The sequence below is a fragment of the Streptomyces himastatinicus ATCC 53653 genome (genome assembly GCF_000158915.1).
In the GTDB taxonomy this organism is placed as follows: Bacteria; Actinomycetota; Actinomycetes; order Streptomycetales; family Streptomycetaceae; genus Streptomyces; species Streptomyces himastatinicus.
Map to the genome: position 1 here is coordinate 1715931 of NZ_GG657754.1, position 57671 is coordinate 1773601.

Consider the following 57671-nt stretch of genomic DNA (forward strand, 5'->3'; position numbering starts at 1 on the left):
TGCAGTCCCTCGTCCTGGAACCCGGGAGGCATGCGGACGTCCGTGAGGACGATGTCGGGGACGTGCGCCTCGACGGCGGCGAGCAGCGCGGGAGCGTCGCCGACGGCCGCGACCACGTCGTGGCCGCAGCGGCCGAGCAGCCCGATGAGCCCTTCCCGCAGCAGCACGCTGTCCTCGGCCAGTACTACGCGCAGCGGTCGATCCGTTCGCAAGGAAACTCCACACGCAGCAGGGTCGGTCCGCCCGGCGGGCTGGACAGGGAGAGTCTGCCACCGAGCGCGGACACCCGGTCCCCGAGGCCGGTGAGCCCGCTTCCGGCGCCGGGGTCCGCGCCGCCCCGGCCGTCGTCGCGCACCTGGACGAACAGTCGTCCGTCGCGGTGCGCGCCGCGAACCTCCGCGCGGCTCGCCCCGCTGTGCCGGGCGATGTTGGTGAGGGCCTCGCGGACCACGAAGTACGCGGCGGCCTCGACCGCCTGGGGCAGCCGTCCGGGCAGTTCCAGGGCCACGTCCACGGGAACCACGGAGCGGTCCGCGGCGTCGGCGACCGCCGCGGGGAGGCCGTAGTCCGCGAGCACCTTGGGGTGGATGCCGTGGATGAGTTCGCGCAGCTCCGCGAGCGCCTGGTCCGCCTCCTCCTGGGCCGTGGCGAGCTGGTCGGCGAGCGGGCCCGGAGTGACGTCCAGGCGGGCCAGGCCGAGCGTCATCGTGAGCGCCACCAGCCGCTGCTGGGCTCCGTCGTGGAGATCGCGTTCGATGCGCCGCCGTTCCGTCTCGAAGGCGTCCACCAACCGGAGGCGGGAGCGGGCGAGTTCGGTGACCTCCGCCTTCAGGTCGCCCTCGCGCGGGGCGATCAGCAGCCGCGTCAGTTCGGCCCGGGCCCCGGCCACGACCCCCAGCACATAGCCGCCCAGGCCCAGGAGCAGCAGTCCGAGCGCGGCGACCGCGAAGGCGACCGGCCAGGAGGTGACGATCCACTGCTTGAGCACCTTCGTCTCCCGGCCGCCACCGACCGTGGCCATCAGCAGCGGTGTCGCGACCACGGACAGCGGGGCGAGCAGGGTGACCGCGAGGACGATCGCGTCGACCGGCCACAGCAGCACCGCGAACAGCACGGCGTATCCCAGCTCCCGCCATGTCGTCCGCTCCCTCATGCGGGTGGTCAGCCAGCCCCACAGGCCGTAGGCGGTGGGCGCCCGGTGCTGGTCGGGGGCCGGGTCCCGGTCGATCAGGCGCAGCCTGTGCCGCTCCACCCAGGCCACCGGGATTCCGGCGAGCGCGGCGAGGAGGAGCAGCGGCAGCCCCACCAGTACGACGGCGAGGATGCCGCCCGCCGCGGCCGTGGTGGCGATCCCCGCGAGGGCGACCGCGCCGGTCACCGCACCGGTGAGCAGGTATCCGGCCGAACGCCACGGCCACGACGACAGCAGGAAGCCCGGCCCGGACATGGCCTGCCACACATTCCGAGGGTGCATGGAGGTCACCGTAGAAGGCCCGACCTGCCCGTGCCATCGGTCCAGGGGGTGTACCGGGGGTATGCCTGGCCCTACCCCAAGTCTCGGTTCCGCCGTACTGCGCCGTGGTGTCCGGGCGCGGTTTCGTGGCGTTCGACATCGATACGACTCGGCATCCAAACGACTCGGCATCCGCACGACTCGACATCGCTACGAGCGGGGACACATGAACAACGACGCGATCCGATTGCGCTCCGTCAGCAGACGCTTCGGCTCCGGCGACGGCGCGGTGACCGCGCTCGACCGGGTCTCGCTCTCCTTCCCCGCGGGGACGTTCACCGCCGTCATGGGCCCGTCCGGCTCGGGCAAGTCGACGCTGTTGCAGTGCGCGGCGGGGCTGGACCGCCCCACGTCGGGGTCGGTCACCGTGGGCGGCACCGAGCTGACGACACTGAGCGAAACCCGGCTGACGCTGCTGCGGCGCCGGCGCATCGGCTTCGTGTTCCAGGCGTTCAACCTGCTGCCGTCCCTGACCGCCCAGCAGAACGTGGCGCTGCCCCTACGGCTGGCGGGCCGCCGTCCCTCCGCGGCCCGGGTGCGCGAGGTGCTCACGCAGGTCGGGCTCGGCGAACGGGCCCGGCACCGGCCGTCCGAGCTGTCCGGCGGCCAGCAGCAACGGGTCGCCCTGGCCCGCGCCCTGATCACCCGCCCCGAGGTGCTCTTCGGCGACGAGCCGACCGGGGCCCTCGACACCCGGACCGGCCGGGAGGTGCTGGCCCTGCTGCGCGGCATGGTCGACGGCGAGGGGCAGACGGTCATCATGGTCACGCACGACCCGGTGGCCGCGTCCTGTGCCGACCGGGTGGTCTTCCTGGTCGACGGACGGGTCGGCGGCGAGCTGGCCGGGGCGGGCGCCGAGGCCATCGCCGCGCGCATGACCGGCCTGGAGAGCCCGGAGAGCGTGGAGAGCCCGGAGGACGTGCCGTGCTGAGCGTCGCCCTGAGCACCCTGCGCACGCGCTGGGTCACCTTCGCCGGCAGCTTCGTCGCCCTGTCGCTGGGTGTCGCGCTGCTCACCGTCATGGGCCTGGCCCTCGCCTCGTCGCTGGACGCGCCCGACCGGAAACCCGAACGGTTCGCCGCCGCGCCGGTGGTGGTCAAGGGAGCCGACACGCTGCGGGTGCCCACCCCGAACGGCGTCCGGGTCCGCAAGCTCGCACATCCGCGCGCCGTTCCCGCGGCGGTCGTCGCGCGCCTGCGGCGGCTCGGGCCCGTGGTCGAGGACCGTTCGTTCGCCGTACGGGCGCGGGGCGGGCCGGGTGATCTGGTGGGCCACCCCTGGTCCACCGCCGCGTTCGCCCGGTACGGGATCGGCGCGGGGCGTGCGCCCCGCGCGGCCGACGAGGTGGCCGTCAGCGGCGACTGGGCGAAACCGGGCGAGCGGGTACGGACCGGTGGCGGCACGGTACGGGTCGTCGGCACCGTACGGATCGCCGGGGCCGCCGTCGGACGCGGCTTCGAGAACGCCGTCTTCTACACCGACCAGCGCGCCGCCCGCCTCTCCCCCCGCAGCGTCCAGCTCGTCGTGGACGCCGCCCCGGCAGCCGTGCGCGCGGCGGTGCGCGGCAGCGAGGGGGTCCGGGTCCTCACCGGGGACGGGCGCCGCGACGCCGACCCCGGCCCGGACCGGGACCGCGAGGCGCTGATGGCGATGAACGCCCTGTTCGGCACGGCCGGTGGGGTCACCGCCTTCGTGTCGGTGTTCGTGGTGGCATCCACCTTCGCGTTCGCGGTGGCCCAGCGGCGCCGCGAGTTCGGGCTGCTGCGCACGGCCGGGGCGACGCCGGGGCAGCTCCGCCGGATGGTGTTCACCGAGGCCCTCATGGTCGGCGTCCTCGCCTCGGCCACCGGTTGCCTGCTCGGCGCGTACGGTGCGCCACGGCTGGCCGCGTGGGTGGTCGACGGGGGTGTCGCGCCCGGCTGGTTCACCATCGGCGACCACGTCTGGCCGTACCACGTGGCGTTCTGGACGGGTCTGCTGGTCGCCCTGTGCGGTGTGGCGGCCGCGTCCTGGCGGGCGGGCCGTACGGGACCCGCCCAGGCGCTGCGCGAGGCCGCCGTGGACACTGGGACGATGCCCCCGGGACGGTGGCTGTCCGGCCTGGCGCTCCTGCTGACCGCCGTCATCACCCTGTGCCTGGCCCTGGCCACCGACCCGGGAGAGCTGCTGCACCGGAAGACCTATATGAGCCGTCCGATGCTGCTCATCACCGCGGTCGCGCTGCTCGCGCCCGCCGTGGTGCCCCCGCTGACCCGGCTGATCGCCTGGCTCCCGGCCCAACTCCCCGGCGCCGGTGGCATGCTGGTGCGCGAGAACGCCGCCGCCGGAGTGCGCCGCACCGCCGCGGTCGCGGCGCCCGTGCTGGTCACGGTCGCCCTCACGGGTTCGCTCCTGGGCGCCACCGCGACGCTGAACGAGGCGAAGGCCGGCGAAGTCCGCGCGCGGACGGCGGCCGACTTCGTCATCACTCCGGCAGGAGGAACGGGCTTCGACGCGGCGACCCTGCGACAGCTGCGCGCGGTGCCCGGCGCCGAGGTGTCCGCGAGCGCGTCGAGCGCCGTCTACGTCCTGGAGGACGGCGTGTCCCTCGTGGCGTCCGAGGCCCGCGCCGTCGCCCCAGGGCCGCTCGCCGCCACCACCCGGCTGCCGGTCCAAGCCGGAAGGGCCGGTGATCTCGACGACGGCTCCATCATCGTCAACGGCGAGTGGCAGCAGCACACCGTGGGCCGACGCGTCCCGGTGTGGCTCGGCGACGGCAGCAGGAAGTGGCTGCGTATCGTCGCCGTGATGGCCACCGGCACCGGCGGCAACGGCGTCTACGTCACCCCGCGCAACGCCCCGGGCGCCACCGTCGACCGGGTCGACATCACCCTCACCGACGGCGCCGACGCGAGCGCCGTGGCCGCCGCGCTGAAGAAGGCGGTGGACACCACGGGCGGGCGGCTCCTCACCAAGGACCAATGGATCAGGGCGAGTTACCCCCGGACGAAGGACATCACCCGGATCGGTCTGCTGCTGGTCCTCGGCATCGCCCTCCTCTACACCGGAATCTCCCTGGCCAACACCATGGCCATGGCGACCTCCGACCGCGTCCGCGACCTGGCCACCCTGCGTCTGGCCGGGGCCACCCCGGGACAGATCCTGCGGCTGGTGGGCGCCGAGGCGCTGATGGTGGTCGTGGTCGGCGCGGTGCTGGGTGTCCTCGTCGCCGGGCTCAATCTGATGGGCATGGGGAGCGCCCTGCACCTACTGTCGGCGCCGACCACGGTCCGGATCCCGTGGACGGCCATCGGCGCCGCCGTGGGCGCGTGCGCGATGCTCGCCGTGGTCTCGTCCGTCGCCCCCGCCGCGCTCATGCTGCGCCGGCGGACCGCCCCGAAAGCCCTTTTCCAACGGACCGGATCTCGTCGCCACGGCGGCTGAAACCGAATACCCGCCAGTTAATTACAGCGGCTCTGAACGTGCGCTGAATGCGCGCTGAGCAAAAGGCCTGACCTCCTATACATCCACCCTGAGCGTCGATCATGATGATTCAACCTTCATCGGCGGGACGGCGACACCGGAAGGCACCGTCCAACTGAATTCCGCTGCCAGGTTTTGCCATTGCGGATATGCGTCCCTCATGAGGAGCCAATTGCCAGGGCGCCGCGCCGGGTGCGGCCCAGTGGTCGGAAACGCATATCCGGAATCGCAATCAGGATGGGGAGATCCACTGTGACGCCGACTCGTGACCTGTTCTATCCGGACTTTCCGACGCTGGTCGACGCCGTGCGGGGGTGGGCGGAACAACGCCCGGACCACATCGCCCTGGCGTTCCTGCCGGACGGTGAGCGGGAGCAGGCGCGGCTGACGTACGCCGACATCGACCGAGCCGCGCGCCGGACCGCGGCGGGACTGCGTCAACTGGCCGCGCCCGGCGACCGGGTGCTGCTGTGCTGCTCGTCCAGCCCGGACTTCGTGGCGTCCTTCCTGGGCTGCCTCTACGCCGGGATCATCCCGGTCCCGGTGCCCGCGCCCGGAACCACCCGGCACGTCGACCGGCTGTCCGGGATCGTCGCCGACTCAGGCGCGACCCTCGTCCTGGCCGACGCCGACACGTTCGGCCGGTTCGAGGTCCGGCCGGGCGAACCGTTCATGGGCATCCGCTGGGGCACGTTGCCGGATCTCAGACGCGCGAGACACGAGTGGACGCGACACGCGACCCGTACCCGCGGGGGAGTATCTCTTCCTCCAGTACACTTCGGTTCGACGAGCACCCGAAGGGTGTCGTCGTCAGCAACGCACTTGCCGTGAACATCGCGTGATGGCCCGGCGTCGGGCAGCACCCGGGCACCCGGATCGTCAGCTGGCTGCCGATCCACCACGACATGGGCCTGATCGGGGCGCTGCTGCTACCGCTGTGGCAGGGGCTTTTCGCGGCCCTGATGCCACCGGCGGCCTTCATCCGCGACCCGATGCGCTGGCTGCGCGCGATCTCCCGGTACCGGGCCACGCTGGTCCACGGGCCGAACTTCGCGTACGAGCTGTGCTGCGGCCGGGCGAGCGGCAAGGATCTCACCGGACTCGACCTGTCCAGCCTGGAGACCGTCGTCAACGCCGCCGAGCCGATCCGGCCCGCGACGCTGGAGCGCTTCAGCCACCAGTTCGCCCCCGCCGGGTTCCGCCGGTCGTCGTTCTACCCGTCGTACGGCCTCGCCGAAGCGACCCTCGTCGCCTCGGGCGGCTATCTGGGCGCCGAGCCGGGGATCGTGGTCGACCCGGACGCGTTCGAACAGGACCGCGTGGTCGACGCCGCGAGCGGGACACCGGGGCGGACCGTGGTGAACTGCGGCCGCCCCTCGCTCGGGTTCGACGTGGCCATCGTCGACCCGGAGACGCTCCGCGCATGCGGCCCCGACGAGGTGGGCGAGATCTGGCTCGCCGGTGAGAGCGTCGCCCTGGGCTACTGGAACAACCCGGAGGCGACCGCCTCGGACTTCGGCGTGCGGCTGCCGTCCCAACCCGGCCACGCCTTCCTGCGCACCGGCGATCTCGGCTTTCTGCGCGACGGCGAGCTGTATGTGACCGGCCGGTTGAAAGACCTCATCATCGTGGCCGGCCGGAACCACTACCCGCAGGACGTCGAGGCGACGGTCGAGGAGCATCCGGCGATCCGGACCAGCAACAGCATCGCCTTCGCGCTCACCGGCGACGACACGCTCACCGGGGACGACTCAGGCGACGACGGCGAACAGCTCGGCATCGTCGCCGAGGTGCGAGGCAGCCAACTGCGCGGCGACCTGACCACGGTGGCCGAGGAGCTGGCCGCGGCCATCTGGGACGCACACGAGCTGCGCGTGCGCGAGGTCGCCCTGATCCGGCCGGGCGCGCTGCCGAAGACATCGAGCGGCAAGCTGCGCCGCCGGTACACCCGCGAGCTGCTGCGCGGCAACGAGCTGAAGGCCGTACTGCGCTGGCCGGAGGCGGGCGCCCCGGCGGACAGCGGCCCGGACACATCGCTGCGGCTGCGGCTGGAGCGGCTGCCCGAAGCGGACCGCGGCCCCCTGCTGCGGGAGGCGGTCACCGGCGAGCTGGCCACCGTACTCGGCCGGTCGGCCACCGACGGCGTGACGTCCGACCGCCCGCTGCGCGAACTCGGACTCGACTCCCTCCAGGCGGTACGGCTCCAGCGGCGGCTGGCCGACGTCACCGGGCTCGCCCTGCCGCCCACCCTGCTGTACGACCACACCACCCCGGCGGAGGTCGCGGCCTACCTCGGCACCGCGTGGAACGTCGGCGAGCTGATGTCCGCGGCGGAGCGGGCGGGCGCCCGACTCCTGCTGGACGGCGACCGGCTGGTGGTCGACGCGCCGCCCGGTGCGCTGACCGGCGAACTGCGGTCCGCCATCGGCCGGTACGAGGCCGAGCTGATCGCGGCGCTGCGCCACGGCGAGACGGACACCCCGATCCTCCCGGCCGGCGGCGACCCGACGGACGACGGCGACCCCCTGTCCGCCGGCCAGGCCGGGCTGTGGCTGATCGAGCGGTCCCACGGCGCGAGCGCGCTGTACCACGTGCACTTCCGGCTGCGCTGGACCGGCCCGCTGGACCGGGACATCCTGGCCTCCTGCCTGCGCGGCGTCATCGCCCGCCACGCCGCCCTGCGCACCCGGTTCACCGACCGGGACGGGACGCCGCGGGCGCTGGTGTCCCCCGCCGCGGACGTCGAGCTGGGCCACCTCGACCTGCGCGGCCGCCCGGACGCCGCCGACGCCGCGGACACCGCCATCGCGGACCAGCAGCACACCGCGTTCGACCTGAACACCGGCCCGCTGCTGCGCGCGCTCGTCATCACCCGGGCGGACCACGATCACCTCATCTCGGTGACCCAGCACCACATCATCACCGACGGCTGGTCCATCGGTCTCCTGCTCACCGAGCTGCTGGAGGACTACCGCGCGGCCGTCCTCGGCGAACCGCTCCACCGGCCGGTCCCGGCGCTCCAGTACGCCGACTACGCGCGCTGGCAGCAGAGTCGGCGCGAAACCCCCGCGTACCGGCGGACGCTGGACTGGTGGGGCACCCACCTCGACCAGCTGGAACCGCTGCCACTCGGCCGTGGTGGGCCCCGGTCGTCCGAGGCTGCACCGAACCACCACGGCGCCACCGAATCCTTCGAACTGCCCGCCGAACACGCCGACGCCCTGCGGGACGTGGCCAAGTCCTGCGACACCACCCTCTACACCGTCCTGCTCGCCGCCTGGGCCGCCGTACTGCAACGCCACACCGGTCAGGACGACTTCGCCATCGGCACCATCACCAGCGGCCGGGCCCGGGCCGAACTGGAGCAGATGGTGGGCTTCTTCTCCAACACCGTCGTGCTGCGCTGCGACCTGTCGGGCGACCCGGCCGCCACCGAGCTGATCGGCCGTCTCGGCGCCGAGACGTCGGCCGCGTTCGCCCACGAGGTGCCGTTCGCCGATGTGGTGGTCGCGACCGGAGCGGCCGGGGCGGCCGGTGGCAGCGATCTGAACCCCCTCGTACAGGCCGCCTTCATCTTCGAGAACGCACAGCTGACCCCGGGCGCCGAGGCGGACCTGCTGCCCGGGCTCGACGCGCGGGTGTCCCTGGAGGGGCGTATCGACGCGGCCGTCGAGGGCACGGCCAAGTTCGACCTGTCGCTGGTCGTCTCCGAAACCGGGGCCGGACTGACCGGCCTCTTCGAGTACGCGACCAGCACCTTCGACCCCGCCGACATGGTGCGGCTCCGCGACCACTTCCTGACCCTGCTGCGCAGCCTCACCGACCGTCCCGGCGATCCGGTCTCCAGCTTCGACCTGGTCGGCGACGCCGAACGCCGCGAGCTGACCGGCAACTCCTCCGGCCCCCGGCTGGACTTCCCCCGGGACCAGGGCCTGCACGAGCTGTTCGAGGCGCAGGCCCGGCGGACACCGGACCGCGCGGCGGCGGTCCAGGGCGAGCGCACCGTCACGTACGCCGAGCTGGACGCATGGGCGGAGCACCTGGCCGGGCTGCTGGCCACCGGTGGCCTGCGGGCCGGGGAGAACGTCGGCGTGGCGCTGCACCGGTCGCTCGAACTGATCGCCGCCGAGCTGGCCGTCCTGAAGGCCGGGGGGACGGTGGTCCCACTGGACCCGGACCTCCCCGCCGACCGGCTCACGTTCCTGCTCACCGACAGCGCCTCCCGGTTCGTGCTGAGCGACAGCGGGACGACCCTGCCGTCGGCCGTCGGAGGCAGTGTCGGAGGCGGAGTCGGCATCGGCCGGATCGACGCCGACCGGGAGCGTACGGAGCGTACGGGTGGCGCCCGGGCGGTCCCGGCGCGCGGCACCGGCGGCGACTCGGTGGCGTACGTGCTGTACACCTCCGGGTCCACCGGCACCCCGAAGGGCGTGCTGCTGCCGCACCGGGCGATCGTGCGGCTCGTGGTCAGCGGTGGACTGGTTCCGGTGGACGCGGACACCCGCTCGGCGTTCGCGTCCAGCCCGAGCTTCGACGTGGCGACCCTCGAAATGTGGGGACCGCTGCTGTGCGGCGGCCAGGTCGCCGTGATCAGCCGGGACGAGGTGCTCGACCCGCGGCGCTTCGGCGCGGCGCTCACCCGGCACGGCGTCAACCTGCTGTGGCTGACCGCCGGCCTGTTCAACGAGTACGCCGACCAGCTCACGGAGCAGTTCGGCGCGCTGCGCCACCTGATCGTCGGCGGCGACGCGCTCACCCCCGACGTGGTCGCCGGAGTGCTGCGGTCGAACCACCCGCCACGGCACCTGGTCAACGGGTACGGGCCCACGGAGAGCACCTTCGCCGCCTCGTACGAGGTGCCGGGGCCGCCCGACGGATGGCGCAGCATTCCGATCGGCCGCCCGCTGCCCAACACCCGGATCTACCTGCTGGACGGGCAGGGCCGCCCGGTCCCGGTCGGCGTCACGGGCGAGCTGTATCTCGGCGGGGAGGGCCTGGCGCACGGCTACCTCAACCAGCCGGGGCTGACCGCGCAACGGTTCCTGCCGAACCCGTATGCCGACGAGCCCGGCGCCCGCATGTACCGCACCGGGGACCTCGGTCGGTGGCTGCCGGACGGCACGATCGAGTTCCTCGGGCGCGACGACTTCCAGGTGAAGGTCCGCGGCTTCCGGGTCGAACTCGGCGAGATCGAAACCCGGTTGCGCGAACATCCGGCGGTCGGACGGGCCGTCGTCCTCGCCCGGGAGGACTCCCCCGGCGCCAAACGGCTGGTGGCCTACTACGTCCCCGCCACGGCTGACGCTCCCGAGGCTCCCAACGCGGAGGAACTGCGCGGCCATCTGGCGCGGACACTGCCCCCGTACATGGTCCCGGCCGCGTTCGTCCGGCTGGACCGGCTGCCGCTCACCCCCACCGGCAAGGTCGCCCGGCAGTCGCTGCCCGCCCCGGCCGACGATGCCCTGGTCACCCGCGCCTACGCGGCGCCGCAAGGCGAGGTGGAGCAGCGGCTGGCCGACGTCTGGGCCGACCTGCTCGGCGTCGACCGGGTCGGCCGCGGCGACAACTTCTTCGACCTCGGCGGCCACTCCCTGCTGGCGACCCAGGTCATGTCCCGGCTGCGGCAGGCGCTCGGGGTGGACGTGGCGGTCTCCGCGCTGTTCGCCCGGCCGGTGCTGGCCGATTTCGCGACCGAGGTGGCGGCCGCGGCGGCCACCGGCCCGGCCCCCGACATCGCACCGGACCCCGATGGCGGAAACCTGGTGCCGCTGACCCAGACCCGGATGTGGTTCATCGCCCAGCTGCCCGGTGGCAGCGAGGCCTACCACATGCCCACCGGCCTGGAGCTCCGCGGACGGCTGGACCATCAGGCCCTGCGGTCCGCGCTGGACACCATCGTCGCCCGGCATGACGCGCTGCGCGCCGTGTTCGCCGTCGACGGGGACGGCCAGCCGGTCCAACGGGTGGTACCCGCCGCCGACGTCCGGTTCGACCTGCTCGAACAGCACGCGTCCGATGACACCGAACTGACCCGGCTGGCCCACGAGGAGGCCCGTAAGTCGTTCGACCTCACGGTCGGCCCGCTGGTGCGCGGCCGGTTGATCTCGCAAGGCGAGGACCGGCACACGCTGCTGATCACCATGCACCACATCATCTCCGACGGGTGGTCGGTGCACATCTTCCTCCGGGAACTGGCCGCGCTCTACGGCGCCCTGGCCCAGGGCCGGGCCCCCGAGCTGCCGGAACTCGCCATGCAGTACCGCGACTACGCCGCCTGGCAGGCCGCCCAGGTGTCCGAGGAGCAGCGGGAGCAGCAGCGTTCCTACTGGCAGGGGCTGCTGGCCGGATCACCCGCCGCGCTCCGGCTCCCCCTGGACCGGCCCCGCCCTGCGCACCAGGACCGGTCCGGCGATGTCGTGCCGGTCGACATACCGCCCGAGTTGGCGCGACGGCTGAACGAGCTGGCCCGTCGGCAAGACACGACCCTGTTCATGACGCTCCTGTCGAGCTGGGCGCTGCTGCTGTCCCGGCTCGGTGGCGACGAGGACCTGGTGATCGGCATCCCGTCCGCGTCCCGGCGCCGCCCGGAGGCCGAGGCCCTGATCGGGTTCTTCGTCAACACCCTCCCCATCCGGGTCGACTTCACCGGTCTGCCGGACGTCGGTGAGCTGCTGGGCCGGGTGACGCGGCGGGTGCTCGACGCGATGGCGCACCAGGACGTCCACTTCGAAGAGATCGTGGACCTGGCCAACCCGGTACGCAGCGCCGCGCACGATCCGCTCACCCAGGTGCTGTTCGCCTGGCTGCCGGACCTGGGCCCGATTCCCCAGCTCAGCGGCGTGGACACCGACCTCATGCCGACCACGTCGTACGGCACCTCCCGGGTCGACCTCATGCTGTCGCTACGGGAGGGCGGCGACACCCTCGGGGGCTGGCTGGAGTACGCCACCTCGCTGTTCGACCGCGCCACCGCCGAGCGCATGGTGCGCTGCTACCTCGAACTCCTCCAGGCCATGGTGGACCACGCCGAGGCCCCGGTGGCACGGCTGCCCATCCTGCCGACCGACCAGTACGAGACCGTCGTCCACAGCTTCAACCCCGCCGATTCGTCAGCCGATCCCGAGCACTGCCTGCACGAGACCTTCGAGGCCCAGGCCGCGGCAACGCCGGATGCGGTCGCGGTCGTCCACCGCGATACGCAGGTCACGTACCGGGAACTGAACGAGCGGGCGAACCGCATCGCCCACCGGCTGCGCGCTGCGGGTGTGGGCCCTGGCGTGCGGGTCGGGATCTGCGCCGAGCGGGGCGTGGGGCTGCTGGCGGCGGTCGTGGGTGTGCTCAAGGCAGGCGGTGCGTATGTGCCGCTGGACCCGTCGTACCCCGCCGAGCGCGTGGCGTTCATGCTCGCCGACGCGAAGCCCGCCGTGGTCCTGACCGACGGCGCGGAACCGGCCGCTCTGATCCGGGCCACCGCCCCCGAGGACACCGTGGTGTGGGACCTGGCCACGGACTTCACGGACGCGCCGGTCGACAACGTCCCCGTGGCGGTCTCCCCCTCCGACGTCGCCTACGTCATCTACACCTCGGGATCCACCGGGACCCCGAAGGGTGTGCTGGTGGAGCACCGCCAGGTGGCCCGCCTGTTCACCGCGACGGAAGAGTGGTTCGGCTTCGGACCCTCCGACGTCTGGGCCCTGTGCCACTCCTACGCCTTCGACTTCTCCGTATGGGAAATCTGGGGCGCCCTCCTCCACGGCGGCCAACTCGTCATCGTCCCCAGCGACGTGGTGCGCGCACCGGACGAGCTGTGGCAGCTGCTGTGCTCGGCCGGGGTGACCGTGCTGTGCCAGACTCCCGGAGCCTTCACCCGCCTCACCGACGCACGCCTCCGCACCCCCGACACCAAGGACCAGCTCCGCTTCGTCATCTTCGGCGGAGAAGCGCTGGAAGTGGCCGCACTGCGGCCATGGTTCGACGCCGCAGCGGGTAGCGGGCCGACGCTCGTGAACATGTACGGGATCACCGAAACCACCGTCCATGTGACCTGGCAGCCCGTCGAGCCTGACATGGCCGGTGGACTGGGCGGATCCCTCATCGGCCAGCCCATCCCCGACCTGCGCGTCTACGTGGTCGACGCCCACGGCCGACCGGCCCCGGTGGGTGTCGTCGGTGAGCTGATGGTCGGCGGCCGGGGCGTGACCCGTGGCTACCTCGGACGCCCCGCCCTGACCGCCGAACGCTTCGTACCCAACTGGCTCACCGGAGACGGGTCCCGGCTGTATCGCACCGGGGACCTGGGCCGGTGGCTGCCCGACGGCACGCTCGAGTTCATGGGCCGTAACGACTTCCAGGTCAAGGTCCGCGGCTACCGCATCGAACTCGGCGAAATCGAAGCCCGACTCCTCGACCACGACGCCGTCCGGGAGGCGGTGGTCGTGGCCCGTGAGGACGTACCCGGGGACAAGCGGCTGGTCGCGTACCTCGGGGTGCAGCAGCACAGCGGTGCCTACCAGGACGACGAGGAATCGGCCGAGCAGCTGGAACACTGGCGGCAGGTCTTCGACGTGACGTACGACGACGTACTCACCGACGACACGCCAGACACCGCCCCCGCCCCCGTCGATCCCACCTTCGACATCCGCGGCTGGAACAGCAGCTACACACGCGAACCGATCCCCGCCGAGCAGATGCGCGAGTGGGTCGACCACACCGCGGACCTGATCCTCGCCACCCGCCCCGAATCGGTGCTCGACATCGGCTGCGGCACCGGCCTGACCGTGTTCGCCGCAGGACCGCACGTGCGGACGTACTGGGGCACCGACCTGTCCGCGGTGGCCGTCCGCAACCTGCGCCGTGCCGTCGCCGAGTCCGAACTGCCGCCCGGCCGGGTCACGCTGTTCGAGAGCGCGGCCGACGATCTGGACCGGGTGCTGCCCGCACAGACCTTCGACGTGGCCGTTCTCAACTCGGTCGTGCAGTACTTCCCGGACGAGCAGTACCTGCTCGCGGTCATCGAGGCGGCGGTACGCCGCCTCGCCCCGGGCGGGACGCTCGTCGTCGGCGATGTCCGCAGCCTGCCGATGCTGCGCACCTTCCACACCACGGTCCAGGCCACCGCGGCGTCGCCGGACACTCCGGCCGACCAGCTGCGGGCGCGCATCGACCGGGCCGTCGCCGACGACGAGGAGCTGGTCATCGACCCGCACCTCTTCACCACGCTGCCGACGCGGATCCCGGAGATCGCCGGGGTCCGGGTCACGCCGAGGCGCGGGCGGCACGACAACGAGATGACCGCCTTCCGGTACGACGTCCAGCTCACCAAGAGCGGCGGTCCGGCGCCCGAGGCGCCGACACCCGACACCGTGGACTGGCTCGACTGGCAGGGTGAGAACCTCACCGTCGACGGCCTCTGGAAGGAGTTGGCCTCCGACCGGCCCGAACTGCTCGCCGTCCACTCGATCCCGAACGCGCGACTGCGGCCGTACGCCGGACTGCTGGAGCAACCGCCCACCGAGCCCGCGGTCGACCCGGAGGATCTGATCCGCCTCGGAGCCGACACCGGGTACCGGATCGACCTGGACTTCGCCGAACACGGCGAACACGGCGAGCTGCGGCTCGTGGCGCGGCGATGCGACGAGACCGGGGAACCGGTCGTGGGGCTCCCGGACACGGGTGGCCCAGGGGCGAGTGGCCCGGGGGCAGGGCTCCTGGACGGGGACCCGATGTGGTCCGCCTTCGTGAACAGCTCGCTGCGGCGGACCACCCGCCGACTGGTGACGTCGCTGCGGTCCCAGCTCGACGCCCACCTTCCCGGCTACATGATGCCGTCGGCGTACGTCTTCCTCGACGAGATGCCCCTGACCCCGAACGGCAAGGTCGACCGCCGTGCGCTGCCCGCGCCCGGCGCGACCGCCACCTCCGGGCAGCGGTACGAGGCCCCGGACGGGCCGGTGGAGACCACCCTCGCCGGGCTGTGGGCCGATCTCCTGCGCCTCGACCAGGTCGGCCGCCACGACAACTTCTTCGAACTCGGCGGTAATTCCCTGCTGGCCGTGTCGCTGGTGGAACGGATGCACGCGGCGGACCTGCCGGGCGACGTCCGAACCGTGTTCACCGCCCCGACCGTGGCCGGGATGGCCGACGCGATCGCCGAGCTGGAGCCCGGCGCGGACGAGGCGGCCGTCATTCCTCCCAACCTCATCCCCGACCTGCCCGGCGATGATCCCGACACCGAGCTGGAGTTCACGCTATGACCGTCGACGAGTTGCTGTCCCGGCTCACCGGCCTGCCCATCCGGCTCCGTCGCAAGGGTGACGAACTGGTGGTCAGGGCGCCGGAGGGGGCGTTGGACCCGGAGCTGGTCCGCGGGTTGCGCGCACACAAGGCCGAACTGCTCGGCAGGCTCGCGCTGAGCGAATCGGAGTGGTGGACCCCACCGGCCCGGATCACCCCGGAGATGCTGCCACTGGTCGAACTGACCGAAGAGCAGATCGACACGGTGGCCGCCTCGGTGCCGGGTGGCGCGGGCAACGTGCAGGACATCTACCCGCTCGGACCGCTCCAGGAAGGCGTCTTCTTCCACCACCTGATGGACGGCGAGGGCGATCCGTACCTCGGGTGGGGCATGTTCGGTGCGGACTCCCGTGCCGATGTGGACCGGTTCGTCACGGCGCTGCAATCCGTGGTGGACCGGCACGACATCCTGCGGACCGCGGTGGCCTGGGAGGGGTTGCCGCAGCCGGTGCAGGTGGTCTGGCGGCGCGCCGAACTCCCCGTCGAAGAGGTCGCCTTCGACGCGGGACACGACGCGGCCGAGGAGTTGCGGTCCCGGTTCGATCCGGCCGGGTTCCGGCTGGACCTGCGCACCGCGCCGCTGCTGCGGGTGGTGACGGGGTACGACGCGGCGAACGAGCGGTGGCTGCTGCTGGTGCTGATGCATCACCTGGTCGGCGACAACGCCACATGGAACGTCCTCCAGCAGGAGATCTCGTCCGTCCTCGCCGGACACGCGGACACGCTGCCGGAACCGGTGCCGTACCGCAACGTGGTGGCCCAGGCCGCGCTGGGCATGCCGCGTGAGGAGCACGAGGAGTTCTTCACCGGGCTGCTGGGCGACGTGGACGAGCCGACGGCGCCGTTCGGCCTGACCGATGTGCACCACGGCACCACCATCGCCGAAGCGCGGATGCCACTCGACCCGGCCCTGGCCGCAGCGGTGCGGGAACAGGCCCGGCGGGCGGGCGTCTCCACGGCGAGCCTGTGCCACCTGGCCTGGGGCCTGGTGCTCTCCCGCCTGACCGGCCGCTCGGACGTCGTGTTCGGCTCGGTGCTGCTGGGCCGGACGCAGGGCGGTGTCGGCAATGGCGTCGGCCTGTTCATCAACACCCTGCCGGTGCGGGTCGAGGTGGGCTCCCGGGGCGCGCTGGGCGCCGTACGCGACACCCATGGGCTGCTGGCCGAGGTGCTGCGGCACGAGCACGCCCCGCTGGTGGTGGCCCAGCGGTGCAGCCAGGTACCGGCCGGGCTGCCGCTGTTCACCACCCTGCTCAACTACCGGCACAGCGCCACCGCGGACCCGGCCACGGCCTCTGGCACGGCCGGAGCGCCGATGTCCGGGTTCGAGGTGCTGCACAGCTCGGAGCGCACCAACTACCCCGTCATGGTGGCGATTGACGACCTGGGCGCGGCGGGCTTCGCGGTCACCACCCAGGTCGACCAGCTGGTGGACCCGGCGCGGGTGAACGCCCTGCTGGCGGCAGCTTTGCGTGAACTGACCGGAGCGTTGGCTGCCGACCCGGAGACGCCGGTGGCGGGCCTTGAGGTACTGCCCGCAGCGGAACGGGCGCTGCTGGTGCAGGAGTTCAACGCCACCGCGTCGCCGATTCAGGCGGACACGTGCGCTCACGAGCTGTTCCAGGCGCAGGCGTCGGCGACCCCGGACGCGGTGGCCGTCGTCCACGACGGCACGCAGGCCACGTACCGGGAACTCAACGCCATGGCCAACCGGATCGCACACCGGCTCCGGTCGGCGGGCGTCGGCCCGGATGTGCGGGTGGCGCTGTGCGCTCGACGGGGCGTCCGGATGCTCGCCGCGATGCTGGGTGTGTTGAAGGCGGGCGGCGCGTACGTGCCGTTGGACCCGTCGTTCCCGGCGGAGCGGCTGGCATTCATGCTCGCCGACGCCCGGCCCGCGGTGCTCCTGACCGACGGAACCACCCTGGCCACGGACGGCGTACCGGCCCTCGACCTGGCCACCGACTTCGCCGACGAGCCCGACACCGACCTCCCCCGCGTGGCGTCGGCGTCGGCGTCGGATGTGGCGTACGTCCTCTACACCTCCGGCTCGACCGGCGTCCCCAAGGGCGTCGTGATCGAGCACAGCGCGCTGACGAACTTCCTGGCGGGCATGCGGCACCTGGTCCCGCTCGGTTCCGCGGACGCGCTGCTCGCGGTGACGACGGTCGCGTTCGACATCGCGGCGCTGGAGCTGTATCTGCCGCTGATGAGCGGGGCGCGGGTGGTGATCGCGTCCGAGGAGACGATTGCGCAGCCCTCGGCGCTGATCGAGCTGATACGCCGTACCGGTGTGTCGGTGGCCCAGGCGACGCCGTCGATGTGGCGCATGCTCGCCTCGCACGATCTCGACGGGATCCGCGGGCTGCGCATGCTGGTCGGCGGAGAGGCACTGCCCGCTCCGCTGGCCGACCAGATGCGGGACGTCGGCGACGACGTCCTGAACGTGTACGGCCCGACCGAGACGACGATCTGGTCGACTGCCGCGACGCTGACCGACCGCGACGACACCGCGATCGGCAGCCCGATCCTCAACACCCGGGTGTACGTGGTGGACGGCTACGGGCGTCCGGTGCCGGTGGGTGTCGTCGGTGAGCTGTTCATCGGCGGTCTCGGTGTGGCCCGGGGCTACCTGGGCCGACCGGGGCTGACGGGCGAGCGGTTCGTACCGGACTGGCTGACCGGGGACGGCACCCGGCTGTACCGGACCGGCGACCTGGTGCGGTGGCTGCCGGACGGCACGCTGGAGTACGTCGGCCGTAACGATTTCCAGGTCAAGGTCCGCGGCTACCGCATCGAACTCGGCGAGATCGAGGCCCGTCTCCTCACGCTCGGTGGCGTGCGGGAGGCCGTCGTGGTGGCCCGCGATGATCGCCTCGACGCCTACTACGTGGCCGACACCGCCATCGACGCCGGAACCCTGCGCGACGCACTGGGCAAGGTACTGCCGTCGTACATGGTGCCGTCGGCCTTCGTGGCACTCGACGCGCTCCCGCTGACCCCGAACGGCAAGGTGAACCGGGCCGCGCTGCCCGCGCCGGACAGCGGTGCGGTGGTGGCGCGTGGCTACCGCGCCCCGGTGGGCGTGGTGGAAGAGGTGCTGGCCGCGATCTGGGCGGACCTGCTGGGTGTGGAGCGGGTCGGCCGCGACGACGACTTCTTCGAGCTGGGCGGGCACTCGCTGCTGGCGGTCTCCCTGGTCGAGCGGATGCGGGAAGCCGAGCTGGCGTGTGACGTACGGGTCGTCTTCACCACCCGGACCGTCGCCGAACTGGCCGCGGTAGTTGCGGCGGGCACGGCGGGTGGTGGCACGGACCTCGCGGTGCCGCCGAACGCGATTCCGGCGGACACCGGTGTCATCGCGCCGGAGATGCTGCCGCTGGTCGAGCTGACCGAAGAGCAGATCGCCCGGGTGGTCGCCTCGGTGCCGGGTGGCGCGAGCAACGTGCAGGACATCTACCCGCTCGGACCTCTCCAGGAGGGCATCTTCTTCCACCACCTGATGGGTGGCGAGGGCGATGCCTATCTGCTGTCGAGCGTGGCCGCGGTGCCCTCGCGGGAATGGGTCGACGAGTTCGCCGGCGCGCTGCGGACGGTGGTGGACCGGCACGACATCCTTCGCACGTCGGTGGCGTGGGAGGGGCTCCCGCAGCCCGTCCAGGTGGTGTGGCGGCGGACCGAGCTGCCGGTCGAGGAGGTAACGCTCGACGGGGACGGCGACGGGGACGCGGCTGCTCAGCTGCTCACGCATTACGACCCGCGCCGGTACCGGCTGGATCTGAGCGCGGCACCGCTGCTGCGCGTGGTCACGGCGTACGACGCGGCGCAGGACAAGTGGCTGCTGCTGGTGCTGATGCACCACCTGGTGGGTGACCACACGACGCTGGGAATGGTGCAGGAGGAGATCGGGGCGCTGCTGACCGGTCGTGCCGACGCGCTGCCGAAGCCCGTGCCGTACCGCAACGTGGTGGCCCAGGCGGTGCTCGGCACCAGTCGTGAGGAACACGAGCAGTTCTTCCGCGGGTTGCTGGGCGAGGTGGACGAGCCGACCGCCCCGTACGGTGTGCTGGACGTCCGCGGCGACGGTACCGGCATCGCGGAGGCACGCGTCGACGTCGACGCTGCGCTGGCCCGGACGGTCCGGGAGCAGGCCCGCCGCGCGGGCGTGTCCCCGGCGAGTCTGAGCCACCTGGCGTGGAGCCTGGTGTTGTCCCGGCTGACCGGCCGCTCGGACGTGGTGTTCGGCACGGTGATGTTCGGGCGCACGCAGGTCGGCGCCGGTGCGGAACGCGGCCTGGGGCTCTTCATCAACACCCTGCCGGTACGGATCGACGTGGCCGGACGCGGCGTTCTGGACGCCGCACGGGACACCCAGCGGCTGCTGACCGAGGTGCTGCGCCACGAGCACGCCCCGCTGGTGCTCTCGCAGGGATGCAGCCAGGTCCCGGCGGGGCTTCCGCTGTTCACCAGCCTCTTCAACTACCGGCACAACACCCCGGCGGACCCGGATGCGACGGGTGCGGCGATTCCCGGGTTCGAGGTGTTGCACAGCGAGGAGCGCACCAACTACCCGGTCGTGGTGTCGGTCGACGACGCGGGTACGGGGTTCTCGGTCACCGCCCAGGTGGACGACCGGCTTGCCCCGGAGCGGGTGTGCGGACTGCTCCTGAACGCCATCCAGGAGATCAGCCAGGCCCTGGAGACGGCGCCGGATGCGCCGGTCGCCGAGGTGGAAGTGCTGCCGGAAGCGGAGCGGGCGCTTGTCGTAGAAGCCTTCAACGCCACGGAGACGCCGCTCGACACGACCGCGCGGGTGCACGGGCTGTTCGAGGCACGCGCGAAGGCGGCACCGGACGCGGTAGCGGTCGTCCACGGCGATACGCAGGTCACGTACCGGGACCTGAATGCGAAGTCCAACCAGATCGCCCACCGACTGCGGTCTGTCGGGGTGGGCCCGGATGTACGGGTGGGCATCTGCGCCCGGCGCGGGGTGCCGTTGCTGGCGGCGATGCTGGGCGTGCTCAAGGCGGGCGGCGCCTACGTGCCGCTGGACCCCAACTACCCCACCGAGCGGTTGGCGTTCATGCTCGCCGACGCCCAGCCTGCGGTCATCCTGACCGACGGCGTAGACCTGCCCACGGCGGACGTGCCGGTAGTCGACCTGGCCACCCTCACTGAGGAGCCCGAGACCGACCTGCCCAACCTGGCCGCGTCCACGGACATGGCCTACGTTCTCTACACCTCAGGCTCCACCGGCCTGCCCAAGGGCGTAGCCGTCGAACACCGCAACATCGTCCGCCTCGTCGTCAACAACCCCTCCGTGGAATTCACCCCGCAGGATCGGACCGCCTTCGCGGCGAACCCGTCCTTCGACGCCGCCACCTGGGAAATCTGGGGCCCGCTGGCCAACGGCGGCACGGTCGTGGTCATCGACCAGGACGATGTCCTCGACCCCCAGCAGTTCGCCGGAGTGCTGCGGGATCAGTCGGTGTCCATGCTGTGGATGACGGTCGGCCTCTTCAACCGTAGCCATACCGCCCTCGGCGACGTCCTCAGCCAGCTGCGCTACCTCGTGGTCGGCGGCGACGTCCTCGACCCCAGCGCCATCGCAGCGACCGTGGGCGGTCCGCAGCATCTGCTCAACGGCTACGGACCGACCGAGACCACCACCTTCGCCGCCACCCACCTCATCGAGACCGTGGACGCCGGCCGCAGTGTCCCGATCGGCAAGCCCATCGGGAACACCCGCATCTACCTGGTCGATGGTTACGGCCGCCCGGTGCCGGTCGGTGTGACGGGTGAGCTGTTCATCGGTGGTCTCGGCGTGGCCCGCGGCTACCTGGGCCGCCCCGGGCTCACCGCCGAACGCTTCGTACCCGACTGGCTGACGGGAGACGGGACACGTCTCTACCGCACCGGGGACCTGGGCCGCTGGCTGCCGGACGGCACGATCGAGTTCGTCGGCCGCAACGACTTCCAGGTCAAGGTCCGCGGCTACCGCATCGAACTCGGCGAAATCGAAGCCAGGCTCCTGGAGCACCACGCCGTCCGCGAAGCCATCGTCATCGCACGCGACGACCGCCTCGACGCCTACTACGTGGCCGACACCAACGTCGAGGTCGAGACGCTGCGCGACGCGCTCGCTGAGACCCTCCCCTCCTACATGGTGCCCTCGGCATTCGTCGCACTCGACACCCTGCCACTCACCCCCAACGGCAAGGTCGACCGCGACAAACTGCCGACACCGGACGGCGACGCCGTAGCGGCCCGCGGCTACGAAGCCCCCGTCGGCGCGGCCGAGGAAGCCTTGGCCGCGATCTGGGCGGACCTGCTCGGCGTGGAACGCATCGGCCGCAACGACGACTTCTTCGAACTCGGCGGCCACTCACTCCTCGCCGTCTCCCTGGTCGAGCGCATGCGCGAAGCCGGACTCACCTGCGACGTACGGGCCGTCTTCACCACCCCCACCGTCGCCGGACTCGCCACCGCTATCGCGGCAGGTGGGGGCACGGACCTCGTGGTCCCGCCGAACGCGATCCCGGCCGACGCCGAGGCCATCACGCCCGACATGCTGCCCCTGGTCACACTGACCGAGGAACAGATCACCCAGGTCGTGTCCACGGTCCCCGGCGGGGCCCGGAACGTGCAGGACATCTACCCTCTCGCCCCGCTCCAGGAAGGCATCTTCTTCCACCACCTCATGGGGGACGAGGGCGACGCCTATCTGTTGTCGAGCGTGTCCGCGGTGCCGTCACGGGAATGGGTCGGCGAGTTCGCCAACGCCCTACAGACAGTGGTCGACCGCCACGACATCCTGCGGACGTCGGTGGTCCGGGAAGGACTGCCGCAGCCCGTCCAGGTGGTGTGGCGGCGGACCGAACTGTCGGTCGAGGAAGTGGCCCTCGACGGTTCCGGGGACGCGACTGCCGAATTGCTGGCGCTCTACGACCCGCGCCGGTTCCATATGGACCTGGGCGCGGCGCCGCTGCTGCGTGTGGTCACGGCGTACGACGAGCCGAACGACCGGTGGCTGCTGATGGTGCTGATGCACCACCTGGTCGGCGACCACACCACACTCGATGTCGTCCAGGAGGAGATCGGCACCCTGCTGAACGGCGCGGGTGGTGCACTGCCGGAGCCCGTTCCGTACCGCAACGTGGTGGCCCAAGCCGTGCTGGGCACCAGCCGGGAGGAGCACGAGGAGTTCTTCACCGGCCTGCTCGGTGACGTGGACGAGCCGACCGCACCGTACGGCCTGCTCGACGTCCGCGGCGACGGCACCGCGGTGGCCGAGGCACAGGTAGCAGTGGAAGCCGAACTGGCCGGCGCGATCCGGGAGCAGGCCCGCCGTGCGGGCGTGTCACCGGCGAGCGTGTGCCACCTCGCGTGGAGCCTGGTCCTGTCCCGGCTCACCGGCCGCTCGGACGTGGTCTTCGGCACGGTCGTGTTCGGACGTATACAGGCCGGAGCCGGTGCGGAACGCGGCCTCGGGCTGTTCATCAACACCCTCCCGATACGCATCGGCGTCGGCACTCAGGGTGCACTCGACGCGGTCCGGGACACCCATGGACTGCTCGCCGATGTGCTGCGCCATGAGCACGCCCCGCTCGTCCTCGCCCAGGGAAGCAGCCAGGTTCCGACGGGACTGCCCCTGTTCACCAGCCTGCTCAACTACCGCCACAGCGCCCCGGCGGACCCGAACGCGGCCGGAGCGGCGCTGTCCGGGCTCCAGGTGCTGCACAGCGAGGAGCGCACCAACTACCCCGTCGTGGTCTCGGTCGACGACCTCGGTTCGGAGGACGCCGGTTTCGCCATCACGGCCCAGGTCGACGACCGGCTGGACCCGGACCATGTCTGCGGGCTGCTGACGGCCGCGCTGCGGGAGCTGACCGAGACACTGGCCGATGACCCGGCCGCCTCGGTGTCCGCGGTGGAGGCCCTGCCTGCGGCGGAACGGGCGCTGGTGGTCGAGGGCTTCAACGCCACCGAGGCGCCGTTCGATCCGACCGCGCGGGTGCACGAACGGTTCGAGGCACACGCGAAGGCGACCCCCGACGCGATCGCCGTGACGCACGGCGATACGCAACTCACCTACCGGGAACTCAACGCCAAGGCCAACCAGGTCGCCCACCGCCTTCGGACGGCAGGCGTCGGCCCGGACGTCCGCGTCGGCATCTGCGCCCCACGCGGAATACCGCTGCTGACCGCCATGCTCGGCACCCTCAAGGCAGGCGGCGCCTACGTACCCATGGACCCGTCCTTCCCCGCCGAACGCACGGCGTTCATGCTCGCCGACGCCCGGCCAACGGTCGTCCTCACCGACGGCGTGGACCTGCCCACAGCACAGATGCCGGTCATCGACCTGGCCAGCCTCACCAACGGGCCCGACACCGATCTCCCGAACCTGGCCTCGTCCACGGACATGGCCTACGTCCTCTACACCTCCGGATCCACCGGCGTGCCCAAGGGCGTGGCCGTCGAACACCGCAGCATCATCCGGCTCGTCGTGGACAACCCCTACGTCGACTTCACCCCGGACGACCGGACCGCCTTCGCGGCCAACCCCTCCTTCGACGCCGCCACCTGGGAAATCTGGGGCCCGCTGACCAACGGCGGCACCATCGTCGTCATCGATCAGGACACCTTCCTCAACCCCCGCCAACTAGCGACCTGCCTGGCGGCCCATGGCGTGACGGGGCTGTTCACCACCACCGCCCTGTTCAACCAGACCGCCACCGTCGTCCCGGACGCCTTCGCCGGACTGCGCTACCTCTTCACCGGCGGTGAACGCTGCGACCCCGCAGCCTTCACCCACGTCCTGGACAGCGGCGCCGCACCCCAGCGGCTCATCCACTGCTACGGCCCGACCGAAACCACCACCTTCGCCACCACCTACGACGTCACCCACGTAACCGAAGGCCAGGAAACACTGCCCATCGGAGCACCGATCGGCAACACCCACATCTACATCGTCGACAACCTCGGCCGACCGGTGCCGGTGGGCGTGACCGGTGAACTGTTCATCGGCGGCCTCGGCGTCGCCCGCGGCTACCTCGGCCGCCCCGGCCTCACCGCCGAACGCTTCGTACCCAACTGGCTCACCGGAGACGGGACACGTCTCTACCGCACCGGAGACCTCGGCCGCTGGCTGCCCGACGGCACGATCGAATTCGTCGGCCGCAACGACTTCCAGGTCAAGGTCCGCGGCTACCGCATCGAACTCGGCGAAATCGAAACCCGACTCCTCGACCACCACGCCATCCACGAAGCCATCGTCATCGCACGCGACGACCGCCTCAACGCCTACTACGTGGCGGACTCCCGCATCGAGGTCGAGACGCTGCGCACCGCGCTGGACGAGGTGCTGCCGTCGTACATGGTGCCCTCGGCCTTCGTCGCCCTCGACGCCCTGCCACTCACCCCCAACGGCAAGGTCGACCGCGACAAACTGCCCACCCCCGACGGCGACGCCGTCGTGGTCCGCGGCTATCAACCGCCCGTCGGCCCCGTGGAAGAGGAGCTGGCCGCGATCTGGGCAGATCTCCTCGGCGTGGAACGCATCGGCCGCAACGACGACTTCTTCGAACTCGGCGGCCACTCCCTCCTCGCCGTCTCCCTGGTCGAGCAGATGCGACAGGCTGGCCTGTCCTGCGATGTCCGGGCGGTCTTCACCACCCCCACCATCGCCGGGCTCGCCACCGCCGTCGCAGCCGGAGGCGGCGCCGAAGTACAGGTGCCCCCGAATGCCATCCCAGCCGACGCCGAGGCCATCACCCCCGACATGCTGCCCCTGGTCGAGCTGACCGAAAGCCACATCGCCAAGGTGGTCTCCACGGTCCCCGGCGGGGCCCGGAACCTACAGGACATCTACCCCCTCGCCCCGCTCCAGGAAGGCATCTTCTTCCACCACCTCATGGGCGGCGAAGGCGACGCCTATCTGCTGTCCAGCGTGTCCACGGTGCCGTCGCGCGAGTGGATCGGCGACTTCGCCAACGCCCTCCAGACGGTCGTGGACCGCCACGACATCCTGCGGACCGCCGTCGTCGGGGAGGGCCTGCCGCAGCCCGTACAGGTGGTGTGGCGGCACGTCGAGGCGCCCATCGAGGAAGTCACCCTCGACGCCGACGAGGACGCGGTGGCCCAGCTCCTCGCCCGCTTCGACCCTCGGCGCTACCGACTGGACTTGGAGCAGGCGCCACTGCTGCGTGTCGTCACGGCGTACGACGAGCCGAACGACCGGTGGCTGCTGATGGTGCTGATGCACCACCTGATCGGCGACCACACCACGCTCGACGTGGTGCAGAAGGAAATCGGCGCCCTGCTGTCCGGCCACGCCGCCGCGTTGCCCGCGCCCGTTCCGTACCGCAACGTGGTGGCCCAAGCCGTGCTGGGCACCAGCCGCAAGGAACACGAAGAGTTCTTCAGCGACCTGCTGGGCGAGGTGGACGAGCCGACCGCACCGTACGGCCTGCTCGACGTCCGCGGCGACGGCACCGGCATCGCCGAGGCGCAGGCCACGGTCGAGACCGAGCTGGCCGACGCGATACGGGAGCAGGCTCGCCGGGCGGGTGTGTCGTCGGCGAGCGTGTGCCACCTGGCGTGGAGCATGGTCCTGTCCCGCCTCACAGGCCGCTCGGACGTCGTGTTCGGCACCGTGCTCTTCGGCCGCATGCAGGCCGGGGCCGGTGCGGAACGTGGCATCGGGTTGTTCATCAACACCCTGCCGGTGCGGGTCGATGTGGGTGCTCAGGGTGCGCTGGACGCGGTCCGGGACACCCATGGGCTGCTGGCCGAGGTGCTGCGCCACGAACACGCCCCGCTGGTGGTGGCCCAGCGGTGCAGCCAGGTCCCACCAGGCTCACCCCTGTTCACCACCCTGCTCAACTACCGGCACAGCGCCGAATCCACCGACCTCGACCCGGGCGGGCTCGGCGAGCAGGTCGAGGTGCTGCACAGCGAGGAACGCACCAACTACCCGATCCTGGTGTCGATCGACGACCTGGGCGCGGCGGGCCTCACGATCACCACCCAGGTGGACGACCTGCTGGACCCGGAGCGGGTGAACGGCCTGCTGGTGACCGCCCTGCGGGAGCTGACCGCGGCGTTGGCGGCCGACGACCCGGCGGCGACGGTCTCGGACCTCGACGTGCTACCCACGGCCGAACGAGCGCTGCTGCTCCAGGAGTTCAACGACACCGTCGGCCCGGCCGAGGCGGACGCGTGCGTGCACGAGTTGTTCCAGGCCCAGGCATCGGCCACCCCGGACGCCGTGGCGGTCGTCCACGACGATGCCCAGGTCACGTACCGGGACCTCGACGCGATGGCCAACCGCATCGCTCACCGCCTCCGGTCCATCGGGGTCGGCCCGGACGTGCGCGTGGGCCTCTGTGCCCAGCGGGGCGTCCGGCTGATCGCCGCGATGCTGGGGGTGCTGAAGGCGGGCGGCGCGTACGTACCGCTGGACCCGTCGTACCCGGCCGAGCGCGTGGCGTTCATGCTCACCGACGCCCGCCCCGCCGTGGTCCTGATCGACGGAACCACGCCGACCACCGACGACGTACCCGTCCTGGACCTGGCCACCGACTTCGGCGACGGGCCGGACACCGACCTGCCCCACGTGGCGGCGTCGGCCTCGCCGTCGGACACGGCGTACGTCCTCTACACCTCCGGCTCGACCGGCACGCCCAAGGGCGTCACCGTCGAGCACCGCAACACGGTGAACTTCCTGCGGTGGGCGCGGTCGGCGTTCACCACCGAGGTGCTGGACCGGACGCTCTGGTCTACATCGGTGAACTTCGACCTGGCCGTGTTCGAGGTGTTCCTGCCGCTGGTCACCGGCCGCACCGTGGTGGCGGTACGCGACGCCTTGGCGGTCCGTGCGGACACGACCGACGTCACGTTGGTCAACACGGTCCCGTCGGCGATCGCCGCGCTGGCCGACGCCCGGGAGATTCCCGATGCGGTACGCACGATCAACCTGGCCGGTGAGCCGCTCAAGCGGGACCTGGTGGACCGCGTCTTCGCCGCGGCGGACGGCGTCGAGGAGATCCGCAACCTCTACGGCCCGTCGGAGACCACCACCTACTCCACGGCCGTGGTGATGCGCCGGGCGACCGGCTTCGTCCCGCACGTCGGCGGGCCGATCGGCAACACCCGTCTCTATGTGGTGGACGGGTACGGGCGTCCGACGCCGGTGGGTGTCGTCGGTGAGCTGTTCATCGGCGGCCGGGGCGTGACCCGGGGCTACCTGGGTCGGCCGGGGCTGACCGCCGAGCGGTTCGTACCGGACTGGCTGACCGGGGACGGGTCGCGGCTGTACCGGACCGGGGACCTGGGCCGGTGGCTGCCCGACGGCACGCTGGAGTTCGTCGGCCGTAACGACTTCCAGGTCAAGGTCCGCGGCTACCGGATCGAACTCGGCGAGATCGAAGCCCGGCTCCTCGAGCACGACGCCGTGCGGGAGGCGGTGGTGGTGGCCCGAGGCGACCGCCTCAACGCCTACTACGTGCCGGTGCCGGACCACAGGGACCACAGGGACCACGGCGTGGACGTCGAGAGCCTGCGCGCCGCGCTGAGCGGAGCCCTCCCCTCCTACATGGTGCCGTCGGCATTCGTGCAGCTGGACGCGCTGCCGCTCACGCCCAACGGCAAGGTCGACCGGGACAAGCTGCCGGTGCCGGACAGCGGCGCGGTGGTGGCCCGCGGCTACCAGGCCCCGGTGGGCGTGGTGGAAGAGGTGCTGGCCGCGATCTGGGCGGACCTGCTGGACGTGGAACGCGTCGGCCGCGACGACGACTTCTTCGAACTCGGCGGCCACTCCCTCCTCGCCGTCTCCCTGGTCGAGCGCATGCGCGAAGCCGGACTCAGCTGCGATGTCCGGGCCGTCTTCACCACCCCGACCGTCGCCGGGCTCGCCGCCGCGGTGGCGGCGGGTGGTGGCGCAGACCTCGTGGTCCCGCCGAACGCGATTCCGGCGGACACCGATGTCATCGCCCCGGAGATGCTGCCGCTGGTCGAGCTGACCGAAGAGCAGATCGCCCAGGTGGTGTCCGCGGTGCCCGGCGGGGCCGGAAACGTGCAGGACCTCTATCCCCTCACCCCGCTCCAGGAAGGCATCTTCTTCCACCACCTGATGGGTGGCGAGGGCGACGCCTACGTGCTGTCGAGCGTGTCCGCGGTGCTGTCGCGGGAATGGGTCGGCGAGTTCGCCGACGCATTGCAGACGGTCGTGGACCGCCACGACATCCTGCGGACATCGGTGGTCCGGGAAGGACTCCCGCACCCCGTCCAGGTGGTGTGGCGCCATGCCGAGGCGCCGGTCGAGGAAGTGACCCTCGACGCCGACGAGGACGCGGTGACCCAGCTCCGGGCCCGCTTCGATCCTCGGCGCTACCGGCTGGACTTGGAGCAGGCGCCGCTGCTGCGTGTGGTCACGGCGTACGACGAGCCGAACGACCGGTGGCTGCTGATGGTGCTGATGCACCACCTGATCGGCGACCACACCACGCTGGACGTGGTGCAGAAGGAAATCGGCGCGCTGCTGACCGGCCGCACAGATGCGCTGCCGGAGCCCGTGCCGTACCGCAACGTAGTGGCCCAGGCCGTGCTGGGCACCAGCCGGGAAGAACACGAGAAGTTCTTCACCAGCCTGCTGGGCGAGGTGGACGAGCCGACCGCACCGTACGGCCTGCTCGACGTCCGCGGCGACGGCAGCGGCATCGCCGAGGCACACGTCGACGTGGACCCTGCCGTGGCCCGAACGGTCCGGGAGCAGGCCCGCCGGGCGGGTGTGTCGTCGGCGAGCGTGTGCCACCTGGCGTGGAGCATGGTGCTGTCCCGGCTGACCGGCCGCTCGGACGTGGTCTTCGGCACGGTGATGTTCGGCCGCATGCAGGCCGGAACCGGTGCGGATCGTGGCCTGGGGCTGTTCATCAACACCCTGCCGGTGCGGCTCGATGTCGGCGCCCGAGGTGTGCTGGACGCGGTCCGGGACACCCATGGGCTGCTGGCCGAGGTCCTGCGCCACGAACACGCCCCGCTCGTGCTCGCCCAGGGATGCAGCCAGGTTCCGGCGGGGCTTCCGCTGTTCACCAGCCTGCTCAACTACCGGCACAGCACCCCGGCGGACCCGGCCACGGCCGACGCGGCGATGTCCGGGGTCGAGGTGCTGCACAGCGAGGAGCGCACCAACTACCCCGTCGTGGTCTCGGTCGACGACCTCGGTGTCGGGGATGCCGGATTCGGCATCACGGCCCAGGTGGACGACCGGCTCGACCCGGAGCGGGTGTGCGGGCTGCTCACGGCCGCGCTGCGGGAGCTGGCCGAGGCGCTTGCCGACGATCCGGCTCTGTCGGTATCCGACGTGGAGGTGGTGCCTGCGGCGGAGCGTGCACTGCTGGTCGACGGCTTCAACCCCGTCGATACGTCAGCCGATCCCGAGCACTGCCTGCACGAGACCTTCGAGGCCCAGGCCGCGGCAACGCCGGATGCGGTCGCGCTGGTGCACCGCGATACGCAGGTCACCTACCGGGAGCTGAACGAGCGGGCGAACCGCATCGCCCACCGGCTCCGCGCAGAGGGCGTGAGCACTGGCGTGCGGGTCGGGATTTGCGCCGAGCGGGGCGTCGGGCTGCTGGCGGCGGTCGTGGGTGTGCTCAAGGCCGGTGGCGCGTATGTGCCGCTGGACCCGTCGTACCCTGCCGAGCGCGTGGCGTTCATGCTCACCGACGCGAAGCCGATGGTGGTGCTGACCGACGGCGCCGATGCGGCCGCCCTGATCCGGGCCACCGCTCCCCCGGACTCCGTGGTGTGGGATCTGGCCACGGACTTCGCGGACGCGCCGGTCGGCAATGTCCCCGTGGCGGTCTCCCCCACGGACGTGGCCTACGTGATCTACACCTCGGGTTCGACCGGGACCCCGAAGGGTGTGCTGGTGGAGCACCGCCAGGTGGCCCGCCTGTTCACCGCGACGGAGGAGTGGTTCGGCTTCGGGCCCTCGGATGTGTGGGCGCTGTGCCACTCGTACGCGTTCGACTTCTCGGTGTGGGAGATCTGGGGCGCTCTGCTCCATGGTGGCCAACTGGTGGTCGTGCCCAGCGATGTGGTCAGGGCACCGGACGAGCTGTGGCAGCTGGTGTGCGCGGCCGGGGTGACCGTGCTGTGCCAGACTCCCGGAGCCTTCACCCGCCTCACCGACGCCCGCCTCCGCGCCTCCGGCGTTGAAGACCGCTTGCGGTTCGTCATCTTCGGCGGCGAGGCGCTGGAAGTGGCCGCACTGCGGCCATGGTTCGACGCCGCAGCTGGCGGCGGGCCGACGCTCGTGAACATGTACGGCATCACCGAAACCACCGTCCATGTGACCTGGCAGCCCGTCGAGCCTGACATGGTGGGTGGACTGGGCGGATCGCTCATCGGCCAGCCCATCCCCGACCTGCGCGTCTACGTGGTCGACACCCACGGCCGCCCCGCCCCGGTGGGTGTCGTCGGTGAGCTGATGGTCGGCGGCCGGGGCGTGACCCGTGGCTACCTCGGACGCCCCGGACTCACCGCCGAACGCTTCCTGCCCAACTGGCTCACCGGAGACGGGACACGTCTCTACCGCACCGGCGACCTGGGCCGCTGGCTGCCCGACGGCACCCTCGAATACATCGGCCGTAACGACTTCCAGGTCAAGGTCCGCGGCTACCGCATCGAACTCGGCGAAATCGAAGCCCGACTCCTCGACCACGACGCCGTGCGGCAGGCGGTGGTGGTGGCCCGTGGGGACCGCCTCGACGCCTACTACGTCCCCACCAGCAGCATCGAGATCGAGACGCTGCGCGACGCGCTCGCTGAAGCGCTTCCCACCTACATGGTGCCCTCGGCATTCGTGGAGCTGGACGCGCTGCCGCTGACGCCGAACGGCAAGGTGGACCGGGACAAGCTGCCGGTGCCGGACGGCGGCGCCGTGGTCGCCCGCGGCTACCAGGCCCCCGTCGGCCCGGTGGAAGAAACCTTGGCCGCCATCTGGGCGGACCTGCTGGGTGTGGAACGCGTCGGCCGCGACGACGACTTCTTCGAACTCGGCGGCCACTCCCTCCTCGCCGTCTCCCTGGTGGAACAGATGCGGCAGGCCGGGCTGTCCTGCGACGTACGGGCAGTGTTCACGGCACCAACCGTCGCCGGGCTCGCCACCGCGGTGGCGGCGGGAGGCGGCACCGAAGTACAGGTGCCCCCGAACGCCATCCCCGTGGGCGCCGACGTCATCACGCCGGAGATGCTGCCGCTGGTCGAGCTGACCGAGGACCACATCGCCAAGGTCGTGTCCACGGTCCCCGGCGGCGCCGCAAACGTGCAGGACATCTACCCCCTCGCCCCGCTCCAGGAAGGCATCTTCTTCCACCACCTCATGGGCGGCGACGCCGACCCGTATCTCGTGTCGTACGTCCTGCCGATCGAGACCCGGGACGAGGCCGACCAGTTCGTGGCCGCGCTCCAGGCGGTCGTGGACCGGCACGACATCCTGCGCACGTCGGTGGTCTGGGAGGGGCTCCCCCAAGCCGTACAGGTGGTCCGGCGCCACACCGACCTGCCGGTCGAGGACGCGACCCTCGACGCCGACGACGACGCGGCCACCCAGCTGCTGAAGCGCTACGACCCGCGTCGATACCGGATGGATCTGGGCACCGCGCCGCTGATGCGCGTGGTCCGGGCGTACGACGAGCCGAACGACCGGTGGCTGCTGCTGGTGCTGATGCACCACATCATCGACGACAACACGTCCGTCGGAACGCTGGTCTCCGAGGTGGACGCTCACCTCGCCGGGCGCGCGGATGCGCTGCCGGAGCCGGTGCCGTACCGCAACGCCGTGGCGCAAGCCGTGCTGGGCACCAGCCGGGAGGAGCACGAGAGGTTCTTCACCGAGCTGATCGGCGACATCGACGAGCCGACCGCGCCGTACGGCATCCATGACGTCCGCGGCGACGGCACCGGAATCGCCGAAGCACACGTCGATGTGGACCCTGCCCTGGCGCGGACGGTCCGGGAGCAGGCCCGCCGGGCGGGTGTGTCGTCGGCGAGCGTGTGCCACCTGGCGTGGAGCATGGTGCTGTCCCGGCTGACCGGCCGCTCGGACGTGGTCTTCGGCACGGTGATGTTCGGCCGCATGCAGGCCGGAGCCGGTGCGGCACGTGGCCTGGGGCTGTTCATCAACACCCTGCCGATACGCATCGACGTGACCGAGCGCGGCGTCCTGGACGCCGCTCGGGACACCCAACGGCTGTTGGCCGAGATGCTGCGCCACGAGCACGCCCCGCTCGTCCTCGCCCAGGGACGCAGCCAGGTCCCGGCGGGGCTTCCGCTGTTCACCACGCTGCTCAACTACCGGCACAGCCCGGAACCGGCCGAGCCCCTCACGGGCGGGCTCGGCGAGCGGGTCGAGGTGCTGCACAGCGAGGAGCGCACCAACTACCCGATCGTGGTCTCGGTCGACGACCTCGGTTCCGGGGATGCCGGGTTCGGCATCACGGCCCAGGTGGACGACCAGCTCGACCCGGACCGTATCTGCGAGATGCTGATCGCTGCTCTCGAGGAGCTGTCCCGGGCACTGGCCGATGATCGGTCGGCTCCGACGGCGGATGTGGAGGTGCTGCCGGCGGCGGAGCGTGCGTTGCTGGTCGACGGCTTCAACCCCGTCGATACGTCAGCCGATCCCAAGCTCTGCCTGCACGAGACCTTCGAGGCCCAGGCCACGGCAACGCCGGATGCGGTCGCGCTCGTGCACCGCGATACGCAGATCACCTACCGGGAACTGAACGAACAGGCGAACCGCATCGCCCACCGGCTCCGCGCTCAAGGCGTAACCCCTGGCGCACGGGTCGGGATCTGCGCGGAGCGGGGCGTGGGACTGCTGGCAGCGGTCGTCGGTGTGCTCAAGGCCGGTGGCGCATACGTCCCGCTGGACCCCTCGTACCCCGCCGAGCGCGTAGCGTTCATGCTCACCGACGCGAAGCCGACGGTGGTCCTGACCGACGGTGCTGATGCGGCCGCCCTGATCCGGGCCACCGCCCCCGAGGATGCCGTGGTGTGGGACCTGGCCACGGACTTCACGGACGCCCCGGTCGGCAACGTCCCCGTGGCGGTCTTCCCCTCCGACGTCGCCTACGTCATCTACACCTCGGGCTCGACCGGCACCCCCAAAGGCGTACTGGTCGAGCACCGCCAGGTGGCCCGCCTGTTCACCGCGACAGACGAATGGTTCGGCTTCGGACCCTCCGACGTCTGGGCCCTGTGCCACTCCTATGCGTTCGACTTCTCGGTATGGGAGATCTGGGGCGCTCTGCTCCATGGTGGCCAACTGGTGGTCGTGCCAGGCGATGTGGTCCGGGCACCGGACGAGCTGTGGCACCTGATCTGCTCGGCCGGAGTCACCGTCCTCTGCCAGACACCGGGAGCCTTCACCCGGCTCACCGACGCACGCCTCCGCACCCCCGACACCCAAGACCGACTCCGCTTCGTCATCTTCGGCGGAGAAGCACTGGAAGTGGCCGCGTTGCGGCCATGGTTCGACGCCGCGGCAGGTGACGGGCCGACGCTCGTGAACATGTACGGGATCACCGAAACCACCGTGCACGTCACCTGGCAGCCCGTCGAGCCTGAAATGGTGGGTGGACTGGGCGGATCGCTTATCGGGCAACCGATCCCTGACCTGCGCGTCTACGTGGTCGACACTCACGGCCGTCCCGCCCCGGTAGGCGTGACCGGTGAACTGATGGTCGGCGGCCGTGGCGTAACCCGCGGCTACCTCGGACGCCCCGGACTCACCGCCGAACGCTTCGTACCCAACTGGCTCACCGGAGACGGGTCCCGGCTGTACCGCACCGGAGACCTCGGCCGCTGGCTAGCTGACGGCACGCTGGAATACATCGGCCGCAACGACTTCCAGGTCAAGGTCCGCGGCTACCGCATCGAACTCGGCGAAATCGAAGCCCGACTCCTCGACCACGACACCATCCGAGAAGCCACCGTCATCGCACGCGACGACCGCCTCAACGCCTACTACGTGGCGGACACCCGCATCGACGCCGCAACCCTGCGCGACGCACTGGGCAAGGTGCTGCCCTCGTACATGGTGCCCTCGGCATTCGTGGCACTCGACGCACTACCGCTCACCCCCAACGGCAAGGTCGACCGCGACAAACTCCCGGCCCCCGACGGCGACGCCGTAGTGGCCCGCGGCTACGAAGCCCCTGTCGGCGCGGTGGAGGAAGGCTTGGCCGCCATCTGGGCGGACCTGCTGGGTGTGGAACAAGTCGGCCGCAACGACGACTTCTTCGAACTCGGCGGCCACTCCCTCCTCGCCGTCTCCCTGATCGAGCGCATGCGCGAAGCCGGACTCACCTGCGACATCCGCGCCGTGTTCACCACCCCCACCGTCACCGGACTCGCCACCGCAGTCGGAGCAGGTGGAGGTACGGACCTTGTCGTGCCCCCGAACGCGATCCCGGCGGGCGCCGAGGCCATCACCCCCGACATGCTGCCGCTGGTCGAGCTGACCCAAGAGCACATCGACACGGTGGCCGCCTCGGTGCTGGGTGGCGCGAGCAACGTGCAGGACATCTACCCGCTCGGGCCACTCCAGGAAGGCATCTTCTTCCACCACCTCATGGGCGGTGAAGGCGACGCCTACCTCCTGTCGAGCGTGTCTGCCGTGCCCTCACGGGAATGGGTCGGCGAGATCACCGACGCGCTCCAGACCGTCGTGAACCGTCACGACATCCTGCGTACCGCCGTCGTCTGGGAAGGACTCCCCCAACCCCTACAGGTGGTGTGGTGCCACACTGACCTGCCCGTTGAGGAAGTCACCCTCGACGGCGACGAGGACGGGGCCACCCAACTGCTCACCCGCTACGACCCGCGCCGCTACCGGATGGATCTGCGCGCGGCGCCCCTGCTGCGCGTGGTGACTGCGTACGACGCAACACGCAAGCGGTGGCTGGTGATGATGCTGATGCATCACCTGGTGGGCGACCACACCACGCTGGAGATGTTGCAGGAGGAGGTCGGAGCGGTACTGGCCGGTCGCGCCAGTGCGTTGCCGGAGCCGGTGCCCTACCGCAATGCGGTGGCCCAGGCCGTGCTGGGCACCAGCCGGGAAGAACACGAGAAGTTCTTCACCGAACAGCTCGGCGACATCGACGAGCCGACCGCCCCGTACGGAATCCTCGACGTCCGTGGCGACGGCACCGGCATCGCCGAGGCGCACGCCGCCATCGAGCCGGAATTGGCCGAGACGGTCCGGGATCAGGCCCGCCAGGCCGGGGTCTCCCCGGCGAGCATGTGCCATCTGGCATGGAGCATGGTGCTGTCCCGGCTCACCGGCCGCTCGGACGTGGTCTTCGGCACGGTGCTCTTCGGGCGCATGCAAGCCGGAGCGGGCGCGGAACGCGGCCTCGGGCTGTTCATCAACACCCTCCCGATACGCGTCGACGTCGATGCGCGAGGTGTGCTGGACGCGGTCCGCGACACCCATGGGCTCCTGGCCGAAGTGCTGCGCCACGAACACGCCCCGCTCGTCCTCGCCCAGGGATGCAGCCAGGTCCCACCGGGCTCGCCCCTGTTCACCAGCCTGTTCAACTACCGGCACAGCACCCCCGCCGACCCGGCCGCAACCGATGCGGCGATGTCGGGATTCGAGGTGCTGCACAACGAGGAGCGCACCAACTACCCCGTCGTGGTGTCGGTGGACGACCTCGGCGCCGAGAACACCGGTTTCGCCATCACGGCCCAAGTGGACGACCGGCTGGACCCGGAGCGCGTCTGCGTGCTGTTGACGGCCGCATTGCGGGAGTTGACCGGCCTGCTGGCGTCCGATCCGACGGGGTCGGTGGCGGACGTGGAGGTGCTGCCTGCGCTCGAACGGACGCTGGTGGTCGCGGACTTCAACGCGACCGAGGTGCCGCTCGACGCGACGGCGCGGGTGCACGGGCTGTTCGAGGCACGAGTGAAGGCGGCACCGGACGCGGTGGCGGTCTTCCACGGCGATACGCAGCTCACCTACCGGGACCTGAACGCGAAGGCCAACCAGATCGCCCACCGACTGCGGTCGGCAGGCGTGGGCCCGGACGTACGGGTGGGCATCTCCGCCCGGCGCGGAGTGCCGCTGCTGGCGGCGATGTTGGGCGTGCTCAAGGCAGGCGGCGCGTACGTACCGCTGGACCCGTCGTACCCGGCGGAGCGGCTGGCGTTCATGCTCGCCGACGCCCAACCCGCGGTGATCCTCACCGACGGCACGGACCTGCCCACGGCCGACATGCCAGTGATCGACCTGGCCAGTCTCACTGACGAGCCGGACACCGACCTGCCGCACCTGGCCGCGTCCACGGACCTGGCCTACGTCCTCTACACCTCAGGCTCCACCGGCCTGCCCAAGGGCGTAGCCGTCGAACACCGCAACATCGTCCGCCTCGTCGTCAACAACCCCTCCGTTGAATTCACCCCGCAGGACCGGACCGCCTTCGCCGCCAACCCGTCCTTCGACGCCGCCACCTGGGAAATCTGGGGCCCCCTGACCAACGGCGGCACCATCGTCGTCATCGACCAGGACGACGTCCTCGACCCCCAGCGATTCGCCGGGGTGCTCCAGGCCCAGTCGGTGTCCATGCTGTGGATGACCGTCGGCCTCTTCAACCGAACCCACACCGCCCTCGCAGACGTACTGAGCCAGCTGCGCTACCTGGTTGTCGGCGGCGATGTCCTCGATCCGAGCGCCATCGCCGCGACCGTGGGCGGCCCACAGCATCTGCTCAACGGCTACGGACCCACCGAAACCACCACCTTCGCAGCCACCCATCTCATCGAGACCGTGGACACCGCACGCAGTGTCCCCATCGGCAAGCCCATCGGGAACACCCGCATCTACCTGGTCGACGACGTCGGCCGGCCCGTACCCGTGGGTGTGACCGGTGAGCTGTTCATCGGCGGCCTCGGCGTCGCCCGCGGCTACCTGGGCCGACCCGGGCTCACCGCCGAACGCTTCGTACCCGACTGGCTGACCGGAGACGGGACACGTCTCTACCGCACCGGGGACCTGGGGCGCTGGCTGCCCGACGGCACGATCGAATTCGTCGGCCGCAACGACTTCCAGGTCAAGGTCCGCGGCTACCGCATCGAACTCGGCGAAATCGAAGCCCGACTCCTCGAACACCACGCCGTCCGCGAAGCCATCGTCATCGCACGCGGCGACCGCATCGACGCCTACTACGTCCCCGACAACAGCATCGAGGTCGAGACGCTGCGCGACGCGCTCAGCGAGGCACTGCCGTCGTACATGGTGCCCTCGGCCTTCGTGGAGCTGGACGCCCTGCCGCTCACCCCGAACGGCAAGGTCGACCGGGACAAACTCCCAGCGCCAGGCGACGACGCCGTAGTGGCCCGCGGCTACCAATCCCCCATCGGCGCGGTGGAAGAGGCCCTGGCCGCCATCTGGGCGGACCTCCTCGGCGTGGAACGCATCGGCCGCAACGACGACTTCTTCGAACTCGGCGGCCACTCCCTCCTCGCCGTCTCCCTGGTCGAGCGCATGCGCGAAGCCGGGCTGACCTGCGACGTCCGCGCCGTATTCACCACCCCGACCATCGCCGGACTCGCCACCGCGGTCGCAGCCGGAGGCAGCGCCGAGGTGTCGGTACCACCGAATCTGATCCCTGATGTTCACCGGAGCGAGGCTGACGGTGGCGGGAAGATGGAGATCGACCTATGAGCATCGACGAATTGCTGCTGGAGATCCGGGCGAAGTCCGTCGAGCTCCGGCGTCTTGGTGACGACCTCAAGGTCCGCGCGCCGGAAGACGCGTTGGACAGTGCCCTGGTTCAGCAGTTGCGGTCGCACAAGGCGGAATTGCTGGCCCTCATCGGCCCGGGCGACTCCGACTGGTGGAGCCCGCCGGTCCGCATCACGCCGGAGATGCTGCCGCTGGTCGAGCTGACGCAGGAGCAGATCGACAAGGTGATCGGTACGGTCCCCGGCGGGACCGGGAACGTACAGGACATCTACCCCCTCGCCCCGCTCCAGGAGGGCATCTTCTTCCATCACCTGATGGGTGGCGAGGGTGACGCCTATCTGCTGTCCAGCGTGACCGCGGTGCCGTCACGGGAATGGGTCGGCAAGTTCGCCGACGCGCTGCGAACAGTGATGGAACGGCACGACATCCTGCGGACGTCGGTCGTCTGGGAAGGACTCCCCCACCCCGTACAGGTGGTGTGGCGGCAGGCCGAGCTGCCGGTCGAGGAAGTGGCCCTCGACAGCGACGGGGACGCGACTGCCCAGCTGCTCACCCGCTACGACCCGCGCCGCTACCGGCTGGATCTGAACCAGGCACCGCTGCTGCGCGTGGTCACGGCCTACGACGAGCCGAACGACAGGTGGCTGCTCCAGGTGCTGATGCACCACCTGATGGGTGACCACACCACGATGGAGGTGGTGCAGGAGGAGATCGGGGCGGTGCTGGCCGGCCGTGCCGATGCGCTGCCTGAGCCGGTGCCCTACCGCAACGTCGTGGCCCAAGCCGTGCTGGGCACCAGCCAGGCGGAGCACAAGGAGTTCTTCACCGAGCTGATCGGCGACATCGACGAGCCGACCGCCCCGTACGGAATCCTGGACGTCCGCGGCGACGGCACCGGAATCACCGAAGCACGCGTCGAGGTCGACGCCGCCCTGTCCCGGACGGTCCGGGAGCAGGCCCGCCAGGCGGGTGTGTCCCCGGCGAGCGTGTGCCATCTCGCCTGGAGCATGGTCCTGTCCCGCCTCACCGGCCGCTCGGACGTGGTCTTCGGCACGGTGATGTTCGGCCGCATGCAGGCCGGAGCCGGTGCGGAACGTGGCATCGGGCTGTTCATCAACACCCTCCCGATACGCGTCGACGTCGGCAACCGAGGTGTTCTGGACGCGCTCCGGGACACCCACGGGGTACTGGCCACGGTGCTGCGGCACGAGCACGCCCCGCTGGTGCTCGCCCAGGGATGCAGCCAGGTCCCGTCGGGTCTGCCGCTGTTCACCACCCTGCTCAACTACCGGCACACCCCGGAACCGGCCGACCCCACCCCGAGTGAGCCCGACGAGCAGTTCGAGGTGCTGCACAGCGAGGAGCGCACCAACTACCCGGTCGTGGTGTCGGTCGATGACGGAGGTACGGGGTTCTCGGTCACCGCCCAGGTCGATGACCGGCTCGACCCGGACCGCGTCTGCCGACTGCTCCTGAACGCCATCCAGGAGATCAGCCAGGCCCTGACCACCGCACCGGACGCACTGGTCTCCGACCTGGAGATCCTGCCGGAGACCGAACGCACGCTCGTCGTGGAAGGCTTCAACGCCACGCAGACACCGCTCGACACGCAGGTCTGCGTGCATGAGTTGTTCGAGCAGCGGGTGGCCGCAGCGCCCGAGGCGGTTGCCGTGGTCCACGGCGATACGCAGGTCACGTACCAGGACGTGAACGCGAGGGCCAACCAGATCGCTCACCGACTGCGGTCGGCAGGCGTCGGCCCGGACGTACGGGTGGGCATCTGCGCCCAGCGCGGCGTGCCGCTGCTGACGGCGATGCTCGGCGTGCTCAAGGCGGGCGGCGCCTACGTGCCGCTGGACCCCAACTACCCCACCGAGCGGCTGGCGTTCATGCTCGCCGACGCCCAGCCTGCGGTCATCCTCACCGACGGCGTAGACCTGCCCACGGCGGACGTGCCGGTAGTCGACCTGGCCACCCTCACTGAGGAGCCCGAGACCGACCTGCCGCACCTGGCCACATCCACGGACATGGCCTACGTTCTCTACACCTCAGGCTCCACCGGCCTGCCCAAGGGCGTAGCGGTAGAGCACCGCAACATCGTCCGCCTCGTCGTCAATAACCCCTCGGTCGAGTTCACCCCACAGGACCGGACCGCCTTCGCCGCCAACCCGTCCTTCGACGCCGCCACCTGGGAAATCTGGGGCCCCCTGACCAACGGTGGCACGGTCGTGGTCATCGACCAGGACGATGTCCTCGACCCCCAGCAGTTCGCCGGAGTGCTGCGGGATCAGTCGGTGTCCATGCTGTGGATGACGGTCGGCCTCTTCAACCGTAGCCATACCGCCCTCGGCGACGTCCTCAGCCAGCTGCGCTACCTCGTGGTCGGCGGCGACGTCCTCGACCCCAGCGCCATCGCAGCGACCGTGGGCGGTCCGCAGCATCTGCTCAACGGCTACGGACCGACCGAGACCACCACCTTCGCCGCCACCCACCTCATCGAGACCGTGGACGCCGGCCGCAGTGTCCCCATCGGCAAGCCCATCGGGAACACCCGCATCTACCTGGTCGATGGTTACGGCCGCCCGGTGCCGGTCGGTGTGACGGGTGAGCTGTTCATCGGTGGTCTCGGCGTGGCCCGCGGTTACCTGGGCCGACCCGGGCTCACCGCCGAACGCTTCGTACCCGACTGGCTGACCGGAGACGGGACACGTCTCTACCGCACCGGGGACCTGGGGCGCTGGCTGCCCGACGGCACGATCGAATTCGTCGGCCGCAACGACTTCCAGGTCAAGGTCCGCGGCTACCGCATCGAACTCGGCGAAATCGAAGCCCGACTCCTCGAACACCACGCCGTCCGCGAAGCCATCGTCATCGCACACGGCGACCGCATCGACGCCTACTACGTCCCCGACACCACCATCGAGGTCGAGACGCTACGCGACGCCCTCAGCGAAGCCCTCCCCTCCTACATGGTGCCCTCGGCCTTCGTCGCACTCGACGCACTGCCCCTTACCCCGAACGGCAAGGTGGACCGGGACAAACTGCCAGCCCCGGACGGCGACGCCGTAGTCGTCCGCGGCTACCAGGCCCCGGTGGGTCTGGTGGAAGAGAAGCTGGCCGCCATCTGGGCGGACCTGCTGGGCGTGGAACGCATCGGCCGCAACGACGACTTCTTCGAACTCGGCGGCCACTCCCTCCTCGCCGTCTCCCTGGTCGAGCGCATGCGCGAAGCCGGACTCACCTGCGACATCCGTGCCGTCTTCACCACCCCCACCATCACCGGACTCGCCACCGCGGTGGCAGCAGGTGGTGGCGCAGACCTCGTGGTCCCGCCCAACGCCATCCCGGCCGACGCCGAGGCCATCACGCCCGACATGCTGCCCCTGGTCACACTGACCGAAGAGCACATCACCCAGGTGGTGTCCACGGTTCCCGGCGGAGCCCGGAACGTCCAGGACATCTACCCGCTCGGACCGCTCCAGGAAGGCATCTTCTTCCACCACCTCATGGGCGGCGACGTCGACCCGTATCTGATCTCCGTCCTGTTCGCCGTGGACACCCGGGACGACGTGGATCGGTTCGTAACGGCCCTGCAAGCGGTGGTGAACCGGCACGACATCCTGCGGACGTCGGTGGCCTGGGAAGGGCTGCCGCAGCCCGTGCAGGTCGTGTGGCGGCATGCGGACCTTCCGGTCGAGGAAGTGTCCTTCGAGGCGGGGCGGGACGCCTCCGAGCAGCTCCGGGAGCGCCGGTTCGGCATGCCCCTCGACGCGGCACCGCTGATGCGGATCGTCGTCGGGTTCGACGCCACGCGGCAGCAGTGGCTCATGATGGTCCTGCGGCATCACATCATCGACGACAACACGTCCGTCGGAGCGCTGGTCTCCGAGGTGAACGCTCACCTCGACGGCCGGGCCGATGCGCTCCCGGAGCCCGTGCCGTACCGCAACGTAGTGGCCCAAGCCGTGCTGGGCACCAGCCGCGAAGAACACGAGAAGTTCTTCACCGGCCTCCTGGGCGACGTGGACGAGCCGACTGCGCCGTACGGAGTCCTGGACGTCCGCGGCGACGGCACCGGCGTCGCCGAAGCACGCGTCGATGTGGATCCTGCCCTGGCCCGGACGGTCCGGGAGCAGGCGCGCCGCGCGGGCGTCTCTCCCGCGAGCATGTGCCACCTGGCGTGGAGCCTGGTGCTGTCCCGGCTCACCGGCCGCTCGGACGTCGTGTTCGGCACCGTGCTCTTCGGGCGCATGCACGCCGGCGCCGGTGCGGAACGCGGCCTCGGGCTGTTCATCAACACCCTGCCGGTCCGCGTCGACGTCGATGCCCGGGATGCGCTCGGCGCGGTCCGGGACACCCATGGCCTGCTCGCCGACGTGCTGCGCCACGAGCATGCTCCACTCGTCCTCGCCCAGGGTTGCAGCCAGGTCCCGGCTGGTCTGCCGCTGTTCACCACGCTGCTCAACTACCGCCACACCCCGGAATCCGCCGACGAGGCGGCCCCGGACGGGCTCGGTGAACGGATCGAGGTGCTGCACAGCTACGAGCGCACCAACTACCCGATCGTGGTGTCGATCAACGACGGCGGTGTCGAGAACGCCGGTCTCGCCATCACGGCCCAGGTCGACGACCGGCTCGACCCGGACGGTATCTGCGGGATGCTCACGGCCGCGTTGCGGGAGCTGGCCGACACCCTGGCCGGTGATCGGTCAGTGCCGCTGGCGGCTGTGGACGTGCTGCCTGCGGCGGAGCGGTCCCTGCTGGTCGACGGCTTCAACGCCACCGATACGTCAGCCGATCCCAAGCTCTGCCTGCACGAGTCCTTCGAGGCCCAAGCCGCGGCAACGCCGGATGCGGTCGCGCTGGTGCACCGCGATACGCAGGTCACCTACCGGGAACTGAACGAGCGGGCGAACCGCATCGCCCACCGACTGCGCGCTGCGGGCGTAAGCCCTGGCGCACGGGTCGGGATCTGCGCCGAGCGGGGCGTCGGGCTGCTGGCAGCGGTCGTCGGTGTGCTCAAGGCCGGTGGCGCATACGTCCCGCTGGACCCCTCGTACCCCGCCGAGCGCGTAGCGTTCATGCTCACCGACGCGAAGCCGATGGTGGTCCTGACCGACGGCGCCGATCCGGCCGCGCTGATCCAGGCCACCGCCCCCGAGGACACCGTGGTGTGGGACCTGGCCACGGACTTTACGGACGCCCCGGTCGGCAACGTCCCAGCCACCGTCTCGCCCTCCGACGTGGCCTACGTGATCTACACCTCGGGATCCACCGGCACCCCCAAGGGCGTACTGGTCGAGCACCGCCAGGTGGCCCGCCTGTTCACCGCGATAGACGACTGGTTCGGCTTCGGACCCTCCGACGTCTGGGCCCTCTGCCACTCCTACGCCTTCGACTTCTCGGTGTGGGAAATCTGGGGCGCCCTCCTCCACGGCGGCCAACTCGTCATCGTCCCCAGCGACGTGGTGCGCGCACCGGACGAGCTGTGGCAACTGCTGTGCTCGGCCGGGGTGACCGTGCTGTGCCAGACTCCCGGAGCCTTCACCCGCCTCACCGACGCCCGCCTCCGTGCTCCCGACACCGAAGGCCAGCTCCGCTTCGTCATCTTCGGCGGAGAAGCACTTGAAGTGGCCGCGCTACGGCCATGGTTCGACGCCACAGCTGGCGGCGGGCCGACGCTCGTGAACATGTACGGCATCACCGAAACCACCGTGCACGTCACCTGGCAACCCATCACGCCAGAAACAGCCGGTGGACTGGGCGGATCCCTCATCGGCCAACCGATCCCCGACCTGAACGTCTACGTGATCGACACCCACGGTCGCCCCGCCCCGGTCGGCGTGACCGGTGAACTGATGGTCGGCGGCCGCGGCGTGACCCGCGGCTACCTCGGACGCCCCGGACTCACCGCCGAACGCTTCGTACCCAACTGGCTCACCGGAGACGGCACACGCCTCTACCGCACCGGAGACCTGGGCCGATGGCTGCCCGACGGCACCCTCGAATACATCGGCCGCAACGACTTCCAGGTCAAGGTCCGCGGCTACCGCATCGAACTCGGCGAAATCGAAGCCCGACTCCTCGACCACGACACCATCCGCGAAGCCACCGTCATCGCACACGGCGACCGCCTCAACGCCTACTACGTGGCCGACACCACCATCGACGCCGGAACCCTGCGCGACGCACTGGGCAAGGTGCTGCCGTCGTACATGGTGCCCTCGGCATTCGTGGCACTCGACGCCCTACCGCTCACCCCCAACGGCAAGGTCGACCGCGACAAACTCCCGGCACCGGACGGCCACGCCGTAGTGGCCCGCGGATACCAGGCCCCGGTGGGCCTGGTGGAGCAGAAGCTGTCCTCGATCTGGGCGGACCTCCTCGGCGTGGAACAAGTCGGCCGTGACGACGACTTCTTCGAACTCGGCGGCCACTCCCTCCTCGCCGTCTCCCTGGTGGAACAGATGCGGCAGGCCGGGCTCTCCTGCGACGTCCGCGCCGTCTTCACCACCCCCACCGTCGCCGGACTCGCCACCGCCATCGCGGCGGGAGGCGGCACCGAAGTACAGGTGCCCCCGAACGCCATCCCGGCCGACGCCGAGGCCATCACCCCCGACATGCTGCCGCTGGTCGAGCTGACCGAAGACCACATCACCCAGGTCGTGTCCACGGTCCCCGGCGGAGCCCGGAACGTCCAGGACATCTACCCCCTCGCCCCGCTCCAAGAGGGCATCTTCTTCCACCACCTCATGGGCGGCGACACCGACCCGTACCTGGTGTCCTACGTCCTACCCATCAACACCCGGGCCGAGGCCGACCAGTTCGTGGCCGCCGTGCAAACGGTGATGGACCGGCACGACATCCTGCGGACCGCCGTCGTCTGGGAAGGACTCCCCCACCCCGTCCAGGTGGTCTGGCGCCACACCGACCTGCCGGTCGAAGACGTGACCCTCGACGCCAACGACGACGCGGCCACCCAGCTGCTCACCCACTACGACCCGCGCCGCCACCGGCTGGACCTGAACCAGGCGCCCCTCCTCCGCGTGGTCAGGGCGTACGACGCGCCGAACGACCGCTGGTTGCTGCTGGTACTGATGCACCACCTGGTCGGCGACCACACCACGCTGGAGGTGTTGCAAGAGGAGATCGGGGCGGTGCTCAACGGCCGGACGGACGCGTTGCCGAAGCCGGTGCCGTACCGCAACGCCGTGGCGCAGGCCGTGCTCGGGACGTCCCAGCAGGAACACCAGGAGTTCTTCAGGGACCTGCTCGGCGACATCGACGAGCCGACCGCGCCGTACGGCATCCACGACGTCCGCGGTGACGGCACCGGAATCACCGAGGCACAGGTCGCTGTCGAACCGGACGTGGCAGTCATGCTCCGGGAGCAGGCCCGCCAGGCTGGTGTGTCCCCGGCGAGCGTGTTCCATCTCGCCTGGAGCATGGTGCTGTCCCGGCTGACCGGCCGCTCGGACGTCGTGTTCGGCACCGTGCTCTTCGGGCGCTTGCAGGCCGGAGCCGGTGCGGAACGCGGCCTCGGGCTGTTCATCAACACCCTCCCGATACGCGTCGATGTCGGCACCCGGGGCGCGCTCGACGCCGTCCGGGGCACCCACGGGCTCCTGGCCGAAGTGCTGCGCCACGAGCACGCCCCGCTCGTCCTCGCCCAGGGAAGCAGCCAGGTCCCGACCGGGCTCCCCCTGTTCACCACCCTGCTCAACTACCGGCACAATGCCCCGGCGGACCCGGCCATCACCGAAGCCGCCGTGTCCGGCTTCGAGGTACTGCACAGCGAGGAGCGCACCAACTACCCGATCGTGGTCTCGGTCAACGACCTGGGTGACGCCGGATTGTCCATCTCCGCGCAGGTGGACGACCGACTGGATCCGGAGCGGATCAGCGAGCTGATGGTGGCGGCCGTACGGGAACTCACCCAGGCCCTGGCGTCCCGCCCGACGGCGCCGGTCTCGGGCTTCGAGGTGCTGCCCGCGGCGGAGCGGACCATGCTGGTGGAGGGCTTCAACGCCACCGAGACGCCGGTCGACACGCGGGTGCGCGTGCACGAGTTGTTCGAGGCACGGGCGCAGGCGGCCCCGGACGCCGTTGCGCTGCTTCACGACGGCGGTCGGATGTCCTACGGGGAGCTGGACCGGACGGCGAACCGCATCGCGCACCGGCTGCGGGCCGCGGGCGTCGGTCCCGACGTACGGGTGGGCATCTGCGCCCGCCGCGGGGTGCCGCTGATCGCCGCGATCCTGGGCGTACTCAAGGCCGGTGGCGCATACGTGCCGCTGGATCCGTCGTACCCGGCCGAGCGGCTGGCGTTCATGCTCGCCGACGCACGACCCGCGGTGGTCCTGACCGACGGCACGGACCTGCCCGCCGACGACGTACTCAGCCTGGACCTCACCACCGACTTCACCGATCAGCCCGAGACCGCCGTGACCGGTGGGGCGACCGGGACGACCGGGGCTGATGCCGCGTACGTCATCTACACCTCCGGGTCCACCGGCACCCCGAAGGGTGTCGTTGTCGAGCACCGCTCGGTCGTCAACCGCATCGGCTGGATGCAGCGCGCCTATCCGATCGCCCAGGACGATGTGATCCTTCAGAAGACCCCGATGTCCTTCGACGTCTCCGTCTGGGAGTTCTTCTGGTGGATGACCGAAGGCGCCTCGCTGTGCCTGCTGGAGCCGGGCGGCGAGAAGGATCCGGACGTCATCGCCGCTACGATCGAGCGGGCCGGTGTGACGACGATGCACTTCGTCCCGGCCATGCTCAGCGCGTTCCTCGACGCGGTCGGCACGGTCGATCTCCCCTCGTTGCGTCAGGTGTTCGCCAGCGGTGAGGCGCTTCCGCCGCACCTGGTACGGAAGTTCCACCGGGCGTTCGCCAGTCCCGAGCGGCCGCGGCTGATCAACCTGTACGGGCCCACCGAGGCCACGGTCGACGTGACGCACCACCCGTGCCACGAGCCCGACCCGACGCTCGTCCCGATCGGCCGCCCGATCGACAACACCCGCCTCTACGTGGTGGACGGTTGCGGACGTCCGGTGCCGGTGGGTGTCGTCGGCGAGCTGTTCATCGGCGGCCTCGGCGTGGCCCGCGGCTACCTGGGCCGCCCCGGACTCACCGCCGAACGCTTCGTGCCCGACTGGCTGACCGGGGACGGGACACGTCTCTACCGGACCGGCGACCTGGTCAGGTGGCTGCCCGACGGGACCCTGGAATACATCGGCCGCAACGACTTCCAGGTCAAGGTCCGCGGCTACCGCATCGAACTCGGCGAGATCGAAGCCCGACTCCTGGACCAGCCCACCATCCGCGAAGCCATCGTCGTCGCACACGGCGACCGCCTCGACGCCTACTACGTGGCGGACACCAGCGTCGACGTCGAGACCCTGCGCGATGCGCTCGGCAAAGCCCTCCCCTCCTACATGGTGCCGTCGGCGTTCGTCGCACTCGACGCCCTGCCACTCACCCCGAACGGCAAGGTCGACCGGGACAAACTGCCGGCGCCGGACGGCGGCGCGGTGGTCACCCGCGGCTACCAGGCGCCCGTCGGCGTCGTGGAAGAGGTGCTGGCCGCGATCTGGGCGGACCTGCTGAGCGTGGAACGCGTCGGCCGCGACGACGACTTCTTCGAACTCGGCGGCCACTCCCTCCTCGCCGTCTCCCTGGTCGAGCGCATGCGCGCGGCCGGGCTGTCCTGCGACGTACGGGCCGTCTTCACCACCCCGACCGTCGCCGGGCTCGCCACCGCGGTGGCGGCGGGAGGCGGCACCGAAGTACAGGTGCCGCCCAACGCCGTCCCGGCCGACGCCGAGGCCATCACGCCCGACATGCTGCCGCTGGTCGAGCTGTCCGAGGAGCACATCGCCACGGTGGTCTCCACCGTCCCGGGCGGGGCCCGGAACGTGCAGGACATCTACCCCCTCGCCCCACTCCAGGAAGGCATCTTCTTCCACCACCTCATGGGCGCCGACGGGGATCCGTACCTCGGGCGGAGCCTGTACGCAGCTCCTTCCCGTGAGGCCGTGACCGCGCTGACGACCGCGCTCCAGACCGTCGTGGATCGGCACGACATCCTGCGGACGTCGGTGGTCTGGGAGGGGTTGCCGCAGCCCGTACAGGTGGTCCGGCGCCACACCGCGCTCCCGGTCGACGAGGTGACGGTCGACGGCGCCAAGGACGCGGTGGCGCAGCTCCAGGACCGGTACGACCCCCGGCGCTACCGGCTCGACTTGAACCAGGCGCCGCTGCTGCGACTGGTCACGGCGTACGACGAGCCGAATGACCGTTGGCTGCTGCTGGTGCTGATGCACCACCTGATCGGCGACAACGCGACCTGGGACGTCCTCCAGAAGGAAATCGGGGCGGTGCTGGCGGATCGCGCCGATGTGTTGCCGGAGCCGGTGCGGTATCGCAATGTCGTGGCCCAGGCGGTGCTGGGCACCAGCCGTGAGGAGCACGAGGAGTTCTTCACCGGCCTGCTCGGTGACATCGACGAGCCGACCGCTCCCTACGGCATCCACGATGTCCGCGGCGACGGCACCGGAATCGCGGAGGCACGCGTCGATGTGGACGCCGCCCTGGCCCGGACGGTCCGGGAGCAGGCGCGCCGCGCGGGCGTGTCGCCCGCGAGCGTGTGCCATCTGGCGTGGGGTCTGGTGTTGTCCCGGCTGACCGGCCGCTCGGATGTGGTGTTCGGCTCGGTGCTTCTGGGCCGGATGCAGGCCGGGGCGGGCGCGGACCGGGCAGTGGGCATGTTCGTCAACACATTGCCGGTGCGGGTCGATGCCGGTGTCGGCGGTGTGTTCGACGCGGTCCGGGGCACGCAGCGGTTGCTTGCCGAGGTGTTGCGCCACGAGCACGCCCCGCTCGTCCTCGCCCAGGGATGCAGCCAGGTTCCGACGGGACTGCCCCTGTTCACCAGCCTCTTCAACTACCGGCACAACGCCCCGGCGGACCCGGCGGCGGCCGAAGCGGCACTGGGCGGATTCGAGGTGCTGCACAGCGAGGAGCGCACCAACTACCCGGTCGTGGTGTCGGTCGATGACGGAGGTACGGAGTTCTCGGTCACCGCCCAGGTGGACGACCGGCTCGACCCGGACCGCGTCTGCGGGCTGCTCCTGAACGCAGTCCAGGAGATCGGCCAGGCCCTGACCACTGCGCCCGATACGCCGGTCTCCGACCTGGAGATCCTGCCGGAAGCCGAGCGGGCACTCGTCGTGGATGGCTTCAACGCCACGGAGGCGCCGTTCGATCCGACCGCGCGGGTGCACGAACGGTTCGAGGCACACGCGAAGGCGACCCCCGACGCGATCGCCGTGACACACGGCGAGGTGCAGGTCACCTACCGGGAACTCAACGCGAAGGCCAACCAGATCGCCCACCGCCTCCGGACGGCAGGCGTCGGCCCGGACGTCCGCGTCGGCATCTGCGCCCCACGCGGGGTACCGCTGCTGACCGCCATGCTCGGCACCCTCAAGGCAGGCGGCGCCTACGTACCCATGGACCCGTCCTTCCCCGCCGAACGCACGGCGTTCATGCTCGCCGACGCCCGGCCAACGGTCGTCCTCACCGACGGCGTGGACCTGCCCACAGCACAGATGCCGGTCATCGACCTGGCCAGCCTCACCGACGAGCCGGACACCGACGTGCCGAACCTGGCCTCGTCCACGGACATGGCCTACGTCCTCTACACCTCCGGATCCACCGGCGTGCCCAAGGGCGTGGCCGTCGAACACCGCAGCATCATCCGGCTCGTCGTCGACAACCCCTACGTCGACTTCACCCCGGACGACCGGACCGCCTTCGCGGCCAACCCCTCCTTCGACGCCGCCACCTGGGAAATCTGGGGCCCCCTGACCAACGGCGGCACCATCGTCGTCATCGACCAGGACACCTTCCTCAACCCCCGCCAACTGGCAACCACCCTCGCAGCCCATGGCGTGACGGGGCTGTTCACCACCACCGCCCTGTTCAACCAGACCGCCGCCGTCGTCCCGGACGCCTTCGCCGGACTGCGCTACCTCTTCACCGGCGGTGAACGCTGCGACCCCGCAGCCTTCACCCGCGTCCTGGACAGCGGCGCCGCACCCCAGCGGCTGATCCACTGCTACGGCCCGACCGAAACCACCACCTTCGCCACCACCTACGACGTCACACACGTGAGCGAAGGCCAGGAAACACTGCCCATCGGAACACCGATCGGCAACACCCACATCTACATCGTCGACGGCCACGGACGCCCGGTGCCGGTGGGTGTGACGGGTGAACTGTTCATCGGCGGCCTCGGCGTAGCCCGCGGCTACCTAGGACGTCCCGGACTCACCGCCGAACGCTTCGTACCCAACTGGCTCACCGGAGACGGCACACGTCTCTACCGCACCGGGGACCTGGGCCGCTGGCTGCCCGACGGCACGATCGAATTCGTCGGCCGCAACGACTTCCAGGTCAAGGTCCGCGGCTACCGCATCGAACTCGGCGAAATCGAAACCCGACTCCTCGACCACGACACCATCCGCGAAGCCATCGTCATCGCACGCGACGACCGCCTCAACGCCTACTACGTCCCGGCACCGGACACCACCATCGACGTCGAGACACTGCGCGACGCGCTCAGCGAAGCCCTCCCCTCCTACATGGTGCCCTCGGCATTCGTCGCCCTCGACGCCCTGCCACTCACCCTCAACGGCAAGGTCGACCGCGACAAACTGCCCACCCCCGACGGCGACGCCGTCGTGGTCCGCGGCTATCAACCGCCCGTCGGCCCCGTGGAAGAGGAGCTGGCCGCGATCTGGGCAGACCTCCTCGGCGTGGAACGCATCGGCCGCAACGACGACTTCTTCGAACTCGGCGGCCACTCCCTCCTCGCCGTCTCCCTGGTCGAGCGCATGCGCGAAGCCAAGCTGTCCTGCGACGTCCGCGCGGTCTTCACCACACCCACCATCGCGGAACTCGCCACCGCGGTGGCGGCCGGAGGCGGCGCCGAGGTGGAGATACCGCCCAACGCCATCCCGGCCGACGCCGACACCATCACACCCGCCATGCTGCCCCTGGTCGAACTGACCCAAGACCAGATCACCAAGGTGGTGTCCACGGTCCCCGGCGGAGCCGGAAACATCCAGGACATCTACCCCCTCGCCCCGCTCCAGGAAGGCTTCCTCTTCCACCACGCGATGTACGAGGACGGCGACCCCTATCTGCTGTCCTTCCTCCTCACCATGGAGACCCGGGCGGCGGCGGACCGGTTCACGGCCGCGGTGCAGTCCGTGCTCGACCGGCACGACATCCTGCGTACGGCGGTGGTATGGGAGGGCCTGCCCCGGCCGGTCCAGGTGGTCTGGCGCCATGCCTCCCTGCCCGTGGAGGAGGTGTCCCTCAGCGGGGACGGGACCGTTGACGCCTCCGCCGAGTTGCAGGCGCGGTTCGAGCCCGCGCACTACCGGCTCGACCTGCGTACCGCGCCGATGCTGCGCGTGGTCACCGCATACGACGAGCCGAACGACCGGTGGTTGCTGATGGTGCTGATGCACCACCTGATCGGCGACCACACCACGCTGGAGGTGATGCAGGAGGAGATCGCCGCCCTGCTGAACGGCCGCGCGGACGCGTTGCCGGAGCCGGTGCCGTACCGCAACGTGGTGGCTCAGGCCGTGCTCGGCACGACCCAGCAGGAGCACGAGGAGTTCTTCACCGAGCTGCTCGGGGATGTGGACGAGCCGACCGCGCCGTACGGCCTGCTGGACGTCCGCGGCGACGGCACCCGGATGGACGCCGTGTCCGTCGAGGTGGACCCGGCGGTGGCCCGGTCCCTGCGCGAGCAGGCGCACCGGCGGGGCGTGTCCCCGGCGAGCGTGTGCCACCTCGCCTGGGGGCTGGCGCTGTCGCGGCTGACCGGCCGCTCGGATGTCGTGTTCGGCACCGGGCTGTTCGGTCGGCTGAGTGGCGGTGCCGGGGCGGACCGCGGGATCGGCCTGTTCATCAACACGCTGCCGATGCGGATCGCGATCGGCGCGGCGAGCGCGGCGGACGGCGTACGGGAGACCCACCATCTGCTGGCGGACCTGCTGGCGCACGAGCACGCGCCGCTGATGGTGGCGCAGCGGTGCAGCGGCGTCGCCGCCCCGGCGCCGCTGTTCACCAGTCTGCTCGTGTACCGCTACAGCCCCGTGGCGGCCGAATCGGACACTCCCGAGGACACGCCCTGGTCGGGTCTGGAGATGCTGGGGGCCGACGAGCGCACCACGTACCCGATCGACATCACGGTGGACGACCTCGGTGATGGCTTCGTCCTGACGGTGAAGGTGGCCGAGCCGGTCGCGGCGGAGCGGGTGTGCGCGCTGTTCAACACGGCGTTGGGGACCCTGACCGAGGCCTTGGAGCAGGCGCCCGGCACCCCGGTGCGGGACCTGGACGTCCTGCCCGCCGACGAGCGCGATCTCGTGGGGACCGCATTCCCCGAGGCGTCGGGGCGGCAGGTGCGCATTCTCGACGCGCAGGACCGGCTGACTCCGGTCGGTGTGACCGGTGAGCTGGTGGCCACCGGCGAGCCCGGCGGTGTGCCGCGGCGCACCGGCGACCGGGGCCGGTGGCGGGCCGACGGAACCCTTGAGCTGGTGGCTCCGGAGGAGGAGACCGCGAGTGCTGTCGGCCTTGCCGGTGCGGCGGAGCCCGCGTACGAGGCGCCGCGCGGTGAGATCGAGGAGCGGATCGCGGAGATCTGGGCGCGGTTGCTCGATGAGCCCCGCATCGGCCGTCATGACAGCTTCTTCGAGCTGGGCGGTCAGTCCCTGCTGGCGATCCAGGTCGGGCTGGAGTGCAAGCGCGCAGGGCTGGAGGTGACGGTCGCGGACCTGTTCGCGTACCCCCGGCTGATGGATCTCGGCGCGGCCCTGGCCGAGCGGTCGGGCACGAGCATGGACACGGGCACGGGTGCGGCCGAACCGGCCGCCGCCGAGGACCGGGCCGTGGTGCTGCGTGCCGGTGAGCGTGGTCGGACGCCGCTGTTCCTGGTGCACGACGGCGACGGATATCTGCTGTACGGCCGGGCGTTGCTGCCGTATCTGGACGAGGGCCGGCCGGTGTACGGCCTCCCGGTGGACCCGGCCGGGCCGGACGGTATGCGAACGGTGGAGGGCAGCGCGGCCCGTATGGTCCGGCTGATCCGTGAGGTCTGGCCGGACGGGCCGTACCGGGTGGCCGGTTATTCCAGTGGCGGGACTCTGGCGTATGAGATCGCGGTGCAGCTGCGCGGGCTGGACCAGCAGGTGGATTTCGTCGGGCTGATCGACACCCACTTCCCGGACGGTGCCGGTGTCTTCGCCGGTGCGCTGGATGACGACGAGTCCTTCCTGCTGCGCATGTACGAGCAGTTGGCCCAGGGCGATCCGGAGCGGGAGGCGATGGTCCGCGAGCTGGTCGCGTCCGGGCCGCGGGACTTCGCCGGGCTTGTCGAGGCCGTGAGTGAGGTCTGGCCGCCGGAGATGACGGTGCCGGAGTTCCGGGCGGCGGTGTCCGCCATGCGCGCGATGCTGCGCGCCGAGACCCGGTACGTGGTCCATCCCAGTACCGTCCCGGTGTATCTCTTCAAGGCCGCCGAGTCGGTCAAGGCCGAGCCCGCCGGGGCCGCGCCGGACGAGATGCTCGGCTGGGGTCGGGTGCTGAGCCCGCGTACGGTCACGGTGATCACCGTCCCGGGCGATCACCAGACGATGATGACGGCGCCCCACCTCGACCGGTTCGGGGCGGACTTCGCGGCGGCGCTGAACGGTGTCGGCACGCCCCGGCGTTCCGGTACGTACCAGCCGGTGGTGACGCTCCAGCGGGGGCGGCCCGGCACCCATCCGCCCGTGTTCTGCGTACCGGGTGCGGGTGCGGGCGTGGTCAGCTTCGGCGATCTGGCGGCCCAACTGGGGCGGGACTGGACGGTGTACGGCCTCCAGCCGCGCGGTCTGGACGGTACGGAGGTGCCGCACAGCAGCGTGGAGGCGGCCGCCCGCGCCTATCTGGACGGGATCGCGCGCACCGGCGTCACGGGACCGCTGCACCTGGTCGGCCACTCGTTCGGCGGCTGGGTGGCGTATGAGATGGCCACCCAACTGCATGCCGAGGGCCGGGACGTCACGCTGACGATCGTCGACAGCGAGGTGCCCGATCCGGTGGGCGCACCCGTCTCGCAGCGCAGCCACCTGGAGGTGCTGACCCGCTGGCTGGAGATCTTCGAGATGACCGTCGAGCAGCCCTTCGGCCTCACCGCCGAGCAGTTGGCGGCGCAGCCGCTGGCGGCCCAACTGACCGCCGTTCACGGCCGGTTGGTCCACTTCGGGCTGGCCTCAGCCCGCACCTCGCCGTCGTATCTGCGGGGTCCGCTGACGACGTTCGCGGCCGCCGTGCGGACCGCGTACACGCCGCGGGGGACCTATCCGGGCCCGGTGCGGATGGTGTTCGCCGACGATCCCCGCCGTACGCGGGCAGAGAACGACGCCGAGTACGCCGAACGGGAGCGGGGCTGGGCCGCCCGGATCGCCGATCTGCGCGTCTCCCGGGCCCCCGGAAACCACATGACCACCCTGGACACGCCGCATGTCGGCGCCATTGCCGAACTGCTGCGACAAGGGCGGTGAGCCATGCTGACCACCGGCTGACCGGCCGCTGAGTAAATACGCGGCCACCATTCCGGCGCACCATTCGGGGCGCCATGATGTAAGCGGGGCGCGGCTTCCGCCGCGACCCGAATTCCGGAGCATTCCGGTTTCTTCCGGAACTGTTTTCCCGAAAGGATTACGAGCGATGACCAATGTATTCGACGATTCGGACGGTCAGTTCGTGGCCGTGGTGAACACGGAGAACCAGCATTCGCTGTGGCCGACCGCCCTCGACGTGCCCGGCGGCTGGACGGTCGTACACGGCCCGGACACCCGGCAGAACTGCGTCGACTACATCGAGAACCACTGGACCGATATGCGTCCGGCGAGTCTGATCCGGGAATCGGCCGGCCGCTGAGCGGCCCGGGCGGGAACGACGGAGGGAGAGCCCGCGTGGCATCCATCGACCTGCCGGCCCGCACCGGCGGGCTGCACGACCTGGTGACCGCGCGGGCGCGGTCGGCGCCGGAGGCCGTGGCGGTCACGCTCGGCCCGGCGTCGGTCGGCTACGGCGATCTGCTCGACCGGGCCGAGCGGCTGGCCCGGCGGCTGTGCGAGGCCGGGGTCCGGCCGGGGGACTTCGTCGGGGTGGCGGTGGACCGTTCCCTCGACGCGGTCACCGGGCTGCTCGGCGTCCTGCTGTCCGGCGCCGCGTATGTGCCGATCGCCGCCGAGCTGCCGGGCGAGCGGATCCGGGCGATCGCGGACGACGCGGACATCGGCGTGGTGACCGGGTCCGGCGCCCGGGTCGCGGAGGCGATCCCGGCCCGGTGGATCCCGGCGGACGGGACCGGGCCGGGCGACGGGGAGCTGCCGGGCTCCGCCCCGGACCGGCCCGCGTACGCCATCTTCACGTCCGGCTCGACCGGTCGGCCCAAGGGGGTGGTGGTCCCGCACCGGGCGGTGGTCGCGTCGACGCTGACCCGGTTCGGCGTCTATCCGTACGACGACGTCACCTATCTGATGCTGGCGCCGCTGAGCATCGACGCCGCCGTCGCCGGGCTCTTCTTCACCCTCGCCGCCGGTGGCCGGGTGGTGATCCCCACCGCGGAGGAGGTGCTGGACCCGCTGCTGCTCGCCGAGTTGGTGCGTGACCACGCGGTCAGCCACCTGGACGGCCTGCCGTCGCAGTACGCGGCGCTGCTGCGCTTCCACCCCGAGTTGCTCACCGGCCTGCGGTGCGTCATCACGGGCGGCGAGAGCCTGCACCACGCCGTGGTCCGCGAGCACATGACGGCGCTGCCGGACACCCTGCTGTTCAACGAGTACGGGCCGACCGAGGGCACCGTGTGGGCCACCGTGCACCGGTGCACCGAGGCCGACGCCGGGCCGCTGGTGCCGATCGGGCCGCCGATCAGCGGGGTCCGGGCGACGGTCCGCGCGGCCGACCTGAGCCTGGCCGAACCGGGGGACCTCGGCGAGATCTACCTCGGCGGCGCCGGGCTGGCGTGGAGCTACCTGGGCCGGCCCGCGCTGACCGCGGAACGTTTCGTCGCCGATCCGGATCCCCGGTTGCCGGGTGAGCGGATGTACCGCACCGGCGACCTGGGCCATATGACCCCGGACGGCGAGCTGGTCTTCCAGGGGCGCACCGACAACCTGGTCAAGGTCCGTGGCTTCCGCGTCGAACTCGGCGAGCTGGAGGCGCATCTGCTCCAGCATCCGGATCTGCTGGACGCCGCCGTCGTACCGCACACCACGGCGACCGGGCTGCGCCTGGTCGCGGTGGTGGAGTTCGCCCCGGGCCGGTCGGCGGGCGGCCGGGCGCTGTCCGCCTTCCTGGCCGACCGGCTGCCCGCGTACATGCTGCCCACCCGCTGGCGGCAGGTGGCCGAGCTGCCGCGGACCGGCAACGGCAAGGTGGACCGGCGGCTGCTGCGCGAGTCCGCCACGACGGTGGGTGCCGAACTGCCCGCCTGATCCTGACGCACGATCAGTCGCCCCCGGCCCTCATGGAGGACCGGGGGCGACCGTCATGCGTTCGCTGCGTTCACGCGGTGGCGAGCCAGCGCTCCCCGGCCGTCTGCCACAGGCCGCGCGGGGAACCGCACAGCTGCGTCAGCGCGTAGGCACCCCGGTAGAGCCGGACCACGTCCGGGTCGCTGGTGCCCGCCGCGCCGTACGCCTGCACGAGCGTGTGCGCGCAGGTCAGCGCCGTCTCCACGCTCGCGCCCGCGGCGGCCGGTGCGGCATGGCCGTCCGGGCGGCCCTGGTCCTCGTACCAGGCGGCGTGCCAGACGGTGATACGGGCGAGGGCCAGCTCCAGGGCGGCCTCGGCGAGGCGGTGCGAGGTGCCCTGGTACTCGATCTGCCGACGGCCCGTGATCACCCGGTCGGCCGCGCGGTTCTGCGCCGCCTCCAGGCACGCACGGCCGAGGCCCACCGCGTACGCGGCGCAGAGCAGCAGGTCGCGGTCGGCGGTGGCGACGGCGGGTGCGGCGGTCGTCATGGCATCCGGCAGCCGCTCGCCGGGGTGGGCATCGAGGAACGCGCGCCCCGCCCGTACCGCCGTGATGTCGTGGCAGCCCGCGCCCAGTTCCTCCAGCGCGAGGCACCACTCCACCAGCCCGCCGTCGGCCAGGGCCGCGGTGACCCCGGCGTGCCGCAGCACCTCCCAGCCGGACCCGCCGGGCGGAACCGCCGACCCGCCCTTCCGCACGGCGTCCGCCAGCTGCCGCTGGTCGCGGTCGAGTTCGAGGTTCACCGTACGGCCCGTCCGATCGGGAAGTCATGGGCAATGAGATCGAGTTGCAGCTCCTGCGGGCCACCCGAGACGGTCAGCTCCGGGGCCTCGTCCACGGCCGCCCGGAGTTCCGGCGTCGGCGGGAGTTCCTCGCCCGCCCACCGGGCCACCGCCTGACCGGCCCGCGCGCACGCCAGCTTCGAGTACGCGATCAGCACCTCGTCGGCGTCGAGGGCGTCGGCGGTGTGCATGGCGTGGAACGCGAGCGCGCGGGCCCCGGCGACCCGGGTGCGCAGCCGTACCAGG

The 57671-nt window shown here is 71.0% G+C and carries 10 protein-coding genes and 2 pseudogenes (1 of these 12 only partly in view); 8 read left to right on the forward strand and 4 right to left on the reverse strand.

The window, feature by feature from the left end; translation table 11 throughout:
- Both SSOG_RS06675 and SSOG_RS06680 read right to left on the reverse strand, forming a co-directional pair.
- A partial coding sequence (locus SSOG_RS06675) for a response regulator transcription factor (RefSeq protein WP_154686087.1) occupies positions 1 to 212 on the reverse strand: 212 nt, incomplete at its 3' end.
- Entirely contained in the window at positions 185 to 1474 is a 1290-nt protein-coding gene (locus tag SSOG_RS06680; protein WP_009713448.1) for a sensor histidine kinase, read from the reverse strand. The genes SSOG_RS06680 and SSOG_RS06675, both read right to left, overlap by 28 nt.
- A 205-nt stretch (positions 1475 to 1679) precedes the next feature.
- On the opposite strand from SSOG_RS06680, the gene SSOG_RS06685 reads away from it, so the two are divergent.
- From SSOG_RS06685 to SSOG_RS06720, 8 genes and pseudogenes are all read left to right on the forward strand, one after another.
- Entirely contained in the window at positions 1680 to 2444 is a 765-nt protein-coding gene (locus SSOG_RS06685; RefSeq protein WP_009713449.1) for an ABC transporter ATP-binding protein, read from the forward strand.
- A complete protein-coding gene (locus tag SSOG_RS06690; RefSeq protein WP_009713450.1) occupies positions 2438 to 4936 on the forward strand; it encodes an ABC transporter permease in 2499 nt (832 codons plus the stop codon). Before SSOG_RS06685 ends, SSOG_RS06690 begins: the two co-directional genes overlap by 7 nt.
- Before the next feature lie 291 nt (positions 4937 to 5227).
- The gene (locus SSOG_RS06695) at positions 5228 to 5806 is read left to right on the forward strand and encodes an AMP-binding protein (protein WP_039936750.1); all 579 of its coding nucleotides are present in this window, start codon (positions 5228 to 5230) and stop codon (positions 5804 to 5806) included.
- A gap of 41 nt (positions 5807 to 5847) precedes the next feature.
- Positions 5848 to 15228: pseudogene (locus SSOG_RS06700) on the forward strand (amino acid adenylation domain-containing protein); the annotation flags it as partial.
- Between the two features lie 14 nt (positions 15229 to 15242).
- Positions 15243 to 37898: pseudogene (locus SSOG_RS06705) on the forward strand (non-ribosomal peptide synthase/polyketide synthase); the annotation flags it as partial.
- 104 nt (positions 37899 to 38002) lie between these two features.
- A complete protein-coding gene (locus SSOG_RS06710) occupies positions 38003 to 54661 on the forward strand; it encodes a non-ribosomal peptide synthetase (RefSeq protein WP_009713454.1) in 16659 nt (5552 codons plus the stop codon).
- A 166-nt stretch (positions 54662 to 54827) separates the two neighbouring features.
- Entirely contained in the window at positions 54828 to 55040 is a 213-nt protein-coding gene (locus SSOG_RS06715) for an MbtH family protein (RefSeq protein WP_009713455.1), read from the forward strand.
- 35 nt (positions 55041 to 55075) lie between these two features.
- Positions 55076 to 56602: an amino acid adenylation domain-containing protein gene (locus SSOG_RS06720; RefSeq protein ID WP_009713456.1), complete on the forward strand. Its 1527-nt coding sequence runs from the start codon at positions 55076 to 55078 to the stop codon at positions 56600 to 56602.
- 70 nt (positions 56603 to 56672) lie between these two features.
- Here the strand turns inward: SSOG_RS06720 and SSOG_RS06725 are convergent, their stop codons facing one another.
- Both SSOG_RS06725 and SSOG_RS06730 read right to left on the reverse strand, forming a co-directional pair.
- The gene (locus tag SSOG_RS06725) at positions 56673 to 57386 is read right to left on the reverse strand and encodes an acyl-CoA dehydrogenase family protein (protein ID WP_039936753.1); all 714 of its coding nucleotides are present in this window, start codon (positions 57384 to 57386) and stop codon (positions 56673 to 56675) included.
- Positions 57383 to 57671 carry the final stretch of an acyl-CoA dehydrogenase family protein gene (locus SSOG_RS06730; RefSeq protein WP_009713458.1) on the reverse strand. Its footprint extends 794 nt past the window's final position, so the window shows 289 of its 1083 coding nt (coding positions 795-1083); its start codon lies off the right edge, out of view; its stop codon occupies positions 57383 to 57385. The genes SSOG_RS06725 and SSOG_RS06730 overlap by 4 nt, the downstream gene beginning before the upstream one ends.

Excerpts from the sequence above, each read along its gene's own strand:
- SSOG_RS06685 (WP_009713449.1), top strand. The coding sequence starts at position 1,680 with ATGAACAACGACGCGATCCGATTGCGCTCCGTCAGCAGACGCTTCGGC.
- SSOG_RS06680 (WP_009713448.1), bottom strand. The coding sequence starts at position 1,474 with ATGCACCCTCGGAATGTGTGGCAGGCCATGTCCGGGCCGGGCTTCCTG.
- SSOG_RS06715 (WP_009713455.1), top strand. The coding sequence starts at position 54,828 with ATGACCAATGTATTCGACGATTCGGACGGTCAGTTCGTGGCCGTGGTG.
- SSOG_RS06710 (WP_009713454.1), top strand. The coding sequence starts at position 38,003 with ATGAGCATCGACGAATTGCTGCTGGAGATCCGGGCGAAGTCCGTCGAG.